Here is a 56,814-nt window from a genome sequence, read left to right on the forward strand (position 1 = left end):
GCCCGAGAGGCCCCGGCCCGAGAGGTCCCCGCCCCCGCCCCCGCCGCCACGTCCGCGGCCGCCACCCCGGCCCCCGGAGGCCCCGTCGACTACCGCCACCCCGGGCGCCGCAGCACCCCCGCACCCGGCTCCACGCCGCCCGCCACCGCCCCGTCCGGCGCCTCCGCGTCCGGTGCCCCCGCGGCGGACGGCCCGCCACCGCCCGTGGCCGGGGACGCCGCCGGATGGAGCATGGAGGAGCGGCTCTACAACCAGATCTGGGGCATGTTCGAGGACCTGGCCCGTTCGGTCGCGGCCTACCGCAGCGCCTCGGACTTCGCCGCGTCCCGTCTGGCGCAGGAGCTCGACGAGGTCCTCGCCGATCCGCGCAACCGCCTCGGCACCGCCGCCGACGTCGCCCGGGCCACCGCCCGCGACCGGCACGCCACCCTCCTGACCCAGGCCCGCGCCGCCCTCGACCGTGACCTGGCGCAGCTGACCGCAGAGTCGGAGGTCGTCGAGCCCGCCCTGCCGCCCGCGTTCGCCCGCTGGGACAACCCCGTATGGCAGGCCCAGCACGTCCCTCTGGAGCGCCCGATGGCGCTGCGGCTGGGCGATCTGCACCTCCCCGAGGTGCTGGACCTGCGCATCCCCATGCTCGTCCGGCTCCCGTTGGAGCGCGGGCTGTGGATCGACAGCGGACCCGACTCCCTCGCCCGCGGCGCGGAGCCCGGACCGGAGCGCGAGTTCGGCCGGCGCGAGCTGGGCAGCGCGCTGACGGAGGGCCCGCCGGACGCGGCGGAACTACGGCGGCTCGCCCTGGAGGCCGCCGTCGCGATCGCCGCCCGGCTGCTCGCCGTCCACCCCGCCGGGGAGTTCGCCGTGCAGGTCATCGACCCCGGCGGTGCGGCGGGGCAGGCGCTCGCGCCGCTCGTGGAGACCGGGGCCCTGCCGGGGCCGCCGGTGCCCGGCGCCCAGGGGGTGACCACGGTCCTGGAGGCGCTGATCAGGCGGGTCGACCTGGTCCAGATGGCGGTGCGCAGCCGGGCCGCGGACGCGCTCCCGCCCGATCTGGACACCGCCGAACAGCTGCTGATCGTCCATGACTTCCCGCACGGCTTCGACGACCGCGCGGTGACCATGCTCCGCTATCTGGCCGACGAGGGCCCGGCGGCCGGGGTCCATCTGATGATGGTCGCCGACCGTGCCCAGGCCCGGGAGTTCGGCCCGGTGCTGGACCCGCTGTGGCGTTCCCTGCTGCGCATCACCCCGGTGCCGGACGCCCACCTCGCCGATCCCTGGGTCGGCCACGCCTGGACGTACGAGCCGGCGCTCGCCCCGAAGGGCAGCCAGGTGGTGCGTCAGGTGCTGACCCGGCTCGCGGAGGCCCGCCGCGCCGCCGCCCGCACCGAACCCGCCGGGCCACCCCTGCCGCCGACCGCCTGACCAGCACCTTTACCCATTCCTTTACTAAATCTTGGTCGTCCTTTACCCTTCTTGGTGCGGAGGGGAGTACTCCCGATGCGGCGTACCCGTCATCACGGATCGTGAGTGTGACGAGATCCCGGGACGCCGGTCCCGTGCCCTTCGGGCGGCGCGGGGCGGAAGAGACCTCCGGCAGCGACGACGCTGTGAGTGCCGTACGACTCTGCCGGAGGAGCAGTGGACGTTTCCCTGACCCTGTGGGTGCTGACCATCCTTGGTCTCTGCGCCCTGATCACCGCCGACTTCTTCATCGGAGGCCGCAAGCCACACGAGGTCTCCCTCAAGGAGGCCGGCATCTGGACCGCCGTCTGGATCGCCCTCGCCGCGCTGTTCGGCCTGGGGCTGCTGGTCTTCGGCGGGACCGCACCGGCCGGTGAGTTCTTCGCCGGCTTCATCACCGAGAAGTCCCTGAGCGTCGACAACCTCTTCGTCTTCGTCCTGATCATGGCGAAGTTCGCGGTCCCGGCGATCTACCAGCAGCGGGTGCTGATGGTGGGCGTCCTGATCGCACTGGTGCTGCGGGCCGGCTTCATCGGCGCGGGCGCCGCGATCATCGCCAACTTCTCCTGGATCTTCTACCTCTTCGGCGCGTTCCTGATCTGGACCGCGTGGAAGCTGATCAAGGAGGCGCGGGCCGAGGAGGAGGACGAGGAGTTCGAGGAGAACCGGTTCCTGAAGCTGGTCGAGCGGCGCTTCCCGTCGACCGACCGCTACCACGGCACCAAGCTGTTCGTCGTGGAGAACGGCAAGCGGCTGATGACCCCGATGCTGATCGTCATGCTGGCGATCGGCACCACCGACGTCCTCTTCGCCCTGGACTCCATCCCGGCGATCTTCGGCCTCACCCAGGACCCGTACATCGTCTTCACCGCCAACGCCTTCGCCCTGATGGGCCTGCGGCAGCTGTACTTCCTCATCGGCGGACTGCTCAGGAAGCTGGTCCACCTCTCCTACGGCCTGTCGGTCATCCTGGGCTTCATCGGCGTGAAGCTCGTGCTGCACGCGCTCCACGAGTCCGGAGTGGCCGTACCGGAGATCAGCATTCCGGTCTCCCTGGGCGTCATCTGCGCCGTGCTGGTCGTCACCACCCTCACCAGCCTGCGCGCCTCGAAGAAGCAGTCGGCGGCCGAGGCGGCGGACGCTGAGACGGCGGACGCCGAGGAGCGCATCGGGGCCTGAACATCCGGAGACGGGCCGGCACACGGCCCGTCTCCGCTCGACCCGACGACCGGTCGACTCAGGCCCGCCGGTCCCGCTACCAGCCCCGCTCGCGCCACTGGGCCAGATGCGGGCGTTCCGCGCCCAGGGTGGTGTCGTTGCCGTGGCCCGGGTAGACCCAGGTCTCGTCGGGGAGTTCGCCGAAGAGCTTGCTCTCCACGCCGTCGATCAGACGGCTGAACTTCTCGGCGTCGCCCCAGGTGTTGCCGACGCCGCCGGGGAACAGGCAGTCGCCGGTGAACAGATGCGGGGGGCCGTGCGGGTCGTCGTAGACGAGCGCGATGCTGCCGGGGGTGTGGCCGACCAGATGGCGCGCCGTCAGCCGGACCCGGCCGACGGTGATCGTGTCGCCGTCGTCGACCAGGACGTCCGTGGGGACGGGGATGCCCTCGGCGTCGTACCGGCCCGCGTACGTCCGCGCGCCCGTCGCGCCGACCACCTCCCGCAGCGCACCCCAGTGGTCGCCGTGGCGGTGCGTGGTCACGACGGACGCCAGACCGCTCTCGCCGACCAGCGCCAGGATGGTGTGCGGATCCGCGGCCGCGTCGATCAGCAACTGCTCGTCGGTCGCCCGGCACCGCAGCACATAGGCGTTGTTGTCCATCGGACCGACCGCGACCTTCGAGATCATCAGGTCGGTCAGCTCGTGCACGTCGGCCGGTCCGCCGACCTTCACTGCTCCGCTGTAGGCCATGAACCCCACTCTAGAGCGGGGGTACGACAGGCAGCGCGGAGCCGTGACCGTCGAGTTCCGTGCCGTCACCGCGCCCGGTGAGCCACCCGACCAGGGCCGTTGCGGAGCCGCTCACCACCACGGGCGCGGCCGCGGCCCCCGAGCCGGTGGCCGCGCGGCCGGTGCGCCAGTGGCGGCCGTCGTCGGTGCGGATCTCCAGTGCGGGCAGGTCCGGATGCCCGGCGAACTTCACGGTGGTGAGGAACGCCAGCTCGCCGTCGATGAACGCGGGCGACAGCTGGTCCAGGGTGTGGCCCACGCCGAGGTCCAGGTGGTGCAGCTCCACCTCGGCCAGCCGGCGCAACGGCAGCCGGTCGGCGCGCTCCACGACCCCGTTGCGCATCTCCACCTCGAAGGCGCGGCGCGCCTCCGGCAGCGCGTCCACCGCCGCGTCGAACCGCGCGGCGCTCTCCTTGAGGTCCGTCAGATGCGCCTCCAGGGAACGGTCGGCGTCCCGCTCGATGTCGGCGTCCCGGGCCTCGGCACCGGCGTACATCGGCGTACGGACGTCCGTCCGTGCCCAGGTGAGGAGGTTGACCAGGGCGTCCGCGTTGCGTGCCAGATGGGCGAGGACGTGGCCGCGGGTCCATCCGGGGAGCAGCGAGGGCTCCCCGATCGCCGCGTCGTCGAGCTTGCCCAGCGAGATCAGGAGCCGGTCGGTGGCCTCACGAACGGCGGCCACATCGTGCGCGAAGTGGGGCGGGGTGACGGTCATGTTCCGAAGCTAGCGCCGCCCGGGCGAGTGCGGGAGTCGGCGGACACCGATCGGGGCGTACGCGGGGCGGGACGGGCGGCGCGCGGCGGCCGGACGGACCACCGGGCACCGCCCTCCCAGGGGCCGGCCGCGTCAGCCCATCAGGTCGGCGGGCCGGCCGAACCACTGCCGGAGCGCGGCCGCCGGCCCGTCCGGCGCACCCGTCGTGGCACCCGCGTCGGCGTCGGCCCCGGGGACGTCCGCGGCCCAGGCGGTGCAGCCGTCCGGCCGTACCAGCAGGCCCGCCAGCCCGGGCCGCTGCGGGCAGCCGGTGGTCAGCAGCCGCACCCGGCCGCCATATCCGGCGGCGCACTTGCGCAGCTCCGCGTCATCGGCGAGATCGAGCAACAGTCCCTGCCCGTCCCGCAGATGGTCCGCGAGCCGGCTGCCGTCGGAGAGTTCCAGGTCGGGTGCGCTGCGGCCGGTCAGCGGGTGGTCGCCGGGCAGGTCGTAGCGTTGCCAGACACCGGAGATCTTCTTCGCGAAGAAGGTGGTGGCGGTGACCGTGCCCGCCAGTTCGGCGACGATCCGGCGCAGCGCCCCCGCATGCGACTCCGGCCGCATCAGCGCCACCTGGGCGCGGGTCCAGTCCAGCACCCAGGCGCCTATCGGGTGCCGCTCGGCCGTGTAGGTGTCGAGCAGCCCCTCGGGTGCCCAACCGCGCACCGTCGCGGCCAGCTTCCAGCCGAGGTTCATCGCATCGCCGATGCCCAGGTTCAGCCCCTGCCCGCCGAACGGTGAGTGGACGTGCGCCGCGTCACCGGCGAGCAGCACCCGTCCCGCCCGGTAGTCGGGCACCTGACGGGCGTTGTCCGTGAACCGGGTCGCCGAGATCACCTTGTGGACCCGCACCTCGTCCACCCCGGAGACGCGGCGCAGCGACGCCTCCAACTCCTGTGCGGTGACCGGGGCTTCCCGGTCCGCGGGCGGCCCGTCGAATTCGACGGTGAGGAACCGGCCGGGCATCGGACCGTGCGCGTACGTCCCGTGCTCCGTCCAGTTCCAGCCGGCCCCCAGCGCCTCGGTACCGGTCATCTCCACCAGGGCCTGGCGGCCGGTGATCCCCGGGGCCGTACCGGGGAACGGGAATCCGGCGAGCCGGCGGACCGTGCTGCGGCCACCGTCGCACCCCACCAGCCAGCCGGTGCGCAGCGTGCCCTGCGAGGTGTGCACCCGCACCCCGTCGTCCCCGGCGTCGAAGCCGGTCAGCGTCACCCCGCGGCGCACCTCGACGCCCAACTCGGCGGCGCGCGCGGCGAGCAGCCGTTCCAGGGACTCCTGGGGGATCAGCCCGACGTCGGCGGCGGGACCGGCGGCGTCGAAGTCCGGATCGGACTCGTCCAGCAGATCGCCGCGCAGCATGATGCCCGCGAAGTGCCCGGCGAACTTGGGTGGTTGCCCCACCACGGAGGCGCCGGCGGCCTGCCGCTGGCTCAGGAACGCGCTGAACCTCCCGAGGGCGGTGCGCTGCACCTCGGCCAGCTCCGGGAGCAGGCCGCGCCGGTAGAAGGCCTCCGCGCTGGGGGTGTTGATCGCCCCCGCCTTGATCGTCGTGTCCACCTCGGTCAGCCGCTCCAGAACGACGACCGGGACATCGGCCAGTGCCAGTTCGCAGGCGAGCATCAGCCCCACGGGGCCGCCCCCTGCCACGACTACGTCTGCGTCATAGGTCATGCGGCGAAGTGTAGCCACTAAAAAGTTTTGGCGACTCAAAATTGTCGGAGGGGGCGCCTAGGATTTCCGGCATGGTGGATGTGCAGCAGCGTGGGGACGCGCGGACCGGTCGGGACCCGAAGGGCGGGGGCGCGACGGGTGGGGGCTCGGCCGGCGCGGGTCGCCGGCCCGAAGCGGCTCGCGGCCGGCAGGCGGAGACCGGCTTCGAGGCGGAGGACGGGCGGCTGACGCTGCGCGAGCGCAAGAAGCTCCGCACCCGCCAGCGGATCTCCGGCGAGGCCACCCTGCTCTTCATCGAGCGCGGCTTCGACAACGTCACCGTCGCCGAGGTGGCCCGCGCCGCCGAGGTCTCCACGATGACCGTCTTCAACTACTTCCCGCGCAAGGAGGACCTCTTCCTCGACCGCATCCCCGAGGGGCAGGAGCTGATCAGCCGCGCCGTACGGGGGCGCGGCCCGGACGAGACGCCGCTGGCCGCCCTGCGCCGGCTCGTTCTCGACCTGCTCGCCGAGCGGCATCCGCTGTGCGGGGTGGGGGAGGGGTTCGAGTACTTCTGGCGTACGGTGCTGGACTCCCCGGCGCTGCGGGCCCGGGCCCGCGAGGCGGTGGAGGAGCTGGAGGGCACCCTCGCCGGACTGCTCGCCGAGGCCGCGGGCGGCGACGCCGCGCGGCCGGACCACTCCGCCCGGCTGGCCGCGGCACTGATCGTCGCTGGGATCCGGACCGCGTACGCCGAGGCCGTGGGCCGTCAGCTCGCGGGGGAGCCGGTCGGCGAGGTGGCCGCCGGGCAGGCGGAGGTGCTGCGCCGCACCTTCGAGGTGCTGGAGCAGGCGCTGCCGGCTTGACGGGCCGGCCGGGCCGTGCCGCGGGCGTTTCCGCAGCGTACGGGCGTGCGGCGGGCCGGGAAGGATGTGTGACCGCCACACGTTTGGGTGAAGAGGGCTTCCGGCCCCCGTAAATCGAATGCGCGTGCTATAGGCTCGTGTGTGGCATCCCAAAGACAGTGCCGCTGCGGGCCCCATACCCTGGGGCGGGGGCTCCGCTCCGTTCCGCCGCCTCTGCTCATCACCGAGCGGCGGACGCAGAAGCCCGCGGCTCCCGCCCCTCTCCAAGAAAGGTGCCGACCGGCGTGGCCGACCGTCTCATCGTCCGTGGCGCTCGCGAGCACAACCTCCGCAACGTCTCGCTCGACCTCCCCCGCGACTCCCTCATCGTCTTCACGGGCCTCTCCGGTTCGGGCAAGTCCTCGCTCGCCTTCGACACGATCTTCGCCGAGGGGCAGCGGCGTTATGTCGAGTCGCTGTCCTCGTACGCCCGGCAGTTCCTCGGGCAGATGGACAAGCCCGATGTGGACTTCATCGAGGGCCTGTCCCCCGCGGTGTCGATCGACCAGAAGTCGACGTCGCGCAACCCACGCTCGACGGTCGGCACGATCACCGAGGTCTACGACTACCTCCGGCTCCTCTTCGCCCGCATCGGCAAACCGCACTGCCCCGAGTGCGGCCGGCCGATCGCCCGGCAGTCGCCGCAGGCCATTGTCGACAAGGTGCTGGAGCTGCCCGAGGGCAGCCGCTTCCAGGTGCTCTCCCCGCTGGTGCGCCAGCGCAAGGGAGAGTTCGTCGACCTCTTCTCCGATCTCCAGACCAAGGGCTACAGCCGCGCCCGGGTCGACGGCGAGACCATCCAGCTCACCGAGCCGCCCAAGCTGAAGAAGCAGGAGAAGCACACCATCGAGGTGGTCGTCGACCGCCTCACGGTCAAGGAGAGCGCCAAGCGCCGGCTGACCGACTCCGTCGAGACCGCCCTCGGCCTCTCCGGCGGCATGGTCATCCTCGACTTCGTCGACCTCGACCCGGACGACCCCCAGCGCGAGCGGATGTACTCCGAGCATCTGTACTGCGCCTACGACGACCTCTCCTTCGAGGAGCTCGAACCCCGCTCCTTCTCCTTCAACTCGCCCTTCGGCGCCTGCCCCGAGTGCACCGGCATCGGCACGCGCATGGAGGTCGACCCCGAGCTGATCGTCCCCGACGAGGACCGCTCCCTCGACGAGGGCGCCATCCACCCCTGGTCCGGCGGACACACCAAGGAGTACTTCGGCCGGCTGGTCGGCGCGCTCGCCGACGCCCTCGGATTCCGTACGGACATCCCCTGGGCCGGGCTGCCGGCCCGCGCCAAGAAGGCGCTGCTGTACGGCCACAAGACCCAGATCGAGGTCCGCTACCGCAACCGCTACGGCCGCCAGCGGGCCTACACCACCCCCTTCGAGGGCGCGGTGCCGTTCGTCAAGCGCCGGCACTCCGAGGCCGAGAGCGACAGCAGCCGCGAGCGCTTCGAGGGCTATATGCGCGAGGTGCCCTGCCCGACCTGTGAGGGCACCCGGCTGAAGCCGATCGTGCTCGCCGTCACGGTCCAGGAGAAGTCGATCGCCGAGGTCGCGGCCATGTCGATCAGCGACTGCGCCGACTTCCTGCGGGGGATGACGCTCACCGCCCGTGAGAAGAAGATCGCCGAGCGGGTGCTCAAGGAGGTCAACGAACGGCTGAAGTTCCTGGTCGACGTCGGCCTGGACTACCTCTCGCTGAACCGCGCGGCCGGCACCCTCTCCGGCGGTGAGGCCCAGCGCATCCGGCTCGCCACCCAGATCGGCTCCGGCCTGGTCGGCGTGCTCTACGTCCTCGACGAGCCGTCCATCGGTCTGCACCAGCGCGACAACCACCGGCTGATCGAAACCCTGGTGCGGCTGCGCGACATGGGCAACACCCTGATCGTGGTGGAGCACGACGAGGACACCATCAAGGTCGCGGACTGGGTCGTGGACATCGGCCCCGGCGCGGGCGAGCACGGCGGCCGCGTGGTGCACAGCGGCCCCATGAAGCAGCTGCTGACCAACAAGGAGTCGATCACCGGTCAGTACCTGTCCGGCAAGAAGGCCATCGCGACCCCGGACATCCGCCGGCCCGCCGACCCCGCCCGCCGGCTGACGGTGCACGGCGCGAAGGAGAACAACCTCCGCGACATCGACGTCTCCTTCCCGCTCGGCGTGTTCACGGCCGTCACCGGCGTCTCCGGCTCCGGCAAGTCGACGCTGGTCAACGACATCCTCTACACCCACCTCGCGCGCGAGCTGAACGGCGCCAAGTCGGTACCGGGCCGGCACACCCGGGTCGCCGGGGACGACCTGGTGGACAAGGTCGTCCATGTCGACCAGTCCCCGATCGGCCGGACCCCGCGCTCCAACCCGGCCACCTACACCGGTGTCTTCGACCACGTCCGCAAGCTCTTCGCGGAGACGATGGAGGCCAAGGTCCGGGGCTATCTGCCGGGACGCTTCTCGTTCAACGTCAAGGGCGGCCGCTGCGAGAACTGCTCCGGCGACGGCACCATCAAGATCGAGATGAACTTCCTGCCGGACGTGTACGTGCCGTGCGAGGTCTGCCACGGCGCGCGCTACAACCGCGAGACCCTGGAGGTCCACTACAAGGGCAAGTCCATCGCCGAGGTGCTGGACATGCCCATCGAGGAGGCGCTGAGCTTCTTCGAGGCGGTCCCCACCATCGCCCGGCACCTCAAGACCCTCCACGAGGTCGGCCTCGGATACGTCCGCCTCGGGCAGTCCGCGCCGACGCTCTCGGGCGGTGAGGCGCAGCGCGTCAAGCTGGCCAGCGAGCTGCAGAAGCGCTCGACCGGCAGCACGGTCTACGTCCTCGACGAGCCGACCACCGGTCTGCACTTCGACGACATCAGCAAGCTGATCAACGTGCTGTCCGGGCTGGTCGACAAGGGCAACACGGTGATCGTCATCGAGCACAACCTCGATGTGATCAAGACGGCGGACTGGGTCGTCGACATGGGTCCCGAGGGCGGCAACGGCGGCGGTCTGGTCGTCGCCGAGGGCACGCCCGAGGAGATCGCCTCGGTCCCGGCCAGTCACACCGGCAAGTTCCTGCGGGAGATCCTCGGCGACCGGGTCAGCGACGCCGTGACGGTTGCGGGAAGCAACGGCGGCCGCTCGGCCGGCCCCGGCGCGGCGAAGACCCCGCCCGCCAAGAAGCCGGCCGCCAAGAAGGCCGCGGCGAAGAAGACCGCGGCCACGGCGGCGAAGAAGACTGCCGCCAAAAAGACCGCCGCCAAGAAGACCGCGGCACGCACCCGCCGGTCCGCGTCCTGACGCCCCACCGGCCCGGCCAGGACCCGCGAGGGCTCCGGTCGGGCCGGTGCGGACCGCGACCGCTGGACCGCTGACTATGCCGCCAGTTCCGTCGCGTACGGCGGTTCCGCGCCCGCTCGGGAGCAGGTGATGGCGGCCGCGCGCGCGGCGAAGCGGAGGATGTCCTCCCAGTCCCTGTCGCCGAGGGCGGCGAGCGCGGCGTACGAGAGCGCGTCATGGGCGTCGAGGCGGTGCAGCAGCGCCGCGTTGACGGTGTCGCCCGCACCGATGGTGTCGACGACGGCGACGCGCTCACCGGGAACGGTCAGTTCGCGGCCGTCCCGCGTCAGCACCGTCAGCCCCGCGCCGCCATGGGTGAGCACGATCGCCGCGGGCCCCGCGGCCAGCCACTCCCGGGCCGCCGCGAGGACAGCCGACCGGCCGCTGTCCGTACCGGCACGGGCCGCCTCCCCGCCCGCATCGGAGCACGGCCCGCCGTCCGCGGCGGCGTCCCGCCCCGCCAGCCACAGTGCGTCCTCCTCCGACAGCTTCAGCAGGGCGACATGCGGCAGCCAGGAGCGGAAGCGGGCGCGATAGGCGTCCGGGTCGGGGATCAGGCCCGGACGGACATTGGGGTCGAGGGCGGTGAAGACGCCGCGCGCGGCCTCGCGCCGCAGCAGGGACTCGTAGGCGCTCGCCCCCGGTTCCAGCACCAGCGAGCAGGTGCCCAGTGAGAGCGCGCGGACCGCGGCGGGCAGCTCCGGCGGCAGGGTGAAGAGCCGGTCGGCGGTGCCGTCGGCGTAGAAGCCGTAGCCCGCCGAGCCGTCCGGGCTGATGTCCGCCACCGCGAGGGTGGTCGGCTCGGCGCCGCGCTGCACCAGTGAGGTGTCCACCCCGCCGCTGCGCAGCCCGTTCAGCAGCGCCTCGCCGAAGCTGTCGGTCGAGACCCGGGAGCAGAACGCGGTGGGGGAGCCCAGCCGCCCCAGGGCGACCGCGGTGTTGTACGGGCCACCGCCGCGCCGCGGCAGCAGTGCGGGCAACTGGCCGTCCAGGGAAGGGCCTTGAGGGCTGGTGACGAGGTCGATGAGCGCCTCGCCGGCGACGACGATCACGGGCTGGGGTTCCTTTCCTGGGCGGCCTGGGCAGCGGCCGGAACGGCCGGGGGAGCGGCCTGTGCGGCTCGGTGAGCAGCCTCTTCGGCCTGGTGAGCGGCCTGTGCGGCCGGGGGAGCGGCCGGGCCGGGTGCGGTCGCCGGGCCGGTTTCGGGGCAGCCGCACGACGTACGGTGCACGAAGGTGCAGGGCAGACGGACGGTGCGCGGCGGCCGGCCGGGCTCCGCCAGCCGCTCCAGCAGCAGCCGGACCGCGGTGGCCCCGATCTCCCTGCTGGGCTGGGCGATCGCGGTCAGCCGGGGGCTGAAGAGGTCGGCCCAGGAGAAGTCGTCGAAGCAGGCCAGCGCGATGTCACGGGGGACGTCGCGGCCCAGGTCACGCAGCGCACGGAGGGCGCCGATGGTCATCGCGTTGTTGGCGGTGATCAGCGCGGTGGGCGGTTCGGGCGCGGCGAGCAGATGCCGGGTGGCGTCCTCGGCGCCCTCCGCCTCGGAATTGCCGCCGGCCAGGAGTTCGGGCGCGAAGGGGAGGCCGCGCGAGCGCAGGCCCGCGCGGTAGCCCTGGACGCGCTCGGTGGTCGTGCTCAGCCCCGGCAGCCCGGCCACCAGGCCGATCCGGGTGTGCCCCGCGTCGGCGAGGTGCTCGACGAGCTGCCGCACCGGGCCGGTGCTCTCCGCGCACACCTGGTCGTGTTCCTCGCCGACCAGCCGGTCCAGGAAGACGGTGGGCACCTCGCGCCGGGCCAGATAGGCGGCCATCTCGGCGGGCTCCGCGGACGGCGCGACGATCATGCCGTCCACCCGGCGTTCGTGCAGCAGCTGGACGACCTTGCGCTCGTGTTGCGGATCGTCGTGCGGATCGGCGATCAGCAGGCTGTAGCCGGCCCGCAGCGCACCGGCCTCGACGCCTTGGAGGATCTCGGTGAAGTACGGGTTGCTGATCGCCGAGACCGCCAGGCCGATCGACCGGGTGCGGGCGGTCACCAGCGAGCGGGCCAGGGTGTTGTGGGTGTAGCCGAGCTCCTCGATGGCGCCGAGCACCGCCGCCCGGGTGTCCGGGCGCACCGGCCGGGTCCCGTTCAGCACGTGCGAAACCGTGGCGACGGAGACCCCCGCCCGCCGCGCCACATCCACCATCGTCGTCATCCGGCTCTTCCTCCCCGCGGGCACGGCGCCAGGACGGCGCCCACGGCCGCGCCGTACGGCGACCTCGTCCCGCGAGTGCCCCACATTACGAGCATCACCGCCAAACGTAAACGCTTGCGTAAGCGTTTACGTGCCTGCGGTCGTTCGTACAGCAGAGCTGTCGGAGAGCTGCCGGAGGCCAACTGGAGACCAGTCGGAGACCAGCCGAGACCAAGGGACGCAGCTGGCGGAGTCGGAAGAGATCGAACAGGAGCTGCCGGGAGGCCGTCCGGCCCGGCCGGAAGGGAAGGAAGCCGTGCCGGTATCGTCGGGATCCGTCCTCCTCCGAACCGTGTGAACCGTGTGATCCCTGGAGCCGTCATGAGCCAGCCCCCCGCCCGCCGGACCGTACTTCGGGGTGCCGCGCTCGCCGGGGCCGCCGGCTTCGGGCTGGCGGCCTGCACGCCCGACGGCCCGGACGACTCGGCGATCCCCGACAAGCCCGTGGAGCTGGGGCCCGCCGCCGACGTCCCGGTCGGCGGCGCCAAGCTCTACCGCGAGGACCGGCTCGTCGTCTCCCAGCCCGCCAAGGGCACCTACAAGTGCTTCAGCGCCAAGTGCACCCACGCCGGCTGCATCCTGTCCGACGTCGAGAAGAAGGAGGGCAGCTGCCCCTGCCACGGCAGCCGCTTCGACGTCACCACCGGCAAGGTCGTCCAGGGCCCGGCGTCCGAGCCGCTGCCCGAGGTACCGGTCAGGGCCGAGCACGGCAAGCTGATCGCGGGCCCGAGCACGGCAAGCTGACGCCGACCATCCCGGCCCCGCCCGATGCTGCCTTTATCCCCAATCCCACCCGATCCCCAGTATTCCGGGCCGTACCCCCTGCTCGACGAGGTGGACGGCGTGGTGCCGGCCGCTGAGCGTCAGCTCCTGCTGGGCGCTGCGCGGGGCGCCCGCCGAGGCCTGGGCGAAGCGGCGGCAGCGCACCGGCAGCGCCGCCTCGTCGAACCGCACCTGCAGCACGTACTGGCAGCCGGCGAAACTGAAACCGCGCAGGTACTCGCTGCTGGGACCGCCGCTGCCGTCTTCGAAGACGTAGCCGAAGACATGGGTGTCACCGGCCCGCAGCCGGGTGTCGAAGAGCAGCTCGGCGACCACCACACCGGCCTCGGCGTGCCCGCGCACCCGGCCCAGCCGGCAGTTCTCCCCGGCGTGCACCCGCACCCGGGCGGGCTCGCAGCCCGCCTCGCCGCGGTGGATGGCGACATAGCGGTCCACGCCGTCCCGGTGGGCCCGGACCACCTGGTGGGACTCCCGCTCGACCAGCTGGCGCTGCGGCCCGATGCGGACCCGTTCGTGGTGGCCGACGGTGTGCAGCCCGCCGTCCGCGGGCGTCTCCAGCTCGGCGAACAGCCGCTGCAGCGCGTCGGCGGGCGCCACCAGCGAGCGGTACGTGCGGGCCGCCGGCCGCTCGGTCTCCCGGTGGCCACCGCCCTCCGGCACCAGCAGCCGGTGCAGGGACTGCGCGGGCAGCTCCAGGACCTCCTCCAGGGCGCGGACCGCTCGCAGCGACTCGGGCCGCTGCGGCCGCCGGGCGCCCTGCTGCCAGTAGCTCAGGCTGGTCACCCCGATGGTGATGCCGCGCTGGGCGAGCTTGTGCTGGACCCGGGTGAGGGCCAGCCCCCGGGCGGTGAGCGCGGAGCGCAGGGCGAGATGGAACGGACCGGTCCGCAGGAGCTGGGCCAGCTCGGCCGACTGGGGAGTGTTCTGTGCCATGTCCTCTTCCTCCGGCGCGCGGGTGAACGTTCACATCCGGATTGCGCGCCGCGTGCTCTCCATGCCTGTTCACTGCAGTACGCCGGGCACCGGTCGTTCACATCCGGGCCCGTCCGTCCACACCCCCATGTCATTCCGCATTGAAGCGTGTTGACCTGCCTGCGACAACACCCGATGCTCCTTCGCAAGCATCCGGATGCGCTCCTCTCCCCCTCACCCCCCATCGGGAGGAACGCCATGCCACGTGCACCTCTGTCCCGCCGGAGATGGCTGTCGGCCGCGGCGCTCACCGCCGCCGTACTGACCGCCTCCTCCACCGCGACCACCGCGGCGGCCACCCCACCCGCCCGTCCGTCGCACCCCGCCGCCACGGCCGCCACCGCGGCCGCCCTCGCGCGCCCCTTGGCCGCCAACCGCCTCAACATCTCCATGCAGGCCCAGGAGAAGACCAACTGGTGCTGGGCCGGCTCCGGCAACACCATCGCCACCTGGTACGGCAGGAACTACAGCCAGAACCAGTTCTGCAACGCCGCGTTCGACCGCCAGCAGGGCACCACCTGCCCCAACAACCAGGCCACCCTGGGTAACGTGCAGAACGCCTTCGACTGGATGGGCATCAACTCCGGCTCCTACGTGACCGGATGGCTCCGCTACAGCACCGTCCAGAACGAGATCAACGCCAACCGGCCCATCGAGACCCGCATCCAGTGGTCCTCCGGCGGCGGCCACATGCACGTCGTCTACGGCTACGACACCGACAACAACTGGATCTACTGGGGCGACCCCTGGCCCTCCAACTACCGTTACAACTGGGGCGATTTCGACTACTACGTCAACGGCAGCTCCTTCTCCTGGACGCACTCCCTCTACCGGATAGGAGCCTGAGGCATGACGCAGCGCACCGCCGCCCCCACCGTCGTCCGCGCCGTCGCCACCGGAGCGCTGGCCACCGCCCTGATCGGCCTCGCGCCGTACACCGCGGTCGCCGCGCCCGTCCCCGCGCCGCAGGCACCGGCCCGGGCGAGCCTCACCGCGGCCCACGACGCGGCCACCGCCCCCGCGACCCTGAAGACCCTGGCCCGCTTCTTCGCCGCCGACCAGAAGCGCGACGGCGCCCGGGCCGTGGCGCCCGGCACCGTACGGCCGCACATCGAGGGCGCCGCCGTCCCGGTCTACGCCCTCTCCCCGGACTTCGTCCGCGGCACCGCCCACGCCCCCGTCGCCCGCCTGGAGTTCCTCGCCAGCAAGGCCGTCGCGGCCGACGGCCGGACCGCCTCGGTGTGGACCGTGCGGCACGGCGCCACCTGGAAGGTCGTCAACATCGCCAGCGGCGACGACGAGACCCGCTACGCCGCGGCCGGCGCCGCCCGGGACGCGGCCGGCACCGTCTTCCACGAGCCGCAGATCGACGCCTGGTACCTCCAGCGCGGCGACCGCATCGAGCCGCTGGACGCGGACGCCCGGAAGGCCGTCGGCGCCCACGGCACCACCGTCGCCGCCTACCGCAAGCGGGTGGCGAAGGCCTACGGCGACAAGCTCCCCGGCTCCGCGTACGACAGGCGGGGCGAGGCCGGCGGCTACGGCCCGAAGGCCGCGCAGCGGGCCGCGCCCGCCGCGGAACCGGCCGCCGGGCAGCTCGCCCAGGCGTCCGCGGTGGCGGACGGCGACCTCCCGGTGACCGCCGCCACCACCGCGGCCGGCGCCGCCGCGCTGCTCGCCCTGGGACTGTCCACCGCGACCGCCCTGCGCCGGCGCCGCCGCCGCTGACCGGGGCGCCCGGCCGCCTGCCCGCCGCCCCCATGGCGGGCAGGCACCCCGGCCGCGGTCCGGACGCCGTGATTGTCGGTGGCGGTCAGTAGGGTGGGGTTCATGGCAGACCCCAGCAGCTACCGACCCAAGCCGGGACAGATCCCCGACTCGCCGGGGGTCTACAAATTCCGCGACGAGCACGGCCGGGTCATCTACGTCGGCAAGGCCAAGAGCCTGCGCCAGCGCCTGGCCAACTACTTCCAGGACCTGGCCGGACTCCACCCGCGCACCCGCACGATGGTCACCACCGCCGCCTCGGTGGAGTGGACCGTCGTCTCCACCGAGGTCGAGGCGCTCCAGCTCGAATACAGCTGGATCAAGGAGTTCGACCCTCGCTTCAACGTCAAATACCGCGACGACAAGAGCTATCCGTACCTCGCGGTCACCCTCAACGAGGACTTCCCCCGCGCCCAGGTCATGCGCGGCGCCAAGAAGAAGGGCGTGCGCTACTTCGGCCCGTACGCCCACGCCTGGGCCATCCGCGAGACCGTCGACCTGATGCTGCGGGTCTTCCCCGTCCGCACCTGCTCCGCAGGCGTCTTCAAGCGCTCCGCCCAGATCGGCCGCCCCTGCCTGCTCGGCTACATCGGCAAGTGCTCCGCCCCCTGCGTCGGCCGGATCTCCGAAGCGGACCACCGCGAACTCGCCGAGGAGTTCTGCGACTTCATGGCCGGCCGCACCGGCGCCTACATCCGCCGCCTGGAACGGCAGATGCAGGACGCCGCCGAGGAGATGGAGTACGAACGCGCCGCCCGGCTCCGCGACGACATAGGCGCCCTCAAGCGGGCCATGGAGAAGAGCGCCGTCGTCCTCGCCGACGCCACCGACGCCGACCTGATCGCCGTCGCCGAGGACGAACTCGAAGCCGCCGTCCAGATCTTCCACGTCCGTGGCGGCCGGGTCCGCGGCCAGCGCGGCTGGGTCACCGACAAGGTCGAGGCGGTCACCACCGGCGACCTCGTCGAACACGCCCTCCAGCAGCTCTACGGCGACGAACAGGGCGACGCCGTGCCCAAGGAAGTACTGGTCCCCGCCCTGCCCGACCCCGTCGAACCGGTCGCCCAGTGGCTCACCCAGCGCCGCGGCTCCCAGGTCTCCCTGCGCATCCCGCAGCGCGGCGACAAGAAGGACCTGATGGCCACGGTCGGCCGCAACGCCCAGCAGGCCCTCGCCCTGCACAAGACCAAGCGCGCCTCCGACCTGACCACCCGCTCCCGCGCCCTGGAGGAGATCGCCGAGGCCCTCGGCCTGGACTCGGTCCCGCTGCGCATCGAGTGCTTCGACATCTCCCACCTCCAGGGCGAGGACGTGGTCGCCTCCATGGTGGTCTTCGAGGACGGCCTGGCCCGGAAGAGCGAATACCGCCGCTTCCAGATCAAGGGATTCGCGGGGCAGGACGACGTCCGGTCCATGCACGAGGTCATCGGCCGCCGCTTCCGGCGCTACCTCCAGGAGAAGCAGAAGTCGGGGGAGTGGACCGAGGAGCCCGGCCGGCCGGACGGCGAAACCCCCGAAGCCCCCGAAGCACCCGAGGTCGCCGCCGGGGACACCGCCCCCGCCACCGACGGGCCGCTCGACGAGGACGGCCGCCCCAAGCGGTTCGCCTACCCACCCCAGCTCGTCGTCGTCGACGGCGGCGCCCCGCAGGTCGCGGCCGCCCGCCGGGCCATGGACGAGCTCGGCATCGACGACGTCGCCGTCTGCGGCCTGGCCAAGCGCCTGGAGGAGGTCTGGCTGCCCGGCGAGGACGACCCGGTCGTCCTGCCGCGCAGCAGCGAGGGCCTCTACCTCCTCCAGCGCGTCCGCGACGAGGCACACCGCTTCGCGATCACCTACCAGCGCAGCAAGCGGACCAAGCGGCTGAAGGCCTCACCGCTCGACGCCGTGCCCGGCCTCGGCGACACCCGCCGGCACGCACTGCTCAAGCACTTCGGCTCGTTGAAGAAGCTGCGGGCCGCGACGATCGACGAGATCTGCGCGGTCCCGGGGGTCGGTCGCAAGACCGCCGAGACGGTCGCCGCGGCGCTGGCCGGAGCGGCACCGACCGCTCCCGCGGTGAACACCGCCACAGGAGAGATCATTGAGGATGACGGGGCCCCACCGGCCGCGTTGTCGGCAGAACGGGGGCAGGAACCATGAGCACAGAGCACGAGACGCAGGAAACCGAGAGAGACGGTGCACAGGTGAGTACGGGCACGATGCGCGAGTCCGACCAGGGCGAGAGCGCCGCGATCCCCGAGCTGGTGATCATCTCCGGGATGTCCGGGGCCGGCCGCAGCACCGCCGCCAAGTGCCTGGAGGACCTCGGCTGGTTCGTCGTCGACAACATCCCGCCCGAGCTGATCGCCCCGATGGTCGAGCTCGGCGCCCGCTCCCAGGGCAACGTCGCCCGCATCGCCGTCGTCGTCGACGTCCGCGGCCGCCGCTTCTTCGCCAACCTCAAGGAGTCCCTGGCCACCCTCGACGCGCAGAACGTCAAGCGCCGCATCGTCTTCCTGGAATCCTCCGACGAGGCCCTGGTGCGCCGCTTCGAGTCCGTGCGCCGCCCGCACCCCCTCCAGGGCGACGGCCGCATCGTCGACGGCATCGCCGCCGAACGCGACCTGCTGCGCGAGCTGCGCGGCGACGCCGACCTGGTCATCGACACCTCCAGCCTCAACGTCCACGAGCTCCGCGCCAAGATGGACGCCCAGTTCGCCGGCGAAGAGGTCCCCGAGCTCCGCGCCACCGTCATGTCCTTCGGCTTCAAGTACGGCCTGCCCGTCGACGCCGACATGGTCATCGACTGCCGCTTCATCCCCAACCCGCACTGGGTCCCCGAGCTGCGCCCCTTCACCGGCCTCAACGACGAGGTCTCCCACTACGTCTTCAGCCAGCCCGGCTCCAAGGAGTTCCTGGACGGCTACGCCGAGCTGCTGCGGATCGTCGCCGAGGGCTACCGCCGCGAGGGCAAGCGCTACGTGACCATCGCCGTGGGCTGCACCGGCGGCAAGCACCGCAGCGTCGCGATGTCCGAGAAGCTCGCCCGGAGGCTGGTCTCCGAGGGAGTGGAAACCGTCGTCGTCCACCGCGACATGGGGCGCGAGTGACCGGCCGCACACCACGGCTGCGCCGGGTCCGCCGATTCGTCCCCAGCGGCCGTGCGACGAAGGGCGCCACCCCCAAGGTGGTGGCGCTCGGCGGAGGCATGGGCCTGTCCGCCTCCCTCGCCGCGCTGCGCCGCATCACCGGTGATCTCACGGCCGTCGTCACGGTCGCCGACGACGGCGGCTCCAGCGGCCGGCTCCGCGACGAGCTCGGCGTGCTGCCGCCCGGCGACCTGCGCAAGGCGCTGGCCGCGCTGTGCGGCGACGACGACTGGGGCCAGACCTGGGCCCGGGTGATCCAGCACCGCTTCCAGAGCGAGGGCGAGCTGCACGACCACGCCGTCGGCAACCTCCTCATCGTCGCCCTGTGGGAGCAGCTCGGCGACCATGTCCAGGCGCTCGACCTGGTCGGCAAGCTGCTCGGCGCACACGGGCGCGTCCTGCCCATGTCGGCCGTCCCCCTGGAGCTCCAGGCCCAGGTCAAGGGTCACGACCCGGACCACCCCGACGACATCTCCACGGTCCGCGGCCAGGCCACCGTCGCCCTCACCCGCGGCGAGGTGCAGTCCGTCCACGTCGTCCCCGAGGACCCGCCGGCCGTCCCCGAGGCGGTCGCCGCGGTGCGTGACGCCGACTGGGTGGTTCTCGGCCCCGGATCCTGGTTCTCCTCCGTGATCCCCCATCTGCTGGTGCCACAGCTGCGCCAGGCCCTGGAGGAGACCAAGGCACGCAAGGTGCTCTCCCTCAACCTCGCACCGCAGCCGGGCGAAACCGATGGCTTCTCCCCGCAGCGTCATTTGGAGGTTTTGGCCCGACACGCCCCTAAACTCGCCTTCGACGTGGTGCTGGCCGACAAGGCCGCCGTGCCCGACATCGATGGTCTGACGGTTGCCGCCAAGCAGCTCGTCGGCAGCGAGGTCGAGCTGGCGGCGGTTGCGGCGCAAGGAGACGACGCCCGGTCGACCGCCGGGGGAGCCCCCGACCGGCACGACCCGGAGCTGCTGGCCGCCGCGTACGACCGTATTTTTCGGATGCATGGAAGGATCGGCCCATGGCGATGACGGCTGCGGTGAAGGATGAGATCTCCCGGCTCCCCGTCACCCGGACCTGCTGCCGGAAGTCGGAGGTCTCGTCGATCCTGCGGTTCGCGGGAGGTCTGCACCTGGTCAGCGGACGCATTGTGATCGAGGCCGAGCTGGACACGGGCATCGCTGCCCGCCGGCTCCGCAAGGACATCCTGGAGATCTTCGGGCACAGCTCCGACCTGGTGGTGATGGCCCCCGGCGGACTGCGTCGCGGCAGCCGCTACGTCGTACGCGTGGTGGCCGGCGGCGACCAGCTGGCCCGCCAGACCGGCCTGGTCGACGGCCGCGGCCGCCCCATCCGCGGGCTGCCCCCGCAGGTCGTCTCCGGCGCCACCTGCGACGCCGAGGCCGCCTGGCGCGGCGCCTTCCTCGCCCACGGCTCGCTCACCGAACCCGGCCGCTCCTCCTCCCTGGAGGTCACCTGCCCCGGCCCCGAGGCGGCGCTCGCCCTGGTCGGCGCGGCCCGCCGCCTCGGCATCGGCGCCAAGGCCCGCGAGGTCCGCGGCGTGGACCGCGTCGTCGTCCGTGACGGTGACGCGATCGGCGCGCTGCTGACCCGGCTCGGCGCCCACGAGTCGGTGCTCGCCTGGGAGGAGCGGCGGATGCGCCGCGAGGTCCGGGCCACCGCCAACCGCCTCGCCAACTTCGACGACGCCAACCTCCGCCGCTCGGCGCGGGCCGCGGTCGCCGCCGGCGCCCGGGTGCAGCGCGCACTGGAGATCCTCGGCGAGGAGGTCCCCGAGCACCTCGCCGCGGCCGGCCGGCTGCGCATGGAACACAAGCAGGCGTCCCTGGAGGAGCTCGGCGCCCTCGCCGACCCGCCGCTCACCAAGGACGCGGTCGCCGGCCGGATCCGCCGTCTGCTGGCGATGGCCGACAAGCGCGCCCAGGACCTCGGCATCCCCGGCACCGAATCCAATCTCACCGAGGAACTCGCCGAGGGCATGGTCGGCTGACCCCGCCCTCCCCACCCTCCTCACCCATCCCGTCCGCCCCCGGTGCCACGAGCGCACCGGGGGCGGTCTGGCATGCGCGGCCTCCGACGGAAAACGCTCATCTGAGAAGCATCGAGCGCGTTTTGTCAATGTCACGTACGTCTCGTATAGGGGGTAGGGTCGGAGGCGGTCGGGGACAGCCCATACAGCTCGCCGGTGTCTTTGCCGGCGTACCAACGAGGAGATCGGTTCGTGACGATCCGCGTAGGCATCAACGGATTCGGCCGCATTGGTCGCAACTACTTCCGCGCGCTCCTGGAGCAGGGTGCGGACATCGAGATCGTCGGTGTCAACGACCTGACCGACAACGCCACCCTGGTCCACCTGCTCAAGTACGACACCATCCTGGGTCGCCTCAAGCAGGACGTCAGCCACACCGACGACACCATCACGGTCGGCAACCAGACCTTCAAGACGATGGCGGAGCGCGACCCGGCGAACCTCCCCTGGGGCGAGCTCGGCGCCGACATCGTCGTCGAGTCGACCGGCATCTTCACCAAGCGCGAGGACGCCGCGAAGCACCTCGCCGCCGGCGCCAAGAAGGTTCTGATCTCCGCGCCCGCCAAGGACGAGGACATCACGATCGTGATGGGCGTCAACAACGACAAGTACGACGCCGCCAACCACCACGTCATCTCCAACGCCTCGTGCACCACCAACTGTGTGGCGCCGATGGCGAAGGTCCTCGACGAGAACTTCGGCATCGTCAAGGGCCTGATGACCACGGTCCACGCGTACACCAACGACCAGCGCATCCTTGACTTCCCGCACAAGGACCTGCGCCGCGCCCGTGCCGCCGCGGAGAACATCATCCCGACCTCCACGGGTGCCGCCAAGGCCACCGCGCTGGTCCTCCCGCAGCTCAAGGGCAAGCTGGACGGCATCGCCATGCGCGTCCCGGTCCCCACCGGCTCGGTCACCGACCTCGTCCTGGAGCTCGACCGCGAGGTCAGCAAGGACGAGATCAACTCCGCGTTCCAGAAGGCCGCCGAGGGCCAGCTCAAGGGCATCCTGGAGTACACCGAGGACCCGATCGTCTCCTCGGACATCGTCAACTTCCCGGCCTCCTGCACCTTCGACTCCTCCCTGACGATGGCGCAGGGCAAGCAGGTCAAGGTCGTCGGCTGGTACGACAACGAGTGGGGCTACTCCAACCGCCTGGTGGACCTGACCACCTTCGTCGGCGGCCAGCTCTGATATCTCTGCCTGATACCCCAGGCACCGAGGTGTGAAGGACGGGGCTCGTACGGCGCGACGAAGCGTCGTACGAGCCCCGTCCTGCGACCGAATCAAGCGACGGAGCACTTCCCATGAAGACGATCGACGACCTCCAGGTAGCGGGACAGCGGGTCTTTGTCCGCGCCGACCTGAATGTCCCGCTGGACGGCACCACCATCACCGACGACGGCCGGATCCGCGCCGTCGCCCCGACGATCGCCAAGCTCGCCGAGCGCGGCGCCAAGGTGATCGTCGCCTCCCACCTGGGCCGCCCCAAGGGCGCCCCGGACCCGGCCTTCTCCCTGGGCCCCGCCGCCCAGCGGCTCGGTGAACTCCTCGGCCAGAGCGTGGCGTTCGCGACCGACACCGTCGGCGAATCCGCCGCCGCCGTCACCGCGGGCCTCGCCGACGGCCAGGTGGCCGTGCTGGAGAACCTCCGCTTCAACCCCGGCGAGACCAGCAAGGACGACGCCGAGCGCGGCGCCTTCGCCGACCGGCTCGCCGCCCTCGCCGACCTCTACGTCGGCGACGGCTTCGGCGCCGTGCACCGCAAGCACGCCTCCGTCTACGACCTGCCCCAGCGCCTGCCGCACGCCGCCGGCGACCTCATCGCCACCGAGGTCGGCGTCCTGAAGAAGCTCACCGAGGACGTCAAGCGCCCCTACGTCGTCGTGCTCGGTGGCGCCAAGGTCTCCGACAAGCTCGCCGTCATCGACGAGCTCCTCGGCAAGGCCGACCGCCTCCTGATCGGCGGCGGCATGGCGTACACCTTCCTCAAGGCCAAGGGCTACGAGGTCGGCATCTCCCTCCTCCAGGAGGACCAGATCCCGGTCGTCACGGAATACATGGAGCGCGCCGAGAAGAACGGCGTCGAGCTGGTCCTGCCGGTCGACGTCCTCGCCTCCACCGACTTCCCGGACCTGAAGACGAAGGCCCCCGCCACCTTCGACACCCTCGACGCCGACAAGATCCCCTCCGACAAGGAGGGCCTGGACATCGGCCCGAAGACCCGCGAGCTGTACGCTTCCAAGCTCGCCGACGCCGCGACCGTCTTCTGGAACGGTCCGCTCGGTGTCTTCGAGCACCCGGACTACGCCGGTGGCACCCGTGCCATCGCCCAGGCGCTCGTCGACAGCGATGCCTTCACCGTGGTCGGCGGTGGCGACAGCGCCGCCGCGGTCCGCCTGCTGGGCTTCGACGAGAAGGCATTCGGCCACATCTCGACCGGTGGCGGCGCCAGCCTCGAATACCTCGAAGGCAAGACGCTCCCCGGCCTCGCCGCTCTGGAGGACTGAAAAACCGTGAGTGACCGCACCCCGCTGATGGCGGGCAACTGGAAGATGAACCTCAACCACCTTGAGGCCATCGCACACGTCCAGAAGCTCGCCTTCGCCCTCGCCGACAAGGACTTCGACGCCGTAGAGGTCGCCGTCCTGCCGCCGTTCACCGATCTCCGCTCGGTGCAGACGCTGGTCGACGGCGACAAGCTCAAGATCAAGTACGGCGCGCAGGACCTCTCCGCGCACGACTCCGGCGCGTACACCGGTGAGATCTCCGGCGCGATGCTCGCCAAGCTCAAGTGCGCGTACGTGGCCGTCGGCCACAGCGAGCGCCGCCAGTACCACGGCGAGAACGAAGAGATCTGCAACGCCAAGGTCAAGGCCGCCTTCAAGCACGGCATCACCCCGATCCTCTGTGTCGGCGAGGGCCTGGACGTCCGCAAGGCCGGCAACCACGTCGCGCACACCCTCGCCCAGGTCGACGGCGGCCTCGCGGACATCCCGGCCGAACAGGCCGAGACCATCGTGATCGCCTACGAACCGGTGTGGGCCATCGGCACCGGCGAGGTCGCCACCCCCGAGGACGCCCAGGAGGTCTGCGCGGCCATCCGCGGCCGCCTGGCCGAGCTCTACAGCCAGGAGCTGGCCGACAAGGTCCGCATCCAGTACGGCGGCTCGGTCAAGTCCGGCAACGTCGCCGCGATCATGGCGCAGCCGGACGTCGACGGCGCCCTGGTCGGTGGCGCGGCACTGGACGCCGACGAATTCGTCAAGATCGTCCGCTTCCGCGACCAGTAGCAGCCGCGCAACACCAGCAGCTATGACGAGGGCGAGCCCTCGTCGTACCCTGTCGGGGCCGGGACCGGTGCAACAGCGCCGCCCCGGCCCCGCACCATATGTTCCACGTATCGTGATCCCTACGTCCGTCAGTCCTAGAGAGTTGGTCCAGCCGTGGTCATCGGATTCTCGATCGCCCTCATCGTCTTCAGCCTGCTGCTGGTGATGCTGGTGCTTATGCACAAGGGGAAGGGCGGCGGTCTGTCCGACATGTTCGGCGGCGGCATGCAGTCCTCGGTCGGTGGCTCCTCGGTCGCCGAGCGCAACCTGGACCGCATCACCATCGTGATCGGTCTGTTGTGGTTCGCCTGCATTGTCGTCCTCGGCGTCCTGATGAAGCTCGGCAGCTGACATACCGTCGGGGGCGCGGCCTATCATGAGGGCGGCGTCCCGGGACGGTAACTCCGCTCACTGGACGCGCGTTGGGCCTTACGTAGACTGTGGCGTTCCGCAGCGCAGCTGATGTGAAGGCTTTGCAGCACCATTACGCAGGGAGTAACGACCGTGGCAAGTGGCAACGCGATCCGAGGAAGTCGGGTCGGGGCGGGGCCGATGGGGGAGGCCGAGCGCGGCGAGTCCGCGCCGCGCATCCGCATCTCCTTCTGGTGCTCCAACGGGCACGAGACGCAGCCCAGCTTCGCCGGCGATGCGCAGGTTCCGGACACCTGGGACTGCCCGCGCTGTGGTTTCCCGGCAGGCAAGGACCGGGACAGCCCGCCGGACCCGCCGCGCACCGAGCCCTACAAGACCCACCTCGCCTACGTCCGTGAGCGCCGCAGCGACGCCGACGGCGAGGCGATCCTCGCGGAGGCGCTCGCCAAGCTCCGCGGCGAGATCTGACGGAACGGACACACGGCCGACCCGGCCGGAGGGAACCCCTCCGGCCGGGTCGGCCGCGTTTGTTGTCGGGAGCCGCCGCCCCTCGGCGCTCCGCCGCAGCGGTCTTCCGCCGCATCTGAGGCAGCGGGTGGGGAAACTGCCCGAGGCTCGTTGTCAGTGGTCGCCCGTACCGTAGGGACATGCGCACGGTGTGTGAGTGCGAGCATGGACCAGCGCCGGGCCATGTGGACGGTCGACGTGGCCCGCGGCCTGCTGATGGCCGGCTTCGCCCTGGCCGTGGCGACCGGCCGGGCGGGCATCGGACTGCTGCTCGCGCTGGCCTTCGCGCTCACCACCCTCCACACGCTGTTCGACAACGCCGCCACGGCCCTGCTGCCCGCGCTCGTCCCCCAGGAGTCACTGACCACCGCCAACGCCCGCCTGCTGACCGGCCAGGAGGTCGCCCACCGGTTCCTCGGCGGGCCCCTCGCCCCGGCGCTCCTCGCGCTCGGCGCCGCGCTCCCCTTCCTGGCCGACGCCATGACGTACCTCCTCGCGGCCGGTCTCGTCGCCTCCCTGCGCACCCCGCCACCGGCAGCCCGTTCCGCGCCGCGCTCCTCACCGGAGTGCTGCAGACCCTGCTCCTCGTGGGATTCGGGACGGTGTCCGCGACCGGTGTCGCGGCGGCGCTCCTCGGCCTGTTCGGCTTCGCCGGCACGGTGGCCACCGTCCTTGAGGCCACCGTCGTCCAACAGCGCGCCCCGGCCGCCCTGCTCGGCCGCATCAGCGCCGCGTTCCGGACGATGTCCCTCGGCACCGCACCGCTCGGCGGACTGCTCGGCGGCGCAGCCGCCACGGCGTACGGCCCCCACAGCCCCGCCCTCCTCGCCGCCGGCCTGCTGGGCCTCGCCACCCTGGCACTCCTCCCCGCCCGTCCACCGGTTCGTCAGATGCCGGACAGCGCACCGACCGACAGCGGACAGATACCTCATACCGCGCCCTGATCAATTAGGTTGGGAGATGGCGGGGCCGGTACGAGATGAAGAAGGCTGATGTCCGAGATGAACCCACAAGGCCGCAGCAGGCTCGACCAGATGCCTGAGTGGACCGCGCTGAGCAAGCACCGCGAACAGCTGGGGGAGGTGCACCTCCGCGAACTGTTCGAGCGCGACCCCGCGCGCGCCGAGCGCTACACCCTCCAGGTCGGCGACCTGTACCTGGACTACTCCAAGCACCTGGTCACCGACGAGACCCTGCGGCTGCTCGGCGACCTGGCCGCGGCGACCGGCGTGGCCGAACTGCGCGACGCGATGCTCCGCGGCGACAAGATCAACGTCACCGAGCAGCGGTCCGTGCTCCACACCGCGCTGCGCGCACCCGGCTCCGCGGTCATCAAGAGCGACGGCACCGACGTCGTCCCCGCCGTCCAGCACGTCCTGACCAAGATGGGCACCTTCTCCGACCGGGTCCGCTCCGGCGACTGGAAGGGCCACACCGGCAAGCGCATCAAGACCGTCGTCAACATCGGCATCGGCGGCTCGGACCTCGGCCCCGCCATGGCCTACGAGGCGCTGCGCGCCTACACCCACCGGGACATGCAGTTCCGCTTCGTCTCCAACGTGGACGGCGCGGACCTGCACGAAGCCGTCCGCGACCTCGACCCGGCCGAGACGCTCTTCATCATCGCCTCGAAGACCTTCACCACCATCGAGACGATCACCAACGCCACCTCGGCCCGCAACTGGCTGCTGACCGGCCTCCGGGCCGACGAGTCAGCCGTCGCCAAGCACTTCGTCGCCCTCTCCACCAACACCGAGAAGGTGACCGAGTTCGGCATCAACCCGGACAACATGTTCGAGTTCTGGGACTGGGTCGGCGGCCGCTACTCCTACGACTCCGCGATCGGTCTCTCGCTGATGATCGCCATCGGCAAGGAACACTTCCGCGAGATGCTGGCCGGCTTCCACCTCGTCGACGAGCACTTCCGCTGCGCCCCGCCGCAGGAGAACGCCGCGTTCCTGCTGGGCCTCCTCGGCATCTGGTACGGCAACTTCTGGGACGCCCAGTCGCACGCGGTACTGCCCTACAGCCACTACCTCTCCAAGTTCACCGCCTACCTCCAGCAGCTGGACATGGAGTCCAACGGCAAGTCGGTGGACCGCGAGGGCCACCGGGTCAACTGGCAGACCGGCCCGGTCGTCTGGGGCACGCCCGGCACGAACGGCCAGCACGCCTACTACCAGCTGCTCCACCAGGGCACGAAGATGATCCCGGCCGACCTCATCGGCTTCGCCGAACCGGTCGCCGACCTGCAGCCCGGCCTGGTCGCCCAGCACGACCTGCTGATGGCCAACCTCTTCGCCCAGGGCCAGGCACTGGCCTTCGGCAAGACGCCCGACGAGGTGCGCGCCGAGGGCGTGGCCGAGGAACTGGTCACGCACAAGACCTTCCAGGGCAACCGCCCCACCACCACGATCCTCGCCAAGGAGCTCAGCCCGTCCGTACTCGGCCAGTTGATCGCCCTGTACGAGCACAAGGTCTTCGTCCAGGGCGCGGTCTGGAACATCGACTCCTTCGACCAGTGGGGCGTCGAACTCGGCAAGGTCCTCGCCAAGCGCGTCGAACCAGCCCTCACCGAGGGCGCCGACGTACCGGGCCTCGACCCCTCGACCACCGCCCTGGTCGCCAAGTACCGCGCCCTCCGCGGCCGCTGACCCCCCAACACCCCACCACCCCCACCGAAGCCTGACCGAGGGGCCGCGACACCACACCGTCGCGGCCCCTCGCGGCTGAACACGCCGGTGCCATCCGCAGACACGCCACGGGCCCCGCCCTCAAGGAGGACGGGGCCCGCAGGGCACAAAGGACGGCCGGCCGCTGAAGTCGCCGACTCGGGCCGAGCCGCCGGCTCAGGCCGACGCCGGTGGGTAGAGGCTGCGCGGCAGTTGGGCCGCGGCGGGCTCGTCGAGGAGCCAGAGCGTGCGGCTGCGGCCGCGTGCGCCGGCCGCCGGGGCCTGGACCTCGCCCGCGCCGGAGAGCGCGATGGCCGCCGCGTTCGCCTTGTCCTCGCCGGCCGCCAGCAGCCAGACCTGCCGTGCCGCGCGGATCGCGGGCAGGGTCAGGGAGATCCGGGTGGGCGGCGGCTTGGGCGCGCCGTGCACCCCGACCACCGTGCGCTCGGTCTCCCGTACGCCGGGGAGCTCGGGGAAGAGCGACGCGACGTGGGTGTCCGGGCCGACGCCGAGCAGCAGGACGTCGAAGGACGGGACCGGGCCGTGGTCCTCCGGGCCTGCCGCAGCGGCGAGTTCGGCGGCGTACGCCTCGGCGGCGGCGTCGGCGTCGTTGCCGTACGGGCCGTCCGCGGCGGGCATCGGGTGCACCCGGGCCGGGTCGAGCGGGACGCTGTCGAGCAGCGCCGCGCGGGCCTGGGTGTCGTTGCGCTCCGGGTCGCCCGCGGGCAGGAAGCGCTCGTCGCCCCACCACAGGTCGAGCCGGGACCAGTCCACGGCGTCCCGGGCGGGCGCCTCGGCGAGGGCTGCGAGCAGCCCGTTGCCGTTGCGCCCGCCGGTCAGCACGATGGCGGCGGAGCCGCGGGCGGCCTGGGCGTCCACGATCTTCGTGATCAGCCGGGCCGCCGCGGCCTTCGCCATCAGCTCCTTGTCGCGGTGGACGACGACTTCGGGAGCACTCACTTGGTGGCCGCCTTCTTGGCGGGCGCCTTCTTCCCCGAGGACGCGGACCTGGCCGGGTTGCCGTGGGCGGACGCCGCCGGTTCGCCCTCGGCCGTCGTGCCCTTGGTGTCCGCCGGGCCCGCGTTGCCGCCGCCGGACGGCTGGTCGCCGCTGCCGTCGCCGAGGCGTTCCACGCCGAACTTCAGGGCGGCGGCGTAGATGTCGTCCGGGTCGAGCCGGCGGAGCTCCTCGGCGAGCAGTTCCGCGGTCTCCCGGCGCTTGAGCGCCACCGAGCGGTCCGGCTGGCCGGGCATGGAGAGCGTGGCCAGCGAGGCCTCGGGGCGGTCGAGCACGATGGGGCCGCCGCTGGACTGCATGCGTACCGCCGTCAGGCCGGGGCCGCCCGAGACCTTGCGGGAGACCGGGACGTTCAGCCGGCTGGCGAGCCACATGGCGAGCAGCTCGCAGCTGGGGTTGAACTCCTCGCCCTCGACCTCGGCGGAGGTGACCGTGCACGGGCCCTGGTCGAGCGCCGCCGCCAGCATGGAGCGCCAGGGCGTGATCCGGGTCCAGGACAGGTCGGTGTCGCCCGGCGTGTACGTTTCCGCGCGCGCGGAGAGCTCCTGCACCGGGCGCTCACTGGCGTAGGCGTCGGTCACCCGGCGCTGGGCGAGCGCGCCCAGCGGGTCCTTGGCCGGGTCCAGCGGGGCGTTGACCGCCCACCAGACCACCACCGGGGCGTCCGGCAGCAGCAGCGGCAGTACCACGGACTGGGCGTGGTCGATCGCCTCGCCGTAGAGCCGCAGGACGACCGTCTCGCCGGTGCCGGCCTCGGTGCCGACCCGCACCTCTGCGTCCAGGCGGGCCTTGGCGCGGTCGCGGGGCGACCGGCTGACCCGCTTGATGACGACGAGGGTGCGCGAGGGGTGCTCGCGGGACGCCTCGTTGGCGGCCTTGAGTGCGTCGTAGGCGTTCTCCTCGTCGGTGACGATGACGAGCGTGAGCACCATGCCGATGGCCGGGGTGCCGACGGCGCGACGGCCCTCCACCAGCGCCTTGTTGATCTTGCTGGCCGTGGTTTCCGTCAGATCGATCTTCATGGCCGACGCCAGCTCCGTCCGTCTCGTGCGAGCATTTCGTCCGCCTCGGCCGGGCCCCAGGTGCCCGCCGGGTACTGCGCGGGCTTGCCGTGCCGGTCCCAGTACTCCTCGATCGGGTCGAGGATGCGCCAGGACTGCTCGACCTCCTCCAGTCGCGGGAAGAGGTTGGCGTCGCCCAGGAGGACGTCGAGGATCAGGCGCTCGTACGCCTCGGGGCTGGACTCGGTGAAGGACTCGCCGTAGGCGAAGTCCATCGAGACGTCCCGGACCTCCATCGACGTGCCGGGCACCTTGGAGCCGAACCGCACGGTCACGCCCTCGTCCGGCTGGACGCGGATGACCAGGGCGTTCTGTCCCAGTTCCTCGGTGGAGGTCTGGTCGAAGGGGGAGTGCGGGGCGCGCTGGAAGACGACCGCGATCTCGGTGACCCGTCGGCCCAGCCGCTTGCCGGTGCGCAGGTAGAAGGGGACGCCCGCCCAGCGGCGGTTGTCGATCGACAGCTTTATCGCCGCGTAGGTGTCGGTCTTCGACTTCGGGTCGATGCCGTCTTCCTGGAGGTAGCCGACGGCCTTCTCGCCGCCCTGCCAGCCGGCCGCGTACTGCGCGCGCACCGTCTCCTTGCCCAGGTCCTTCGGCAGCCGGACCGCGCCGAGCACCTTGGTCTTCTCCGCGACCAGGGCGTCGGCCTCGAAGGAGGCGGGCTCCTCCATGGCGGTCAGTGCGAGCAGCTGGAGGAGGTGGTTCTGGATGACGTCACGGGCCGCGCCGATGCCGTCGTAGTAGCCGGCCCGGCCGCCGATGCCGATGTCCTCGGCCATTGTGATCTGGACGTGGTCGACGTAGCTGCGGTTCCACAGCGGCTCGAACATCGTGTTGGCGAAGCGCAGCGCCAGGATGTTCTGGACGGTCTCCTTGCCCAGGTAGTGGTCGATCCGGAAGACCTCGTTGGGCGGGAAGACCTCGTGGACGATCCGGTTGAGCTCCTGGGCGCTTTCGAGGTTGTGCCCGAACGGCTTCTCGATGACCGCGCGGCGCCAGGAGTCCTCCTTCTGGTCGGCCAGTCCGTGCTTCTTGAGCTGCTGGACGACCTTGGGGAAGAACTTCGGCGGCACGGACAGGTAGAAGGCGAAGTTGCCGCCGGTGCCCTGGGCCTTGTCGAGCTCGTTGATGGTGTCCTTGAGGGTCTCGAACGCCTCGTCGTCGTCGAAGTTGCCCTGGACGAAGCGGCAGCCCTGCACCAGCTGCTGCCAGACCTCCTCGCGGAACGGCGTACGGGCGTGTTCCTTGACCGCCTGGTACACCTCCTGCGCGAAGTCCTCGTTCTCCCATTCCCTGCGCGCGAATCCCACGAGGGAGAAGCCGGGCGGAAGCAGGCCGCGGTTCGCCAGGTCATAGACGGCGGGCATCAGCTTTTTCCGGGACAAATCGCCCGTGACGCCGAAGATGACCAGGCCCGACGGCCCCGCGATGCGCGGGAGCCGTCGGTCCGCGGCGTCACGAAGCGGGTTCGCTCCATGAACAGCGGTCAAGGGGATCAGCCCTCCGAAGGAGCGAGGCGCTTGAGCTCCGCCTCGGTCGACTTGAGCAGGTCGTTCCAGGCGGCCTCGAACTTCTCCACGCCCTCGTCCTCCAGGAGCTGGACGACATCGTCGTACGAGATGCCGAGCGCGCCGATCGCGTCGAGGTCGGCCTGCGCCGCCTCGTAGGTGCCGGCGATGGTGTTGCCGGTGATCTCGCCGCGCGCCGCGGTGGCCTCCAGGGTGGCCTCCGGCATGGTGTTGACCGTGCCCGGGGCGACCAGCTCGTCCACGTACAGCGTGTCCTTGTAGGCCGGGTCCTTGACGCCGGTCGAGGCCCACAGCGGACGCTGCTTGTTGGCGCCGGCCTTGTCCAGGGCGGCCCAGCGGTCGGAGGAGAAGACCTCCTCGTACGCCTGGTAGGCCAGCCGGGCGTTGGCCAGCGCGGCCTTGCCCTTGAGGGCCTTGGCCTCGTCGGTGCCGTTCTTGTCCAGGCGCTTGTCGATCTCGGTGTCCACGCGGGACACGAAGAACGAGGCCACCGAACGGATCAGGGACAGGTCCAGGCCCGCGGCCTTGGCCTTCTCCAGGCCCGCGAGGTAGGCGTCCATGACCTCGCGGTAGCGCTCCAGCGAGAAGATCAGCGTGACGTTGACGCTGATGCCCAGGCCGATGACCTCGGTGATCGCCGGCAGGCCCGCCTTGGTGGCCGGGATCTTGATCAGCGTGTTCGGGCGGTCCACCAGCCACGCCAGCTGCTTGGCCTCGGCGATGGTCGCCGCGGTGTTGTGGGCCAGGCGCGGGTCCACCTCGATGGAGACCCGGCCGTCCTGCCCGCCGGTGGCGTCGAAGACCGGCCGCAGGACGTCGGCGGCGTCCCGGACGTCCGCCGTCGTGATCATGCGGATGGCTTCCTCGACGGTGACCTTACGAGCGGCGAGGTCGGCGACCTGCTGCTGGTAGCCGTCGCCCGAGGAGATCGCCTTCTGGAAGATCGACGGGTTGGTCGTGACGCCGACGACGTGCTGCTGGTCGATCAGCTCGGCGAGGTTGCCGGACGTGATGCGCTTGCGCGACAGGTCGTCCAGCCAGATCGCGACGCCTTCGTCGGAGAGGCGCTTGAGTGCGTCTGTCATGGGTTCTGCATCTCCTACTCGTCGTGTACGTGCGTCAGCGCGCGGCGGCTTCGAGCGATTCCCGGGCGGCGGCGGCGACCGCGTCGGCGGTGAAGCCGAACTCGCGGAAGAGGACCTTGCCGTCCGCCGAGGCGCCGAAGTGCTCCAGCGACACGATGCGTCCGGCGTCGCCCACGAAGCGGTGCCAGGTCAGGCCGATGCCCGCCTCGACGGCGACCCGCGCCTTGACCGACGGCGGCAGCACGCTGTCGCGGTACTCCTGGTCCTGCTGCTCGAACCATTCGACGCACGGCATCGACACCACACGGGTCGGGACGCCCGCGGCCTGGAGCTGCTCGCGCGCCTCGACGGCGAGCTGCACCTCGGAGCCGGTGCCGATCAGCACGACCTGCGGTTCGGCGGCCTCTCCCTGCGGGCCCGTTGCGTCGAAGAGGACGTAACCGCCCTTGGCGGTGTCCTCGTTGGCCGGGTACGTCGGGACGCCCTGGCGGGTCAGCGCGAGGCCGTGCGGAGCGCCCACGCCGAACTTCTTGGTGTAGCGCCGGAGGATCTCGCGCCACGCGAGGGCGGTCTCGTTGGCGTCGGCCGGGCGCACGATGTTCAGGCCCGGGATGGCGCGCAGCGAGGCCAGGTGCTCGACCGGCTGGTGGGTCGGGCCGTCCTCGCCCAGACCGATGGAGTCGTGCGTCCACACGTACGTCACCGGCAGGTGCATCAGGGCCGACAGCCGGACGGCGTTGCGCATGTAGTCGGAGAACACCAGGAAGGTGCCGCCGTAGATGCGGGTGTTGCCGTGCAGCGCGATGCCGTTCATCTCCGCGGCCATGGAGTGCTCGCGGATGCCGAAGTGGATCGTGCGGCCGTACGGGTCGGCCTCCGGCAGCGGGTTGCCCTCGGGCAGGAACGACGACGTCTTGTCGATCGTGGTGTTGTTGGAGCCCGCGAGGTCCGCGGAGCCGCCCCACAGCTCGGGGATGACCGCGCCCAGCGCGTGCAGCACCTTGCCGGACGCGGCGCGGGTGGCGACCGGCTTGCCGGTCTCGAAGACGGGGAGGTGGTCCTCCCAGCCCTCGGGCAGCTCGGTGGCGGCGATCCGGTCGAACTCCGCGGCGCGCTCCGGGTTGGCGGTGCGCCAGGCGGCGAAGGACTTCTCCCACTCCTTCTTGGCGTCCCGGCCGCGGTCGAGGGCGCCGCGGGTGTGCGCGAGCACCTCGTCGGTGACCTCGAAGTGCTTCTCCGGGTCGAAGCCCAGCACGCGCTTGGTGGCCGCGACCTCCTCCTCGCCCAGCGCCGAGCCGTGCGCGGCCTCGGTGTTCTGGGCGTGGGGGGCCGGCCAGGCGATGATCGAGCGCATCGCGATGAACGACGGCTTGTCGGTCACGGCCTTCGCGGCCTCGATGGCGCGGAACAGCGCCTCGGGGTCGAGGTCGCCGTTCTCCTTGGGCTCCACGCGCTGTACGTGCCAGCCGTAGGCCTCGTACCGCTTCACGGTGTCTTCGGAGATGGCGGTCTCGGTGTCGCCCTCGATCGAGATGTGGTTGTCGTCCCACAGCATGATGAGGTTGCCGAGCTTCTGGTGGCCGGCCAGCGAGGACGCCTCGGCGGAGATGCCCTCCTGGAGGCAGCCGTCGCCGGCGATCGCGTAGATGTAGTGGTCGAACGGCGAGGAGCCCCGGGCCGCGTCCGGGTCGAACAGACCGCGCTCGTAGCGGGCCGCCATGGCCATACCGACCGCGTTGGCGACGCCCTGGCCCAGCGGGCCGGTGGTGGTCTCCACGCCGGTGGTGTGGCCGTACTCCGGGTGGCCGGGGGTCTTCGAGCCCCAGGTGCGGAAGGCCTTGAGGTCGTCCAGCTCAAGGCCGTAGCCGGCCAGGAAGAGCTGGATGTAGAGCGTCAGGCTGGAGTGGCCCGCGGAGAGGACGAACCGGTCACGGCCGGTCCAGTCGGCGTCCGCAGGGTCGTGCCGCATGAGCTTCTGGAACAGCACATAGGCGGCGGGCGCCAGGCTCATGGCCGTACCCGGATGGCCGTTACCGACCTTCTGCACGGAGTCCATGGCCAGGACCCGGACGGTGTCCACCGCCCGCTGGTCCAGTTCGGTCCACTCGAATTCTGTGGTGGTCGGCTTGGTGCTCACCCTGAGTCAGGGCTCCTCTCCACATGTCGAATGCCACGGACGGGTATGTCCGCCAGGCGGTGTCGAGCCTACCCCCGCAAGTGCGGGCGTCTTTTCGACGCTCATTCGGTGTTTTCGGTGCTCAGTCGCTGCGTGGCCGTCACGGGGTTCGTCGCGTCGGGCAACCGGATCGCCGGGCCGGACATTCCCGCCCGACGGCCACGGCCATACGACCAGACTGCCGGGCGGCGGTGCGGCCCGCCTCCTGAACGGCGGGCGAACGCCAGGGGAAAGCTGCCGCCGCCACCCCGCCGCGCGGGCCCCAACACGACCCCACCCCCGCGAAGATCGCCGTATGGCCAACGTCTAAAGTGGCGTGGTACGCGCAAGCTTTTACCCGGTTCACGGGGTCGTAAGGGCTTGCGAGCCTTATTTCCATCCGCGGCGGGAGCCGCTGATGTTACTTCCAGGGGTGTGCGTGACGGCCGTCGAATCCCGTCCTGCGGGGGTGCTCTCCGAGAGCCCGGGGGGTCCGGGGCACCGTCCGTTCGGGGCCCGTGTGAAGGCTTTCGTGGCGCTGACGAAGCCGCGTGTCATCGAGCTCCTGCTGATGACGACGATTCCGGTGATGTTCCTGGCCGCGGGCGGCGTCCCCGACCTGTGGCTGGTGCTCGCGACCTGCGTCGGCGGCTACCTCTCCGCCGGCGGTGCGGCCGCCTACAACATGTACATCGACCGGGACATCGACGCCCTGATGGACCGCACCTCCCAGCGGCCCCTGGTCACCGGCATGGTCTCGCCGCGCGAGTGCCTGGTCTTCGCGACCGCCCTCGCGGTCGGTTCCACCGCGTGGTTCTGGGTCTTCGTCAACCCGCTGTCGGCGATGCTGTCGCTCGGGGCGCTGCTTTTCTACGTGGTCGTCTACACGATGATCCTCAAGCGCCGCACCTCGCAGAACATCGTCTGGGGCGGCATCGCGGGCTGCATGCCGGTCTTCATCGGCTGGTCCGCGGTGACGAATTCGGTCTCCTGGGCGGCGCTGGTCCTCTTCCTCGTCATCTTCTTCTGGACGCCGCCGCACTACTGGCCGCTGTCGATGAAGGCCAAGGACGACTACGAGCGGGTCGGCGTGCCGATGCTGCCGGTGATCGCCGGCAACAAGGCCGTGGCCCGGCAGATCGTGGCCTACAGCTGGGTGATGGTCCTGGTCTCGCTGCTGCTGCAGCCGCTGGGCTACACCGGCTGGTTCTACACCGCGGTCGCGCTCGCCTGCGGCGCCTTGTGGCTGAAGGAGGCGCACGGCCTGCAGTCCCGCGCCAAGGCCGGGATCACCGGGCCGAAGCTCAAGGAGATGCGGCTGTTCCACTGGTCCATCACCTATGTGTCCCTGCTGTTCGTCGCCGTCGCCGTGGATCCCTTCCTTAGGTGATTACTCGTGGGTAGCATGCTGTCCATGGCAGACACCCAGCAGGCGGACGAGCAGACGGCGGTCGGCGCGGCGGCCGCCACCAAGGACGAGAAGCGGGCCGGCAAGCGCGCGGCCCGACTCGCCCGGCAGATCCGCGCCTTCGCCGACTCCCACGGCGGCAGCGCCGAGGGCCAGCTCGCGCACATCGCCCGCGGCAGCGTCCGGATCGCCCTCGTCGGGGCCAACGGCGAGTGGGGCAACCTCGTCGCCCGTACGTACGACGAGGCCAAGGACGCCGCGACGCAGGCCGGCCTCACCCTCCACGACGACTTCGACGGCGACCTCGCCGCCAAGGTCCGCACCGGCCGCTACGAGTGGTCGCGGATGGCGGGCCTCCAGCTGGGCGGCCCGGCCAACGCCTGAGGACGACGGTGCGGCGGCGCGCCGGGGCGCGCGCCGGAAGCGGAGCCCGCTACCTCACCACCCCCTCCTCCGTTAAGTCCACCGGGCGCGGCGTTCCGGCCACGCCCGGCGGGCTCTCGGGAGGAGGAGCGGATGGACGGCCTTCCCTTCCTGGCAGATCAGCCACCGCTCATCGATCAGTACAGCCACGGCGCCGTGCACGGCGAACTCGGCCTCGGCTCCTTCGAGACCCATCTGGCCGCCGCGGTCGGCGCCCACGGCCCGGCCCCCGCCGGCACCAGCTACTTCGACAGCCTCACCGGACTCGCGATACGCCGCTGGTGCCCCCCGCTGCTCGGCCTGGAGCCGCACTGTCCGCCGGCCCGCTATCTGGCCCGCAGGCGTGAGGTGGGCGCCTACACGGCCGGCCGGATGCTGCTCCGCGGCTCCGGCATCGGCACCTTCCTGCTGGAGGCCGGCGCTCCCAGCGAACTGACCTCGGCCGCCGAGATCGCCACCGCCGCCGAGGCCCGCGCCCACGAGGTGGTACGGCTCGAACCGCTCGCCGAGCAGGTCGCCGACACCTCCGGCAGCGTCGAATCCTTCATCGGCTACACCGCCGAGGCCCTCTACGCGGCGGCCCAGCACGCCACCGCCTTCGCCTCCGGCGCCACCTACTGCGACGGACACGCCCCCGAGGCCGGCGAGGTACGGCGCGCCGCGGACCGCTGGCTGCGCACCCGCCGCCCCGGCGACCGGCTGACCGAGCCGGCCCTCGTCCGGCACCTGCTGTGGAGCGCGGTCGCCACCGGCCTGCCCGTACAGCTGCACTGCCCCGATCCGCGGCCGCTGGCCGGGTTCCTGCGGGCCACCGCCGGGCTCGGCGCGGATCTGGTCCTGCTGCCCGCGGCCCCGCACCACCGCCGGGCCGCCCAGCTCGCCGCGGCGCACGCCCATGTGTACGCCGACACCGGGCCCTGCCCCGCGGAGACCCTGCCGCACGCGCCGTTCGGCAAGCTGCTGTTCTCCTCCGGCGCCCGTGGGCTGCCCGAGCTCTATGTGACCGGCGCCCGGTCCTTCCTGCGCGCCATGGACCGCCTCGTACGGGAGTGGACCACCGAGGGGCTGTGCGGGGCGGAGGACGGGCGGCGGATCACCGGGATGATCGCGTCCGGGACGGCCCGCCGGGTCTACCGGCTCGGTGCGGAGACCACCTGAGGCTCCGCGGGCTCGTCGTCCGCGGCGGCGGCCGGCGCGTCGCCGTCCTCGAACTCGTCCTCCTGGAGCGGTCCGCGGTCGCGCAGCGACAGCGCCACCCGCAGCACGGCGATCCAGACCAGCGTCGACCCCAGCATGTGCAGCCCGATGACGATCTCGGGTAGCCCCAGGAAGTACTGGACGTAGCCGATGACGCCCTGCAGCGCGATGCAGGCGAACAGCTCCAGCACGGTGCGGCGGGCGGCGGCCGGCGCCTTGACGGCGCGCAGCGCGAACCACAGGGCCACGCTCAGGCCGACCACGACGTAGACGAAGTCGACGTGGAGCTGGGTGATCTCCTGCCAGTTCAGCGGGATGCGGTGGACCTTGTGCGCGTCGCCGGCGTGCGGGCCGGCGCCGGTGACGACCGTGCCGATGACGGTCAGCGCGCCGGTCACCGCCACCAGCAGCCAGGCCAGCTGCCGGACCGGACGGGCGGTCACGTCGCGCGGCTCGTCGTCGCCCTCACCGGCCCGCTTCCAGCTCAGCACGGCGACCGTGAGCAGGGCCGTGGACAGCAGGAAGTGCGCGGCGACGAGGTACGGGTTCAGGCCGGTCAGGACGACGATGCCGCCCCAGACCGCATTGCCCATCACGATCCAGAACTGGGCCCAGCCGAGGCGGGTGAGCGAGCGGCGCCGGGGGTGCCGGGCGCGGGCGGCGATGATGAACAGTCCGACGAACGCGCACAGCACGTACGTCAGCATGCGGTTGCCGAACTCGATGAGGCCGTTGATGCCCATCGCGTGGGTCGGCGTGAGGCTCTCCGGCGTGCACTTCGGCCAGGTCGAGCAGCCCAGTCCGGACTGCGTGAGCCGGACCGCGCCGCCGGTCACGACGATGATCACGGCCATCACGACGGTCGCCAGCGCGGCCCGCCGCACGAAGGCCGCGGACGGCTGCCAGCGGCGGGCGATCAGCTCAAGGGGATTCAGCGAATTCGGCACGGGAGCCATGGTATGCGGCGGCTTGTGCAAGTTTTCACGAGGGGGTCCCGGGGGCGGGAGCCCGGAGCCAGGAGCCCGGGGCCCGGGCTCCCGAGCTCGACCGGACCACCCCGATCGGCCCAACCCGTGACCCCGTGACTACTCCCAGCGGAAGAACTTCGCCGCCGCGCCCAGCCCCAGCACGGCCCACCCGGCGAGGATGCCCAGGTCGGACCACGGCACCGCCGCGCCGTGCCGGAGCACCTCGCGCAGCCCGTCCGAGAGGGCCGAGATCGGCAGCAGGTGCAGCACCGCCTGGGCGGCCTCCGGGAACTTGGAGAGCGGGACGATCACCCCGCCGCCGACCAGGAGCAGCAGGAAGACGAGGTTGGCCGCGGCCAGCGTCGCCTCGGCCTTCAGGGTCCCGGCCATCAGCAGCCCCAGCCCCGAGAACGCGGCGGTGCCCAGCAGGAGGAGCAGCAGCACGGCGAGCGGGTTGCCGTGCGGGGACCAGCCCAGCGCGAGAGCCACCGCCGTCAGCAGCACGATCTGCAGGACCTCGGTGACCAGCACCGCACAGGTCTTCGCGGTCATCAGCCCCCAGCGTGGCAGGGGCGAGACGGCGAGCCGCTTGAGGACGCCGTAGCGGCGCTCGAATCCGGTGGCGATGGCCTGGCCGGTGAACGCGGTGGACATCACGGCCAGCGCGAGGATGCCCGGCGCCAGGAAGTCCACCGCCCGGCCCGCTCCGGTGTCGACGATGTCGACGGCGGAGAAGAGCACCAGCAGCAGCGTCGGGATGATCACGGTGAGCAGCAGTTGCTCGCCGTTGCGCAGCAGCATCCGGGTCTCCAGGGCCGCCTGGGCCCGGATCATCCGGGGCAGCGGCGCGGCACCGGGCCGCGGGGCGAACGCGCCCGTTCCGGTGGCGGTACCGGCCTCGGTGGCGGTCATGCGCGCAGCTCCTTACCGGTCAGCTCCAGAAAGACGTCCTCCAGGGTGTGCCGCTCGACGGCTATCGCGTCCGGCATCACGCCGTTCTGCGCGCACCACGAGGCGACCGTGGCCAGCAGCTGCGGGTCGATCTTGCCGTGGACGCGGTAGATGCCGGAGGCGGGCTCCGAGGCGGAGCTGTCCGCGGGCAGCGCCTTGAGGAGGGAGGCGAGGTCGAGGCCGGGCCGGCCGGTGAAGCGCAGGCTGTTCTCGGCGCCGCCGCGGCACAGCTCGTCGGGGCTGCCCTGGGCGATCACCCGGCCGCCGTCGATGATCGCGACGTCGTCGGCGAGCTGTTCGGCCTCGTCCATGAAGTGGGTGGTGAGCACGCAGCTCACACCGTCGGCGCGGAGTTCCCGTACGAGGTCCCAGGTGGCGCGGCGGGCCTGCGGGTCGAGGCCGGCCGTCGGCTCGTCGAGGAAGACCAGCTCCGGGCGGCCGACCACGGCCATGGCCAGCGCCAGCCGCTGCTGCTGGCCGCCGGAGAGCCGCCGGTAGGGCGTCCGGCCGCACGGGCCCAGACCGAGCCTCTCGATGAGCATGCCGACGTCGAGCGGGTGGGCGTGCAGGGTGGCGGTGTGCCGCAGCATCTCCTCGGCGTGGGCGCCCGCGTAGACGCCGCCGGACTGCAGCATCACGCCGATCCGGGGGCGCAGCGCGGCCGCGTCGGCGACCGGGTCCAGGCCCAGCACGCGGACCGTGCCGTCGTCCGGACGGCGGTAACCCTCGCAGGTCTCGACGGTGGTGGTCTTGCCGGCGCCGTTGGGCCCGAGCACGGCGGTCACCGTGCCGTGGGCGACGGTCAGGTCGAGCCCGTCCACCGCGGTCTTCGTCCCGTACCGCTTGACCAGGCCGGTGACCTCTACGGCCGGCGCCCGTCCGGGGGTCCGGGGAGTGCTCCCCGGGGAGGTGCTGCGCATGCCGCGCAGTCTACGAAGAACGGCCGCACCGCCGTCAGTGGGGGCCGGCCCCGCATCGTGGTGCGTCCTCGCAGGTCGGCGACCGGATCGCGGGCCAAGGGGCGGGGTTGAAATGAGGTGAACCTAAGTGATAGAGGCCACCATCCCGCCATCCGGACCGCGCTTGAATCGCTTTGACGAATTACGCAACAATGGCGTTGTGAAATACGCGAGCGAGGATCAGCGAGAGCCCGGGGTCGGCACGACCGCCGGGCCGGTCGCCTCCGCGCCCGGACCGGATGCCCGGGCGACGCCGGCCCCGCAGGCCGCCCCCGTGTCACACGACGAACAGCAGGGCACCCGCAACAGGGTCGCCCGTTCCATCCTCGACCACGGTCCGTCCACCGCCGCCGAGCTCGCCCTCCGGCTGGAGCTGACCCAGGCCGCCGTCCGCCGGCACCTGGACGCGCTGGTCGCCGAAGGCGTTGTCGAGCCCCGCGAGCAGCGGGTCTACGGCAGCCGCGGCCGCGGCCGCCCGGCCAAGGCCTTCGCCCTCACCGACTGCGGGCGGGACGCCTTCGACCAGGCCTACGACCAGCTCGCCTCCGACGCGCTGCGCTGGATCGCGCAGAGCGCGGGCGGCGGTGAGAAGGGTGAGGCGGCGGTCGCCGCGTTCGCCCGGGCCCGGCTGGCCGCCCAGGCCGAGGTCTACCGCGAGGCGGTCGACAGCGCCGACCCGGAGGCTCGCACCCAGGCCCTGGCGAGGGCGTTGACCGCGGACGGGTACGCTGCTACGGCGCGCAGCGCCCCCAACCCCCAGCTCGGTGAACAGCTCTGCCAGCACCACTGCCCGGTCGCCCACGTCGCCGAGCAGTACCCGCAGCTGTGCGAGGCGGAGACCGAGGTCTTCTCCCGATTGCTCGGGACCCACGTACAGCGCCTTGCCACCATCGCCCACGGCGACGGGGTGTGCACGACCTTCGTCCCGAAGGCCGGAGCCGGCAAGGCGGCTCACCGGGCCGGTGAGCACACCCACAAGACCACGACATCATCTGCAAGCACGGCCGGGAGGAACCCCGCATGACGCTCCCCACGGAGACTGCTCACCCCGAACTCGAGGGTCTGGGCAAGTACGAATACGGCTGGGCCGACTCCGACGTGGCCGGCGCTTCGGCGAAGCGCGGTCTCTCCGAGGCTGTCGTCCGCGACATCTCGGCGAAGAAGAACGAGCCGGAGTGGATGCTCAAGCTCCGCCTCAAGGGCCTGAAGCTGTTCGACAAGAAGCCCATGCCGAACTGGGGCTCGGACCTGTCGGGCATCGACTTCGACAACATCAAGTACTTCGTCCGCTCCACCGAGCAGCAGGCCGCCTCCTGGGAGGACCTGCCCGAGGACATCAAGAACACCTACGACAAGCTCGGCATCCCCGAGGCGGAGAAGCAGCGCCTGGTCGCCGGTGTCGCCGCGCAGTACGAGTCCGAGGTCGTCTACCACCAGATCCGTGAGGACCTGGAGGCGCAGGGCGTCATCTTCCTGGACACCGACACCGCGCTGAAGGAGCACCCGGAGCTCTTCCAGGAGTACTTCGGCACGGTCATCCCGGTCGGTGACAACAAGTTCGCGTCGCTGAACACCGCGGTGTGGTCCGGCGGCTCGTTCATCTACGTCCCCAAGGGTGTCCACGTCGACATCCCGCTGCAGGCCTACTTCCGGATCAACACCGAGAACATGGGCCAGTTCGAGCGGACGCTGATCATCGTCGACGAGGACGCCTACGTCCACTACGTCGAGGGCTGCACCGCGCCGATCTACAAGTCGGACTCGCTGCACTCCGCGGTCGTCGAGATCATCGTCAAGAAGGGCGGCCGCTGCCGCTACACGACCATCCAGAACTGGTCGAACAACGTCTACAACCTGGTCACCAAGCGCGCCGTCGCCTACGAGGGCGCGACCATGGAGTGGGTCGACGGCAACCTCGGCTCCAAGGTGACGATGAAGTACCCGGCGGTCTACCTCATGGGCGAGCACGCCAAGGGCGAGACCCTGTCCATCGCCTTCGCCGGCGAGGGGCAGCACCAGGACGCCGGCTCCAAGATGGTCCACATGGCGCCGAACACCTCGTCCAACATCGTCTCCAAGTCGGTGGCGCGCGGTGGCGGCCGGACCTCCTACCGCGGTCTGGTCGAGATCGGCGAGGGCGCCGCGGGCTCCAAGTCCAACGTGCTGTGTGACGCCCTGCTGGTGGACACCATCTCCCGCTCGGACACCTACCCCTACGTCGACGTCCGCGAGGACGACGTCTCCATGGGCCACGAGGCGACCGTTTCCAAGGTCAGCGAGGACCAGCTGTTCTACCTGATGGCCCGCGGTCTGTCGGAGGACGAGGCCATGGCGATGATCGTGCGCGGCTTCGTCGAGCCGATCGCCCGTGAGCTGCCGATGGAGTACGCGCTGGAGCTGAACCGGCTGATCGAGCTGCAGATGGAAGGCGCGGTCGGCTGACCCGGGCCTCCACGCAGCGACTGACTCCCTGAGAACGCAGAAAGCGAGCTAGACGACAGCCATGGCTGAGGCTCAGAACATCCCGGCGGGTTCCACGACCACCGGCTCCATCGCGGTGGCCGCGGAGTCCACCGTCGCCACCCGGATGAGCGCCCCGCCGTCCTACGACGTGGCGGACTTCCCGGTGCCGCACGGCCGCGAGGAGGAGTGGCGGTTCACCCCCCTCGCGCGCCTGAAGGGCCTGCATGACGGCTCGGCCGCGGCCGGCGGTCCCGACCTGAAGATCGACATCACCGCGCCCGAGGGCGTCACCCACGAGCTGGTCGACCGCGCCGACCCGCGGGTCGGCGCGGCCGGCAAGCCGGTCGACCGGGTCGCCGCCCAGGCGTACAGCTCGTTCGAGAAGGCCTCGGTGGTCACGGTCCCCAAGGAGACCGTGCTCAGCGAGCCCATCCGGATCTCGGTGCACGGTGAGGGCGGTACCGCCTTCGGCCACCAGGTCATCGAGCTCGGCGCGTTCGCCGAGGCGGTCGTGGTCATCGACCACACCGGTGACGCGGTGCTCGCCGCCAACGTCGACTACCTCCTCGGTGACGGCGCCAAGCTGACCGTCGTCTCCGTCCAGGACTGGGACGAGTCGGCCGTCCACACCGGCCAGCACAACGCCCTGGTCGGCCGGGACGCCACCTTCAAGTCCGTGGTCGTCACCTTCGGCGGCGACCTCGTCCGCCTGCACCCGCGCGTCACGTACGCCGGCCCCGGCGGCGAGGCCGAGTTCTACGGCCTGTACTTCACCGAGCAGGGCCAGCACCACGAGCACCGCCTGTTCGTCGACCACGAGGCGTCCAACTGCCGCTCACACGTCACCTACAAGGGCGCGCTGCAGGGCGAGGACGCACACGCCGTCTGGATCGGCGACGTCCTCATCCGCGCCTCGGCCACCGGCACGGACACCTACGAGCTCAACCGCAACCTCGTCCTCACCGACGGCGCGCGGGTCGACTCGGTGCCCAACCTGGAGATCGAGACCGGCGAGATCGTCGGCGCCGGCCACGCCTCGGCGACCGGCCGCTTCGACGACGAGCAGCTCTTCTACCTGATGGCCCGCGGCATCCCCGCGGAGGAGGCCCGGCGGCTCGTCGTCCGCGGCTTCTTCGCCGAGCTGGTCCAGCAGATCGGCCTGCCGGACGTCGAGGAGCGCCTGATGAGCAAGATCGAGGCCGAGCTGGAAGCATCCGCGGTATGAGCTACGTACGCGCAGCGGCGCTGAGCGAGCTGGAGGAGGACACCCCCAAGCGGGTGGAGATCGACGGCACGCCCATCTCGCTGGTCCGCACCGAGGGCGAGGTGTTCGCGATCAACGACATCTGCTCGCACGCGAACGTCTCCCTCTCCGAGGGCGAGGTCGAGGACTGCTCGATCGAGTGCTGGCTGCACGGTTCGAGCTTCGACCTGCGCACCGGCAAGCCGTCCGGCCTCCCCGCGACGCGCCCCGTCCCCGTATACCCCGTAAAGATCGAAGGGGACGACGTGCTCGTCTCCGTCACCCAGGAGTCCTGAGTCACCCATGGCAACGCTTGAGATCCACGACCTGCACGTCTCCGTCGAGGCCGAGAACGGCCCGCGCGAGATCCTGAAGGGCGTCGACCTGACCGTGAAGCAGGGCGAGACGCACGCCATCATGGGCCCCAACGGCTCCGGCAAGTCGACCCTCGCCTACTCGCTCGCGGGTCACCCCAAGTACACGATCACCGGCGGCACCGTCACCCTCGACGGCGAGGACGTCCTCGCGATGTCCGTCGACGAGCGCGCCCGGGCCGGCGTCTTCCTCGCCATGCAGTACCCGGTCGAGGTCCCCGGCGTCTCCGTCTCCAACTTCCTGCGCACCTCCGCCACCGCGATCCGCGGCGAGGCCCCCAAGCTGCGGCTGTGGGTCAAGGAGGTCAAGGAGGCCATGGAGCGCCTGAACATGGACCCCGCCTTCGCCGAGCGCAACGTCAACGAGGGCTTCTCCGGCGGTGAGAAGAAGCGCCACGAGATCCTCCAGCTGGAGCTGCTCAAGCCGGCCATCGCGATCCTCGACGAGACCGACTCCGGTCTGGACGTCGACGCGCTGCGCATCGTCTCCGAGGGCGTCAACCGCGTCCGCGAGACCGGCCAGGTCGGCACCCTGCTGATCACTCACTACACGCGCATCCTGCGCTACATCAAGCCCGACCACGTCCACGTCTTCGCCAACGGGCGGATCGCCGAGTCCGGCGGCCCGGAGCTGGCGGACAAGCTGGAGGCCGAGGGCTACGAGGCATACGTGAAGGGTGGTACGACCGCGTGACACAGCTGCCGGGCCTCCTCGACACAGAGGCGATCCGTAAGGACTTCCCCCTCCTGGACCGCCAGGTCCACGACGGCCGGAAGATCGTGTACCTGGACAACGCGGCGACCTCGCAGAAGCCGCGCCAGGTCCTCGACGCCCTGAACGCCTACTACGAACGTCACAACGCCAACGTCCACCGCGGCGTGCATGTGCTCGCCGAGGAGGCCACGGCGCTGTACGAAGGCGCCCGTGACAAGGTCGCCGCCTTCATCAACGCGCCGAGCCGCGACGAGGTGATCTTCACCAAGAACGCCTCGGAGTCGCTCAACCTCGTCGCGAACATGCTCGGCTGGGCCGACGAGCCCTACCGCGTGGACCGTGAGACCGAGATCGTCATCACGGAGATGGAGCACCACTCCAACATCGTCCCGTGGCAGCTGCTCTCGCAGCGCACGGGTGCGCAGCTGAAGTGGTTCGGCCTGACCGACGACGGCCGCCTGGACCTTTCGAACATCGAAGAGGTCATCACCGAGCGGACCAAGATCGTCTCGTTCACGCTGGTCTCCAACCTCCTGGGCACCTTCAACCCGGTCGAGACGATCATCCGGCGGGCCCAGGAGGTCGGCGCGCTGGTCTGCATCGACGCCTCGCAGGCCGCCCCGCACATGGTGCTGGACGTGCAGGCGCTGCAGGCCGACTTCGTGGCCTTCACCGGCCACAAGATGTGCGGCCCGACCGGCATCGGCGTCCTGTGGGGCCGCCAGGAGCTGCTGGAGGACCTGCCCCCGTTCCTGGGCGGCGGCGAAATGATCGAGACGGTGTCGATGCACTCCTCGACCTATGCGCCGGCGCCGCACAAGTTCGAGGCCGGTACGCCCCCGATCGCCCAGGCCGTCGGCCTCGGCGCGGCCGTGGACTACCTCACCTCGATCGGCATGGACAAGATCGCCGCCCATGAGCACGTGATCACCGAGTACGCCGTCAAGCGGCTGCTGGAGGTCCCCGACCTGCGGATCATCGGCCCGAGCTCGGCCGAGGACCGCGGGGCGACGATCTCCTTCACGCTCGGCGACATTCACCCCCACGACGTCGGCCAGGTCCTCGACGAGCAGGGGATCGCGGTCCGCGTGGGCCACCACTGCGCACGGCCGGTGTGCCTGCGCTACGGAATTCCTGCGACCACGCGAGCGTCGTTCTATCTGTACTCCACCCCGGCCGAGGTCGACGCCCTGGTCGAGGGCCTGGAGCACGTGCGGAACTTTTTCGGATGATCACGCACAGCGGACGAGGACGAGGACTGACTGAGCCGTGAAGCTGGATTCCATGTACCAGGACGTCATCCTGGACCACTACAAGCACCCCCATGGGCGCGGTCTTCGGGACGGCGACGCCGAGGTGCACCACGTCAACCCGACCTGCGGCGACGAGATCACGCTGCGGGTCCGCCTCGACGGCGCGACGATCGAAGATGTGTCCTACGAGGGGCAGGGCTGCTCGATCAGCCAGGCCAGTGCGTCGGTGCTCAACGACCTCCTGGTCGGCAAGGAGCTCGGTGAGGCGCAGAAGATCCAGGAGATGTTCCTGGAGCTGATGCAGTCCAAGGGCCAGGTGGAGCCGGATGACGCGATGGAGGAGGTGCTGGAGGACGCGGTGGCGTTCGCCGGCGTCTCCAAGTACCCGGCGCGCGTGAAGTGTGCCCTGCTCAGCTGGATGGCCTGGAAGGACGCCACGGCCAAGGCCCTCTCCCAGGAGGCGAAGACCGCATGACCGACACCCCGACCACCACCAAGCCGGCCTCGGAGGAAGAGGTCCGCGAGGCGCTGTACGACGTCGTCGACCCCGAGCTGGGCATCGACGTCGTCAACCTCGGGCTGATCTACGGCATCCACATCGACGATGCCAACATCGCCACCGTCGACATGACGCTGACCTCCGCGGCCTGCCCGCTGACCGACGTCATCGAGGACCAGGCGAAGTCCGCCACGGACGGGATCGTCAGCGAGCTGAAGATCAACTGGGTCTGGATGCCCCCGTGGGGCCCGGACAAGATCACCGACGACGGCCGCGAGCAGCTCCGCGCGCTGGGCTTCAACGTCTGATCGACGTCCGACCGGACCCGCACCCCGCGGGTCCGCACCCACGTCACGGCCGTGCCCGCCAGTCACCACTGGCGGGCACGGCCGTGACGTGTCTCCGGGCCCGTGCGGTCAGTCGCCGGGCAGGCCCTTGGTCTCCGTGGTGGCGGCCCGCAGTGCCGGCGCCGCCGCGGCGAAGTAGCGGAAGAGCACGCGCAGTTCGTCCGCGCTGAAGGTCCGGAAGACCTCGGCCATCCGCCGCCGCGCCGGGCCGAAGGCCGCCTCGTCCTCCTCGTGCGGCAGCGGCAGCGGCTCGACGACCACCCGCCGCCGGTCCTCGGGGTCGGCGGCCCGGCGGGCCCGGCCGGCCCGTACCAGCCGGTCGACGAGCCGGGTGGTGGCGCTCTGGGAGAGCCCGATGCGCTCGGCGAGGGCGCCGGTGGTGAGCGGCCCGGCGAGCTCCAGGGTGTGCAGCGCGTAGAGGTCGGTGGGGTGCTGGCCGAGCACCTCCGCGGCGGCCTGGCCGTGCAGGACGGTGGCCGTGACATAGGCGCGGTAGCTGTCGGCGTGCTGCTGCAGCAGGGCGTCGCGCTGCTGGTCGGACATCTCGCTCACCTTCCGGGCGGAACCGTGACTCGCTTGCGGGGTCGACACACTCGCCTGACCTCTTGCCATATCCTTGCATGCCTGCATATATTGCATGCGTGCATGCAAATAAGCTGCAGTCACCAGTTTCCGCAGGGGGAGTCATGAACGCATCACCGGCAGGGACCACCCAGGACGCCGCGGCCGCCGTCCGGGAGCGTTTCGCGGCGCACCGGCTCGCCTGGGGCGACGCCGACGCCTACGGCCGCTCGTTCACCGAGGACGCCGACTACATCACCTTCTTCGGCGGCCGGCTCACCGGCCGCGAGGGGGTCGTCGAGGGCCACCGGGGACTGTTCGCCGGCGTCCTTGCGGGCTCCCGCCTCTGGGCCGAGATCACCGGCCTGGCGTTCCTCGCCCCGGACGTGGCCCTGGTCCACGCCCGCGGCGCCGTCCTCAAGGGCCGCCGCACCCGGCCGGGCCGCCGCGCGCTCTCCGTCCAGACGTACGTCCTGGTCCGCGAGCCGGACGGCGACTGGCGGATCCGCGCCTTCCACAACACCCGCCACCGGCCCCGCACCGAGGCGCTGAGCGCCGCCCTGGCCCGCTGGGCCCCGAAGGCCCGCTGACCGGGGGTCGATGAGCATGGGCACCGCCTACGCCATCTGGGCCGGCGTCGGGACCGCGCTGATCGCGGCCATCGGCATGGTGTTCCTGGGGGAGAGCGCCAGCGCACTGAAGGTGCTCGGGGTGCTGCTGGTGATCGCCGGGGTCGTGGTGCTGAACCTGGGCGGGGCGCACTGACGACCTCGGCAGCACGCCCGGCGACGGACTCGTGCGGCCCTACGAAGCGGGTTGTGCGACCGTACGGGCCGGGCCCGAGCACTGAGACCGGTTCGCCTCGACGGGCGCCCTCCGGTTAGGTTTCCCGCATGACCGATGCTGCTACCTCCGCTTCACGCACGACCGGCGCCGTCGCCGCCGGGCTCGCCACCGTCACCTCCGACGGCACCGTTCTCGACACCTGGTTCCCGGCCCCCGAGCTGGTGACCGTGACCGCCGAGGGCCCCGGCCCGGCCGGCACCGAGCGCCTGGACGACGAGCGCGCCACCGACCTGCTGGGCGCCGCCGTCCTCAAGGCGATCGGTCCCGACCCGGTCCGCGAGGTCGAGGTCGTGGCCGTCCGTACGGTCATCGCCTCGCTCGACGACAAGCCGCTGGACGCGCACGACGCCTACCTGCGTCTGCACCTCCTCAGCCACCGCCTGGTCAAGCCGCACGGGCAGAACCTCGAAGGCATCTTCGGCGCGCTGGCGAACGTCGCCTGGACCTCGCTGGGCCCGGTGCCGGTCGACCGGCTGGAGACGGTGCGGCTGAACGCCCGCGCCGAGGGGCTGCACCTCCAGGTCACCAGCGTCGACAAGTTCCCGCGGATGACCGACTACGTCGCGCCCGCCGGGGTGCGGATCGCCGACGCGGACCGGGTCCGCCTGGGCGCCCACCTCGCGGCCGGCACCACCGTCATGCACGAGGGCTTCGTCAACTTCAACGCCGGGACGCTCGGCACCTCCATGATCGAGGGCCGGATCAGCGCCGGCGTGGTCATCGGTGACGGCTCCGACATCGGCGGCGGCGCCTCCACGATGGGCACCCTCTCGGGCGGCGGCAAGCAGATCATCTCGATCGGCGAACGCTGCCTGCTCGGCGCCGAGTCCGGCATCGGCATCGCCCTGGGCGACGAGTGCGTCGTCGAGGCCGGTCTGTACGTCACCGCGGGCACCCGGGTCACCCTGCCCGACGGCCAGATCGTCAAGGCCCTGGAACTGTCCGGCGCGGACAACATCCTCTTCCGCCGCAACTCCACCACCGGCGCCGTCGAGGCCCGCCCGAACAAGGCGACCTGGGGCGGCCTGAACGAGATCCTGCACAGCCACAACTGACGGCCCGGTCACCACGGACGGCCCGGCCCTTGACGGGGCGGTGGCGCACCCTCGGTGAAGCGGAGGGCGGCCAGGCGGAAACCTTTCCGCCGGGCCGCCCTTTGCGTGCTGCCCGCCCGGTCCCCGCCGCCGGGCACCCTCTAGGCTTGCGCCATGCGTGATCTTGTAGCGGGGATGCGGTATCTGGGTGAGGGGCAGCGCTGGGTCGCCCGGCACGGCCGGTGGTGGGGGTTCGGGCTGATTCCGGCGCTGATCGCGCTGGTGCTCTACGCCGGGGTGCTCACCGCGCTGGCCCTCTGGTCCGGCGATCTCGCCGCCTGGGCGACGCCGTTCGCCGACGACTGGGGCTCGCCCTGGCAGCAGCTGCTGCGCGGGGTGTTCGTGGCGCTGCTGCTGGCCGGCGGACTGACGCTGTCGGTGCTGACCTTCACGGCGGTCACCCTGCTGATCGGCGACCCGTTCTACGAGTCGCTCTCGGAGCAGGTCGAGGAGAGCGAGGGGTACTGCCCGCCCGGCCCGGACCGGCCGCTGTGGCGGGAGATCGCGCTCGCGCTGCGGGACAGCGTCCATGTGCTGCTGCGCGCGGCCGGCTTCGGTGTCCTGCTGTTCGTCCTCGGCTTCGTGCCCTTCCTCGGCCAGACCGTGGTGCCCGCGATCGGCTTCTGCTTCTCCGGGTTCTTCCTCACCGTCGAGCTGACCGCGGTGGCGATGCAGCGCCGCGACGTCCCGGTGCGCGCCCGGCTGCGGCACTTGCGGGGGCGGAAGGCGCTCGCGGTCGGCTTCGGCACCCCGCTCGTGCTGCTCTTCCTGATCCCGTTCCTCGCGGTCGTCCTGATGCCGGGCGCGGTGGCCGGCGCGACGCTGCTGGTGCGGGACCTGCTGCCGGACGGGCACGGGGACGGCGGCGAGGGCGGCGACCGGGGCGCGGACGAGGCCGCGGGCCGCGTCGAGGGTGCGGCCCCGGCCGGCGTCGGTCCCCTCCCGGCTAGCCCGGTACCCCCGCCGGCACCGCACTTTCCACAGCCTCCGCGTCCGCAGTCCGGTCCAGGGCCGTCCGCAGGGCGTCCGCCAGCCGGCTGGTGAGCGCGGCGTCCGCGTCCAGCAGGGGGCCGCGGACCGGCCCGGCCGGCAGCCCGAGGTGCGTCAGCAGCGCCTTCACGGCGACCGTGCCGGGCGTTCCGGACCCGGTCACCGCCTCGATGAGCGGGATCAGGGCGAGCTGGCGGCGGGCCGCGCCGGCGGTGTCGCCCGCGTCGTAGGCGTCGAGGACCGCCCGCACCGCCCGCGGCGCCACATTGCCGGCTGTGCTGACGCAGCCGGCGCCGCCCAGCGCGCGCAGCGGCAGGATCTGCTCGTCGCAGCCCGCGTAGTACGCGAGGTCCGTCGCGGCCAGCACCTTCGCCGACTTCAGCAGGTCGTAGCCGCAGTCCTTGACCGCCGCGATCCGCGGGTGGCCGGCCAGTCGCAGCAGGGTGTCCGCGGTCAGCGCGGTGCCGGTGCGGCCGGGGATGTCGTAGAGCATCACCGGCAGCCCGGTGGCGTCCGCGACCGTGCGCAGATGGTGCGCGACGGCCTCCTGCGGGGGCCGCGAGTAGTACGGCGTGACCGCCAACAGGCCGTGCGCGCCCGCCCGTTCGGCGCTGCGGGCCAGTTCGACGGTGTGCCGGGTGTCGCTGGTGCCGACCCCGGCGGTGATCCAGGCCCGGTCGCCGACCGCCTCGGCGACGGCCCGCAGCAGGGTCTCCTTCTCGGCGTCCGAGGTGGTGGGGGACTCGCCGGTGGTGCCGCTGAGGACCAGGGCGTCACAGCCGCCCTCGTCGACGAGCCGGGTGGCGAGCCGCTGGGCGCCGTCCGGGTCCAGTTCCCCGTCGGCGGTGAACGGGGTGATCATGGCGACCGCGGTACGGCCGAAGGGGGTGGGGTTCTCCATGCCGGAAGTGTGAGGGCCCATCATCTTTCACGTCCACTTAGTTGTTCTTGTGCGATTCTTAAGTGATGCCATGTAGTTGACGGCTTGATGGCGTCAGCCCGTGCCGCGCCGGCCGGTGGCTCCGCACCCGCAAACGCGGGGCGGCCGCCGCACCTCTCGGTGCGACGGCCGCCGGGCTGCTGAGGCCCATCACGCGTCAGTCAGGCCATTCCGCGAACGCTTCAGGTCCTGGGTCCGCTCGGAAGCGGACTCCTCCGACGACTTCGGCTTCCGCTGGTCGGCGCGCCGCTCCGCGGCACGGTCCTTGTTGCCCGACTTACGGTTCTGCGCCTTCGGCATGATGACTCCCTATGTCTCGCCGAATGTTGCTTACCTGCCCAGTACCGCACCCCCGGCCGCGATCGGCTCCCGGACGAGGGCCAGTGGAGTGACGGACAGGTCACGCGGGGTGACGAAAGAGTGGGAGTGAGGGCCTCACGGCTTGATCCGCAGCACCTGCGGATCGTGGTCGCTGGCCTGGTCGGCGTACTCGGCGTTGATGTGCACGATGTCGTAGTCCGGCCTGGTCAGGTGGCGGCTGGTGAGCATGTGGTCGAGCACCTGCGAGTTGCCGCTGTAGACGTAGCCGTAGCGTTCCGCGGCGGGCAGCCCGTTCACCAGGTCCGTCAGGACGCCACCGGCGGTGAGGTTCTTCAGGGCCGGCGAGAACTGGTAGTCGTTGAGGTCACCGGCCACCACCACGTCCGCCTTGGGGTCCTTGGCCAGCAGGTCCTTGACGAAGGCGTTCACCAGCTTCGCCTGCGCGGTGCGCTGGGTCTCCGAGGAGCGGACCGGTGGCTGGAAACGACTGTCCAGGCCCTGGTCGCCACCCTTGGAGTTGAAGTGGTTGGCGATCACGAAGATCCGGCTGCCCGGGCGGCTCTTGAGCGAGAACTGCCCGGCCAGCGGCTTGCGGCTGGTCTTCCACGCCGGGTCGGCCGGCGCGATCCGGCCCGGGGAGACGGACAGCGCGGCCCGGCCGTGGTCACCGACCACCGTGACCGGGGTGGTGGCGTCGCCGCCCTTGACGTCCGTGAACGACACCCGCGCCGGGTTGAACAGGAACGCCGTCCGGATGTTGCCGCCCGGCTGGCCGCCGTCCTGGTCGTTGACCGGGTCGATCTCCCGCCATTCGTACGCCGGGCCGCCGGCCGCCTTGATCGCGTCGGTGAGCTTCTTGAGGGTGCTGCCGGCGCTGACCGTGCCGTCGTCCTTGGCGCCACTGTCGTCCTGGACCTCCTCCAGGGCGACGACGTCCGGGGCCGCCAGGTTGTGCACCAGCGCCTTGCCCAGCCGGTCGAACTTCGCCTGCGGGTTGTCCGGCGCGAGGTTCTCGACGTTGTACGTGGCCACCGCCAGCTCGCCGGACTTCTGCTTGCGGGTGGTCTCCGGCTTCGGGCCGTTGCCGGTGAGCTTGCCCAGCTCGGTGGCCTGGAGGGTGTAGCCGCCGAAGTTGTCGTAGTCCAGCGGCCCGGCCGTGGTGCCGGCCAGCGTGTCGCCGACGTCGGCCACCGGGAACGGCCGCTCGGAGAAGGGGATCAGCGACGCCACCTTCACCCGGCCGCCGTTGGGGTCCGCGTACGAACGGTAGAGGGTGCCGCCGCGCGGGGTGCGGTTGTGGCCCGGCTCGGCGGTCACCCACAGCTCGTGGTACTGGTTCGTCGGGCCGACGACCCGGGCGCCGCCGACCGCGACCCGCATGCCCTCCAGCGACTCGTAGCGGTCCAGCGCGTAACTGCCGGGGCGCAGCTTCAGCGACTCGATGCTCTCGCCGCCCGCGGCGGGGGCGTAACGATTCGGCACCGAGGCGGAGTTGAGCGTGAACGCGGCCGGCAGCGGGTTGCCCGACGAGTCGGTCTTCCAGGTCGCCTTGGTGATCTCGGTGACGGACTGCAGGCCGGCGTCCTTGCCGCCCGGGTAGTACTCGCTGACCGTGCCGGAGAACGTGATCGCGTCACCGACCGAGACCTTGGGGGTCTCCTTGCCGGTGAAGACGAAGACCGCCTCGCTGGTGGCCTCCTCGTCGTCCGGGTGCGGGTCCTGCACCCAGAAGCCGCGCGAGGAGCCGAACGCCCGGACGGCGGTGACCGTACCGGGTACGTCGCTGACCTGCTTCCCGGCCAGCGGGGATATTCGGGTGCTGCCCTGGATGTCGTGGATCCGGGTGCCGGCCGCCGAGGCGGACTGGGTGGCGGTCAGCAGTCCACCGGCGAGGGCGGCCGCTACGACCGCGCCGATGGCGGCCGGTCTGCGGAGCGGACGACGGGACGGCATGCATGCCTCCGAGGGGAGAGGGGGGTGGAAAGAGTGCGTGCGGAGCCGGAACGGCGTCACGCTACGCGCGTCAATCTCTTGTGCGGGCAAGGGAGTTGTCAAGGTTCTGCCGGTGACCGGCGGGCGGCGCGGGGGTGAACCGCCCGAGATACGGAGAATTCCGTCTACGCTGGGGCGGCGCCCTCCCCGGAGCTACCGCTGGGAGGTACCCCAGCCGTAGTCCGTTCCGAGGAGCTGAGCACCCGATGTCCGCAGACCGTCCCACCCTGCCGCCGGTGCGGCTGCTCTCCGAGGCGGAACTGGCCCGGGACGCGCTCGGCGCCCCCCTGATGTCCCGGGCCGTCCGGCTCGCCCGCTGGGCCGAGCGGGGCGTCCCGGTCGGTGCCGGCGGCGAGATCCTCCATGAGGCGCTGGCCGCCGCCACCGAGCACCTCGGCCTGACCGCCGACGAGGACGGCCCGGCCTGCACCGCCGAGGCGTGGCAGCTCGCGGTGGACACCGGCCTGGTCGAGATCGAGGAGACCCCGGAGGCCGACGGGACGACGGCCGGGGACGGGGCCGGGCCGGCCGACGACGCCGCGGTCGGCACCGCCACCCCCGGCGAGGAGCTCGCCCTGCTCACCTCCGGCAGCCCGCAGGACGTCCTCGACATCTGGCTGTCCGGCATGGAGACGGTGCTCGCCGACGCGGCCGCCCCCGACCTCGCCGATATCGCCGACCAGCTCGCCGAGGGCGGTGAGCTGGACCTGGACGCCCTCGACTGGAATCCCGAGGAGGAGGCCGAGCTGCTCGACGGCATCCTCGGCAACCTCTACCTCCTCACCGCCCTGGCCGAGGGCCCCGAGCAGAGCGTCCCGCTGCCCGCGCTGGCCGCCTCCATGATCATCCCGGACGACATGGACGAGCCCACCGACGACGTCCTCGAAGAGGTCTCCGAGGCGATGATGCGGCTCGACGACCAGTTCCGGGTGCTGGAGCCGATCGGCCTGGTCGCGTACCGGCCGGTCGACGAGGCGCTCATCGAGGAACTGGACGAGGAGGGCGAGACCGTACGGGCGGCCGAACCGCTCACCGACGAGGACGTCTCCCGCTACGGCCTGGTCCGCCTCACCCCGCTCGGCGTCTACGCGGTCCGCGCCCGGCTGCTGGACGCGGGCGCAGACGCCCCGGCGGTCGGCGATCTCACAGGCAAGGGCGCCGACGTCCTCCTCGACGCGCTGCCCGACTACCCCGAGGCGCACGCCCAGGCCGAGTCCGAGCAGTGGCTCGCCGCCCGCACCCCGCTCGACGCCGCCCGTGAGCTGCTCGGCGCCGCCCGCGGCGACGACGAGGGCGCCCCGCGCCGCCGGCTCGCCGCCCAGCAGACCCTCTCGCTGGTCGCCCCGGACGCCGAGGCCGCGCTGCGCGAGGTGCTCGACGACCGGCAGCTGGGCGGTCTGGCCCGGGTCTGGCTGGCCGAGCGCGGGCTGCCCGGCATCCCCGAGCCGTCCCAGGACATGATCTTCTGGCTGACGGTCGACACCATTGCCGCGCAGCTGGCCAGCGCGGACGAGGGCGCCGAGGCGGAGCTGCGCGACCTGGTCCAGGGCCTGACCGAGCAGCACAGCGGCTTCTTCGACGCCGCCTGGCGGGTGGACCACCCGGCCACCGCCGACGTCCTGGAGGCCATGGGCCGGCTGCACCCGGACAAGAAGGCCGCCAAGGAGGCCCGCAAGGCCGCGTTCAAGGCGCGCTCCCGGCAGTCGTCCTGAGCGATCTCTCGCTGGGGCCGGTCCGCGGGCGGGAACACCGCCGCGGGCCGGCCCCAACTGCTTCCTGGATGTCGCGCCGCGTTCAACTGGAGTTCGACGACGCACGAGAGCGTGTGCGGCGCAGGCACAGGGGAGTAGAACCGGCCATCTTGGAGATGACAATGCCGCTCACCCGGAGAGACTTCGCCAAGCGTTCCGCCCTCGCCGGCGCGGGGGTCGCGCTGGCCGGCAGCGCCGGCGTACTGGCCACCGCGCCCGGCGCGCTCGCCGCGGACGCGGCACCGGCCGCGGACGGCGCGGCGGACGGCCCCGGCCACCCGGCCGGCTACGGCCCGCTCCTGCCCGACCCGGACGGCATCCTCGCCCTGCCCGCCGGGTTCTCGTACCGGATCGTCACCCACTCCGGGGTCACCACGCTCGACAGCGGTGAGTCCACCCCCTCCAACCACGACGGCACCGGCACCTTCGCCGGCCACCGCGGCACCACCCTCCTGGTCAACAACCACGAGCTGAAGGGCCCGCGCGCCAACTGGCCGCACCCGGTCCCGCTCGCCGCAGGACTGGTCTACGACCCGGCCGCGGCCGGCGGCTGCACCGTCGTCGAGGTCGCCAAGGACGGCACCCCGGTCGGCGAGTGGGTCGGCATCGCCGGCACGTCCACCAACTGCGCGGGCGGCACCACCCCTTGGGGCACCTGGCTCACCTGCGAGGAAACCGAGGACAAGGCCGGCCAGCACGGCATGACCAAGGACCACGGCTACGTCTTCGAGGTCGACCCCCACGACCGGCGGGCCGGACAAGACCCGAAGCCCGTCAAGGCGCTGGGCCGTTACGCCCACGAGGCC

The 56,814-nt window shown here is 71.6% G+C and carries 51 protein-coding genes and 2 pseudogenes (1 of these 53 only partly in view); 35 read left to right on the top strand and 18 right to left on the bottom strand.

Annotated features, from left to right (window positions below; genetic code table 11):
* Together IG62_RS0107935 and IG62_RS0107940 are read left to right on the top strand one after the other, a co-directional pair.
* A pseudogene (locus IG62_RS0107935) lies at positions 1–1,425 on the top strand (phosphonate metabolism protein); the annotation flags it as partial.
* A 216-nt stretch (positions 1,426–1,641) separates the two neighbouring features.
* Entirely contained in the window at positions 1,642–2,643 is a 1,002-nt protein-coding gene (locus IG62_RS0107940; RefSeq protein WP_030799130.1) for a TerC family protein, read from the top strand.
* 76 nt (positions 2,644–2,719) lie between these two features.
* On the opposite strand, the gene IG62_RS0107945 is transcribed toward IG62_RS0107940, so the two are convergent.
* From IG62_RS0107945 to IG62_RS0107955, 3 genes are all read right to left on the bottom strand, one after another.
* Positions 2,720–3,376, bottom strand: coding sequence for an MBL fold metallo-hydrolase (locus IG62_RS0107945; RefSeq protein WP_030799131.1), 657 nt, complete (start codon positions 3,374–3,376; stop codon positions 2,720–2,722).
* A 10-nt stretch (positions 3,377–3,386) separates the two neighbouring features.
* Positions 3,387–4,130, bottom strand: a complete 744-nt coding sequence (locus tag IG62_RS0107950; RefSeq protein ID WP_030799132.1) for a maleylpyruvate isomerase family mycothiol-dependent enzyme — start codon at positions 4,128–4,130, stop codon at positions 3,387–3,389.
* A gap of 132 nt (positions 4,131–4,262) precedes the next feature.
* Complete coding sequence (locus IG62_RS0107955; protein WP_030799133.1) at positions 4,263–5,843, bottom strand: FAD-dependent oxidoreductase; 1,581 nt, start codon at positions 5,841–5,843, stop codon at positions 4,263–4,265.
* 71 nt (positions 5,844–5,914) lie between these two features.
* On the opposite strand from IG62_RS0107955, the gene IG62_RS41515 reads away from it, so the two are divergent.
* Positions 5,915–6,688, top strand: a complete 774-nt coding sequence (locus tag IG62_RS41515) for a TetR/AcrR family transcriptional regulator (protein ID WP_030799134.1) — start codon at positions 5,915–5,917, stop codon at positions 6,686–6,688.
* Positions 6,689–6,972: 284 nt separating this feature from the next.
* Entirely contained in the window at positions 6,973–10,014 is a 3,042-nt protein-coding gene (uvrA, locus tag IG62_RS0107965; protein ID WP_030799137.1) for an excinuclease ABC subunit UvrA, read from the top strand.
* Between the two features lie 74 nt (positions 10,015–10,088).
* Here the strand turns inward: uvrA and IG62_RS0107970 are convergent, their stop codons facing one another.
* The gene (locus tag IG62_RS0107970; protein WP_030799139.1) at positions 10,089–11,105 is read right to left on the bottom strand and encodes a carbohydrate kinase family protein; all 1,017 of its coding nucleotides are present in this window, start codon (positions 11,103–11,105) and stop codon (positions 10,089–10,091) included.
* Positions 11,102–12,250: a LacI family DNA-binding transcriptional regulator gene (locus tag IG62_RS0107975; protein WP_234326337.1), complete on the bottom strand. Its 1,149-nt coding sequence runs from the start codon at positions 12,248–12,250 to the stop codon at positions 11,102–11,104. The genes IG62_RS0107970 and IG62_RS0107975 overlap by 4 nt, the downstream gene beginning before the upstream one ends.
* Positions 12,251–12,610: 360 nt before the next feature.
* Here IG62_RS0107975 and IG62_RS0107980 point away from each other — a divergent pair, with 360 nt between their 5' ends.
* Entirely contained in the window at positions 12,611–13,033 is a 423-nt protein-coding gene (locus IG62_RS0107980) for a Rieske (2Fe-2S) protein (RefSeq protein WP_030799144.1), read from the top strand.
* A gap of 33 nt (positions 13,034–13,066) precedes the next feature.
* On the opposite strand, the gene IG62_RS0107985 is transcribed toward IG62_RS0107980, so the two are convergent.
* Positions 13,067–14,005: a hypothetical protein gene (locus tag IG62_RS0107985; RefSeq protein ID WP_030799147.1), complete on the bottom strand. Its 939-nt coding sequence runs from the start codon at positions 14,003–14,005 to the stop codon at positions 13,067–13,069.
* A 237-nt stretch (positions 14,006–14,242) separates the two neighbouring features.
* Here IG62_RS0107985 and IG62_RS0107990 point away from each other — a divergent pair, with 237 nt between their 5' ends.
* The 13 genes from IG62_RS0107990 (at position 14,243) to pgi (ending at position 27,848) form a co-directional block, all read left to right on the top strand.
* A complete protein-coding gene (locus IG62_RS0107990; RefSeq protein WP_030799149.1) occupies positions 14,243–14,890 on the top strand; it encodes a papain-like cysteine protease family protein in 648 nt (215 codons plus the stop codon).
* Positions 14,891–14,893: 3 nt separating this feature from the next.
* Positions 14,894–15,772 carry a hypothetical protein gene (locus tag IG62_RS0107995; protein WP_030799151.1) on the top strand — a complete coding sequence of 293 codons (879 nt, stop codon included), beginning with the start codon at positions 14,894–14,896 and terminating at the stop codon, positions 15,770–15,772.
* 102 nt (positions 15,773–15,874) lie between these two features.
* A complete protein-coding gene (gene uvrC, locus IG62_RS0108000) occupies positions 15,875–17,953 on the top strand; it encodes an excinuclease ABC subunit UvrC (protein WP_030799153.1) in 2,079 nt (692 codons plus the stop codon).
* Positions 17,950–18,903, top strand: coding sequence for an RNase adapter RapZ (gene rapZ / locus IG62_RS0108005; protein ID WP_030799155.1), 954 nt, complete (start codon positions 17,950–17,952; stop codon positions 18,901–18,903). Before uvrC ends, rapZ begins: the two co-directional genes overlap by 4 nt.
* Entirely contained in the window at positions 18,900–19,961 is a 1,062-nt protein-coding gene (locus IG62_RS0108010; protein ID WP_030799158.1) for a gluconeogenesis factor YvcK family protein, read from the top strand. Before rapZ ends, IG62_RS0108010 begins: the two co-directional genes overlap by 4 nt.
* Entirely contained in the window at positions 19,952–20,941 is a 990-nt protein-coding gene (gene whiA / locus IG62_RS0108015) for a DNA-binding protein WhiA (protein WP_018091880.1), read from the top strand. Before IG62_RS0108010 ends, whiA begins: the two co-directional genes overlap by 10 nt.
* A 231-nt stretch (positions 20,942–21,172) precedes the next feature.
* Positions 21,173–22,177 carry a type I glyceraldehyde-3-phosphate dehydrogenase gene (gap, locus tag IG62_RS0108020; RefSeq protein WP_030411882.1) on the top strand — a complete coding sequence of 335 codons (1,005 nt, stop codon included), beginning with the start codon at positions 21,173–21,175 and terminating at the stop codon, positions 22,175–22,177.
* A gap of 113 nt (positions 22,178–22,290) precedes the next feature.
* Positions 22,291–23,493 carry a phosphoglycerate kinase gene (locus tag IG62_RS0108025; protein ID WP_030799160.1) on the top strand — a complete coding sequence of 401 codons (1,203 nt, stop codon included), beginning with the start codon at positions 22,291–22,293 and terminating at the stop codon, positions 23,491–23,493.
* Positions 23,494–23,499: 6 nt separating this feature from the next.
* On the top strand, positions 23,500–24,276 hold the full coding sequence (tpiA, locus tag IG62_RS0108030) for a triose-phosphate isomerase (RefSeq protein ID WP_030799162.1): 777 nt from the start codon (positions 23,500–23,502) through the stop codon (positions 24,274–24,276).
* A gap of 153 nt (positions 24,277–24,429) precedes the next feature.
* Complete coding sequence (secG, locus tag IG62_RS0108035; RefSeq protein ID WP_030799164.1) at positions 24,430–24,666, top strand: preprotein translocase subunit SecG; 237 nt, start codon at positions 24,430–24,432, stop codon at positions 24,664–24,666.
* A gap of 153 nt (positions 24,667–24,819) precedes the next feature.
* A complete protein-coding gene (locus IG62_RS0108040) occupies positions 24,820–25,155 on the top strand; it encodes an RNA polymerase-binding protein RbpA (RefSeq protein WP_016578660.1) in 336 nt (111 codons plus the stop codon).
* A gap of 605 nt (positions 25,156–25,760) precedes the next feature.
* A complete protein-coding gene (locus tag IG62_RS48390; RefSeq protein WP_051797743.1) occupies positions 25,761–26,138 on the top strand; it encodes a hypothetical protein in 378 nt (125 codons plus the stop codon).
* A gap of 57 nt (positions 26,139–26,195) precedes the next feature.
* Complete coding sequence (pgi, locus tag IG62_RS0108050) at positions 26,196–27,848, top strand: glucose-6-phosphate isomerase (RefSeq protein WP_030799166.1); 1,653 nt, start codon at positions 26,196–26,198, stop codon at positions 27,846–27,848.
* Between the two features lie 195 nt (positions 27,849–28,043).
* On the opposite strand, the gene pgl is transcribed toward pgi, so the two are convergent.
* The 5 genes from pgl to tkt are packed head-to-tail and all read right to left on the bottom strand — an operon-like array spanning position 28,044 to position 34,695.
* Positions 28,044–28,826, bottom strand: a complete 783-nt coding sequence (gene pgl, locus IG62_RS0108055) for a 6-phosphogluconolactonase (RefSeq protein WP_030799169.1) — start codon at positions 28,824–28,826, stop codon at positions 28,044–28,046.
* Positions 28,823–29,905, bottom strand: a complete 1,083-nt coding sequence (gene opcA, locus IG62_RS0108060) for a glucose-6-phosphate dehydrogenase assembly protein OpcA (RefSeq protein WP_030799170.1) — start codon at positions 29,903–29,905, stop codon at positions 28,823–28,825. The genes pgl and opcA overlap by 4 nt, the downstream gene beginning before the upstream one ends.
* Positions 29,902–31,434, bottom strand: coding sequence for a glucose-6-phosphate dehydrogenase (gene zwf, locus IG62_RS0108065; RefSeq protein ID WP_030799172.1), 1,533 nt, complete (start codon positions 31,432–31,434; stop codon positions 29,902–29,904). The genes opcA and zwf overlap by 4 nt, the downstream gene beginning before the upstream one ends.
* 5 nt (positions 31,435–31,439) lie before the next feature.
* Positions 31,440–32,558 carry a transaldolase gene (gene tal / locus IG62_RS0108070; protein ID WP_030799174.1) on the bottom strand — a complete coding sequence of 373 codons (1,119 nt, stop codon included), beginning with the start codon at positions 32,556–32,558 and terminating at the stop codon, positions 31,440–31,442.
* 34 nt (positions 32,559–32,592) lie between these two features.
* Positions 32,593–34,695 carry a transketolase gene (gene tkt / locus IG62_RS0108075; RefSeq protein ID WP_030799177.1) on the bottom strand — a complete coding sequence of 701 codons (2,103 nt, stop codon included), beginning with the start codon at positions 34,693–34,695 and terminating at the stop codon, positions 32,593–32,595.
* 457 nt (positions 34,696–35,152) lie between these two features.
* Here tkt and IG62_RS0108080 point away from each other — a divergent pair, with 457 nt between their 5' ends.
* The 3 genes from IG62_RS0108080 to IG62_RS0108090 all read left to right on the top strand — a co-directional run bounded on the left by IG62_RS0108080 (position 35,153) and on the right by IG62_RS0108090 (position 37,702).
* A complete protein-coding gene (locus IG62_RS0108080) occupies positions 35,153–36,103 on the top strand; it encodes a heme o synthase (protein ID WP_030799180.1) in 951 nt (316 codons plus the stop codon).
* A 15-nt stretch (positions 36,104–36,118) separates the two neighbouring features.
* A complete protein-coding gene (locus IG62_RS0108085; RefSeq protein WP_030799182.1) occupies positions 36,119–36,505 on the top strand; it encodes a hypothetical protein in 387 nt (128 codons plus the stop codon).
* Between the two features lie 132 nt (positions 36,506–36,637).
* Positions 36,638–37,702, top strand: a complete 1,065-nt coding sequence (locus IG62_RS0108090; protein ID WP_030799183.1) for a hypothetical protein — start codon at positions 36,638–36,640, stop codon at positions 37,700–37,702.
* Here IG62_RS0108090 and IG62_RS0108095 read toward each other — a convergent pair.
* From IG62_RS0108095 to IG62_RS0108105, 3 genes are all read right to left on the bottom strand, one after another.
* On the bottom strand, positions 37,675–38,688 hold the full coding sequence (locus IG62_RS0108095) for a COX15/CtaA family protein (protein ID WP_030799186.1): 1,014 nt from the start codon (positions 38,686–38,688) through the stop codon (positions 37,675–37,677). The genes IG62_RS0108090 and IG62_RS0108095 overlap by 28 nt on opposite strands.
* A gap of 138 nt (positions 38,689–38,826) precedes the next feature.
* Positions 38,827–39,621, bottom strand: coding sequence for an ABC transporter permease (locus IG62_RS0108100; protein WP_030799189.1), 795 nt, complete (start codon positions 39,619–39,621; stop codon positions 38,827–38,829).
* A complete protein-coding gene (locus IG62_RS0108105; protein ID WP_030799192.1) occupies positions 39,618–40,580 on the bottom strand; it encodes an ABC transporter ATP-binding protein in 963 nt (320 codons plus the stop codon). The genes IG62_RS0108100 and IG62_RS0108105 overlap by 4 nt, the downstream gene beginning before the upstream one ends.
* A gap of 199 nt (positions 40,581–40,779) precedes the next feature.
* On the opposite strand from IG62_RS0108105, the gene IG62_RS0108110 reads away from it, so the two are divergent.
* From IG62_RS0108110 to IG62_RS0108145, 8 genes are all read left to right on the top strand, one after another.
* Entirely contained in the window at positions 40,780–41,643 is an 864-nt protein-coding gene (locus tag IG62_RS0108110) for a helix-turn-helix transcriptional regulator (RefSeq protein WP_030799195.1), read from the top strand.
* The gene (sufB, locus tag IG62_RS0108115; RefSeq protein ID WP_030799198.1) at positions 41,640–43,061 is read left to right on the top strand and encodes a Fe-S cluster assembly protein SufB; all 1,422 of its coding nucleotides are present in this window, start codon (positions 41,640–41,642) and stop codon (positions 43,059–43,061) included. Before IG62_RS0108110 ends, sufB begins: the two co-directional genes overlap by 4 nt.
* 61 nt (positions 43,062–43,122) lie before the next feature.
* Positions 43,123–44,307, top strand: a complete 1,185-nt coding sequence (gene sufD, locus IG62_RS0108120) for a Fe-S cluster assembly protein SufD (RefSeq protein ID WP_030799200.1) — start codon at positions 43,123–43,125, stop codon at positions 44,305–44,307.
* The gene (locus IG62_RS0108125; RefSeq protein WP_030411902.1) at positions 44,304–44,621 is read left to right on the top strand and encodes a non-heme iron oxygenase ferredoxin subunit; all 318 of its coding nucleotides are present in this window, start codon (positions 44,304–44,306) and stop codon (positions 44,619–44,621) included. Before sufD ends, IG62_RS0108125 begins: the two co-directional genes overlap by 4 nt.
* 7 nt (positions 44,622–44,628) lie before the next feature.
* Positions 44,629–45,393 (top strand): Fe-S cluster assembly ATPase SufC, encoded by a 765-nt coding sequence (gene sufC / locus IG62_RS0108130; protein WP_030799202.1) that lies wholly within the window; start codon positions 44,629–44,631, stop codon positions 45,391–45,393.
* Positions 45,390–46,646 (top strand): cysteine desulfurase, encoded by a 1,257-nt coding sequence (locus IG62_RS0108135; RefSeq protein ID WP_030799204.1) that lies wholly within the window; start codon positions 45,390–45,392, stop codon positions 46,644–46,646. The genes sufC and IG62_RS0108135 overlap by 4 nt, the downstream gene beginning before the upstream one ends.
* 37 nt (positions 46,647–46,683) lie before the next feature.
* The gene (gene sufU, locus IG62_RS0108140; protein WP_030799206.1) at positions 46,684–47,142 is read left to right on the top strand and encodes a Fe-S cluster assembly sulfur transfer protein SufU; all 459 of its coding nucleotides are present in this window, start codon (positions 46,684–46,686) and stop codon (positions 47,140–47,142) included.
* Positions 47,139–47,474, top strand: coding sequence for a metal-sulfur cluster assembly factor (locus IG62_RS0108145; protein WP_030411906.1), 336 nt, complete (start codon positions 47,139–47,141; stop codon positions 47,472–47,474). Before sufU ends, IG62_RS0108145 begins: the two co-directional genes overlap by 4 nt.
* Positions 47,475–47,582: 108 nt before the next feature.
* Here the strand turns inward: IG62_RS0108145 and IG62_RS0108150 are convergent, their stop codons facing one another.
* Positions 47,583–48,056, bottom strand: coding sequence for a MarR family winged helix-turn-helix transcriptional regulator (locus tag IG62_RS0108150; RefSeq protein WP_037837971.1), 474 nt, complete (start codon positions 48,054–48,056; stop codon positions 47,583–47,585).
* Positions 48,057–48,199: 143 nt separating this feature from the next.
* On the opposite strand from IG62_RS0108150, the gene IG62_RS0108155 reads away from it, so the two are divergent.
* From IG62_RS0108155 to IG62_RS0108170, 4 genes and pseudogenes are all read left to right on the top strand, one after another.
* Positions 48,200–48,664 (top strand): SgcJ/EcaC family oxidoreductase, encoded by a 465-nt coding sequence (locus tag IG62_RS0108155; protein ID WP_030799210.1) that lies wholly within the window; start codon positions 48,200–48,202, stop codon positions 48,662–48,664.
* Positions 48,665–48,671: 7 nt separating this feature from the next.
* Positions 48,672–48,839, top strand: a pseudogene (locus tag IG62_RS0108160) (DMT family transporter); the annotation flags it as partial.
* 128 nt (positions 48,840–48,967) lie between these two features.
* Positions 48,968–49,975: a 2,3,4,5-tetrahydropyridine-2,6-dicarboxylate N-succinyltransferase gene (gene dapD, locus IG62_RS0108165; protein WP_030799214.1), complete on the top strand. Its 1,008-nt coding sequence runs from the start codon at positions 48,968–48,970 to the stop codon at positions 49,973–49,975.
* Positions 49,976–50,128: 153 nt separating this feature from the next.
* Positions 50,129–51,058 carry an EI24 domain-containing protein gene (locus tag IG62_RS0108170; RefSeq protein WP_030799216.1) on the top strand — a complete coding sequence of 310 codons (930 nt, stop codon included), beginning with the start codon at positions 50,129–50,131 and terminating at the stop codon, positions 51,056–51,058.
* Here IG62_RS0108170 and dapA read toward each other — a convergent pair.
* From dapA to IG62_RS0108185, 3 genes are all read right to left on the bottom strand, one after another.
* Positions 50,961–51,905 carry a 4-hydroxy-tetrahydrodipicolinate synthase gene (gene dapA / locus IG62_RS0108175; protein ID WP_030799218.1) on the bottom strand — a complete coding sequence of 315 codons (945 nt, stop codon included), beginning with the start codon at positions 51,903–51,905 and terminating at the stop codon, positions 50,961–50,963. The two genes, IG62_RS0108170 and dapA, sit on opposite strands and share 98 nt — an antisense overlap.
* 189 nt (positions 51,906–52,094) lie before the next feature.
* A complete protein-coding gene (locus tag IG62_RS47725; RefSeq protein ID WP_199812430.1) occupies positions 52,095–52,244 on the bottom strand; it encodes a hypothetical protein in 150 nt (49 codons plus the stop codon).
* A 135-nt stretch (positions 52,245–52,379) separates the two neighbouring features.
* Positions 52,380–54,218, bottom strand: coding sequence for an endonuclease/exonuclease/phosphatase family protein (locus IG62_RS0108185; RefSeq protein WP_030799220.1), 1,839 nt, complete (start codon positions 54,216–54,218; stop codon positions 52,380–52,382).
* Between the two features lie 245 nt (positions 54,219–54,463).
* Here IG62_RS0108185 and IG62_RS0108190 point away from each other — a divergent pair, with 245 nt between their 5' ends.
* Both IG62_RS0108190 and IG62_RS0108195 read left to right on the top strand, forming a co-directional pair.
* Positions 54,464–55,969 carry a hypothetical protein gene (locus IG62_RS0108190; protein ID WP_030799222.1) on the top strand — a complete coding sequence of 502 codons (1,506 nt, stop codon included), beginning with the start codon at positions 54,464–54,466 and terminating at the stop codon, positions 55,967–55,969.
* 161 nt (positions 55,970–56,130) lie between these two features.
* Positions 56,131–56,814 carry the start of an alkaline phosphatase PhoX gene (locus IG62_RS0108195; RefSeq protein ID WP_030799224.1) on the top strand. Its footprint extends 771 nt past the window's final position, so the window shows 684 of its 1,455 coding nt (coding positions 1–684); the start codon lies at positions 56,131–56,133; its stop codon lies beyond the right edge, outside the window.

The sequence above is a fragment of the Streptomyces sp. NRRL S-337 genome, assembly GCF_000720175.1.
In the GTDB taxonomy this organism is placed as follows: Bacteria; Actinomycetota; Actinomycetes; order Streptomycetales; family Streptomycetaceae; genus Streptomyces; species Streptomyces siderophoricus.

Bases quoted from the DNA above. Each gene is read 5' to 3' on its own strand.
- uvrC (WP_030799153.1), top strand. From the start codon at position 15,875: ATGGCAGACCCCAGCAGCTACCGACCCAAGCCGGGACAGATCCCCGAC.
- tal (WP_030799174.1), bottom strand. From the start codon at position 32,558: ATGACAGACGCACTCAAGCGCCTCTCCGACGAAGGCGTCGCGATCTGG.
- IG62_RS0108145 (WP_030411906.1), top strand. From the start codon at position 47,139: ATGACCGACACCCCGACCACCACCAAGCCGGCCTCGGAGGAAGAGGTC.
- dapD (WP_030799214.1), top strand. From the start codon at position 48,968: ATGACCGATGCTGCTACCTCCGCTTCACGCACGACCGGCGCCGTCGCC.
- IG62_RS0108090 (WP_030799183.1), top strand. From the start codon at position 36,638: ATGGACGGCCTTCCCTTCCTGGCAGATCAGCCACCGCTCATCGATCAG.
- IG62_RS0108085 (WP_030799182.1), top strand. From the start codon at position 36,119: ATGCTGTCCATGGCAGACACCCAGCAGGCGGACGAGCAGACGGCGGTC.
- IG62_RS0108190 (WP_030799222.1), top strand. From the start codon at position 54,464: ATGTCCGCAGACCGTCCCACCCTGCCGCCGGTGCGGCTGCTCTCCGAG.
- IG62_RS0107985 (WP_030799147.1), bottom strand. From the start codon at position 14,005: ATGGCACAGAACACTCCCCAGTCGGCCGAGCTGGCCCAGCTCCTGCGG.
- IG62_RS0108125 (WP_030411902.1), top strand. From the start codon at position 44,304: ATGAGCTACGTACGCGCAGCGGCGCTGAGCGAGCTGGAGGAGGACACC.
- IG62_RS0108185 (WP_030799220.1), bottom strand. From the start codon at position 54,218: ATGCCGTCCCGTCGTCCGCTCCGCAGACCGGCCGCCATCGGCGCGGTC.
- sufC (WP_030799202.1), top strand. From the start codon at position 44,629: ATGGCAACGCTTGAGATCCACGACCTGCACGTCTCCGTCGAGGCCGAG.
- dapA (WP_030799218.1), bottom strand. From the start codon at position 51,905: ATGGAGAACCCCACCCCCTTCGGCCGTACCGCGGTCGCCATGATCACC.
- pgi (WP_030799166.1), top strand. From the start codon at position 26,196: ATGAACCCACAAGGCCGCAGCAGGCTCGACCAGATGCCTGAGTGGACC.
- IG62_RS0107950 (WP_030799132.1), bottom strand. From the start codon at position 4,130: ATGACCGTCACCCCGCCCCACTTCGCGCACGATGTGGCCGCCGTTCGT.
- IG62_RS0108170 (WP_030799216.1), top strand. From the start codon at position 50,129: ATGCGTGATCTTGTAGCGGGGATGCGGTATCTGGGTGAGGGGCAGCGC.
- IG62_RS0107990 (WP_030799149.1), top strand. From the start codon at position 14,243: ATGCCACGTGCACCTCTGTCCCGCCGGAGATGGCTGTCGGCCGCGGCG.
- IG62_RS0107995 (WP_030799151.1), top strand. From the start codon at position 14,894: ATGACGCAGCGCACCGCCGCCCCCACCGTCGTCCGCGCCGTCGCCACC.
- IG62_RS0108155 (WP_030799210.1), top strand. From the start codon at position 48,200: ATGAACGCATCACCGGCAGGGACCACCCAGGACGCCGCGGCCGCCGTC.
- rapZ (WP_030799155.1), top strand. From the start codon at position 17,950: ATGAGCACAGAGCACGAGACGCAGGAAACCGAGAGAGACGGTGCACAG.
- sufB (WP_030799198.1), top strand. From the start codon at position 41,640: ATGACGCTCCCCACGGAGACTGCTCACCCCGAACTCGAGGGTCTGGGC.
- opcA (WP_030799170.1), bottom strand. From the start codon at position 29,905: ATGAAGATCGATCTGACGGAAACCACGGCCAGCAAGATCAACAAGGCG.
- IG62_RS0107975 (WP_234326337.1), bottom strand. From the start codon at position 12,250: ATGACGACGATGGTGGATGTGGCGCGGCGGGCGGGGGTCTCCGTCGCC.
- IG62_RS0108150 (WP_037837971.1), bottom strand. From the start codon at position 48,056: ATGTCCGACCAGCAGCGCGACGCCCTGCTGCAGCAGCACGCCGACAGC.
- IG62_RS0107980 (WP_030799144.1), top strand. From the start codon at position 12,611: ATGAGCCAGCCCCCCGCCCGCCGGACCGTACTTCGGGGTGCCGCGCTC.
- IG62_RS0108025 (WP_030799160.1), top strand. From the start codon at position 22,291: ATGAAGACGATCGACGACCTCCAGGTAGCGGGACAGCGGGTCTTTGTC.
- IG62_RS0107955 (WP_030799133.1), bottom strand. From the start codon at position 5,843: ATGACCTATGACGCAGACGTAGTCGTGGCAGGGGGCGGCCCCGTGGGG.
- IG62_RS41515 (WP_030799134.1), top strand. From the start codon at position 5,915: ATGGTGGATGTGCAGCAGCGTGGGGACGCGCGGACCGGTCGGGACCCG.
- IG62_RS47725 (WP_199812430.1), bottom strand. From the start codon at position 52,244: ATGCCGAAGGCGCAGAACCGTAAGTCGGGCAACAAGGACCGTGCCGCG.
- IG62_RS0107945 (WP_030799131.1), bottom strand. From the start codon at position 3,376: ATGGCCTACAGCGGAGCAGTGAAGGTCGGCGGACCGGCCGACGTGCAC.
- IG62_RS0108100 (WP_030799189.1), bottom strand. From the start codon at position 39,621: ATGACCGCCACCGAGGCCGGTACCGCCACCGGAACGGGCGCGTTCGCC.
- sufD (WP_030799200.1), top strand. From the start codon at position 43,123: ATGGCTGAGGCTCAGAACATCCCGGCGGGTTCCACGACCACCGGCTCC.
- IG62_RS0108105 (WP_030799192.1), bottom strand. From the start codon at position 40,580: ATGCGCAGCACCTCCCCGGGGAGCACTCCCCGGACCCCCGGACGGGCG.
- whiA (WP_018091880.1), top strand. From the start codon at position 19,952: ATGGCGATGACGGCTGCGGTGAAGGATGAGATCTCCCGGCTCCCCGTC.